At 68.6% G+C, this 57,022-nt stretch carries 53 protein-coding genes and 6 pseudogenes; 33 read left to right on the top strand and 26 right to left on the bottom strand.

The features are described from left to right. Positions 1 to 124 precede the first annotated feature (124 nt). The 7 genes from EDD90_RS54725 to EDD90_RS54705 all read left to right on the top strand — a co-directional run bounded on the left by EDD90_RS54725 (position 125) and on the right by EDD90_RS54705 (position 4,673). The gene (locus EDD90_RS54725) at positions 125 to 1,171 is read left to right on the top strand and encodes a S66 peptidase family protein (protein ID WP_123982953.1); all 1,047 of its coding nucleotides are present in this window, start codon (positions 125 to 127) and stop codon (positions 1,169 to 1,171) included. Positions 1,172 to 1,249: 78 nt separating this feature from the next. Then, positions 1,250 to 1,414 carry a hypothetical protein gene (locus EDD90_RS58435; RefSeq protein WP_260328886.1) on the top strand — a complete coding sequence of 55 codons (165 nt, stop codon included), beginning with the start codon at positions 1,250 to 1,252 and terminating at the stop codon, positions 1,412 to 1,414. Positions 1,415 to 1,456: 42 nt separating this feature from the next. Continuing rightward, a complete protein-coding gene (locus EDD90_RS58430; RefSeq protein ID WP_260328885.1) occupies positions 1,457 to 1,702 on the top strand; it encodes a hypothetical protein in 246 nt (81 codons plus the stop codon). A 227-nt stretch (positions 1,703 to 1,929) separates the two neighbouring features. Continuing rightward, positions 1,930 to 2,103 carry a hypothetical protein gene (locus EDD90_RS58425; RefSeq protein WP_260328884.1) on the top strand — a complete coding sequence of 58 codons (174 nt, stop codon included), beginning with the start codon at positions 1,930 to 1,932 and terminating at the stop codon, positions 2,101 to 2,103. Then, a complete protein-coding gene (locus tag EDD90_RS58420; RefSeq protein WP_260328883.1) occupies positions 2,104 to 2,508 on the top strand; it encodes a transposase family protein in 405 nt (134 codons plus the stop codon). 373 nt (positions 2,509 to 2,881) lie between these two features. Then, entirely contained in the window at positions 2,882 to 4,159 is a 1,278-nt protein-coding gene (locus EDD90_RS54710; protein ID WP_260328882.1) for an IS110 family transposase, read from the top strand. A gap of 103 nt (positions 4,160 to 4,262) precedes the next feature. Continuing rightward, positions 4,263 to 4,673, top strand: a complete 411-nt coding sequence (locus EDD90_RS54705; protein WP_123982949.1) for a nuclear transport factor 2 family protein — start codon at positions 4,263 to 4,265, stop codon at positions 4,671 to 4,673. Between the two features lie 61 nt (positions 4,674 to 4,734). Here EDD90_RS54705 and EDD90_RS54700 read toward each other — a convergent pair whose 3' ends face one another. The 3 genes from EDD90_RS54700 to EDD90_RS54690 form a co-directional block, all read right to left on the bottom strand. Next, entirely contained in the window at positions 4,735 to 6,267 is a 1,533-nt protein-coding gene (locus EDD90_RS54700; protein WP_123982947.1) for an ISKra4 family transposase, read from the bottom strand. Positions 6,268 to 6,316: 49 nt separating this feature from the next. After that, a complete protein-coding gene (locus EDD90_RS54695) occupies positions 6,317 to 6,868 on the bottom strand; it encodes a hypothetical protein (protein WP_123982945.1) in 552 nt (183 codons plus the stop codon). A gap of 304 nt (positions 6,869 to 7,172) precedes the next feature. Beyond that, entirely contained in the window at positions 7,173 to 10,094 is a 2,922-nt protein-coding gene (locus EDD90_RS54690; protein WP_185149751.1) for a BTAD domain-containing putative transcriptional regulator, read from the bottom strand. 232 nt (positions 10,095 to 10,326) lie between these two features. On the opposite strand from EDD90_RS54690, the gene EDD90_RS54685 reads away from it, so the two are divergent. From EDD90_RS54685 to EDD90_RS54670, 4 genes are all read left to right on the top strand, one after another. Next, a complete protein-coding gene (locus EDD90_RS54685; protein ID WP_123982941.1) occupies positions 10,327 to 10,779 on the top strand; it encodes a DUF2690 domain-containing protein in 453 nt (150 codons plus the stop codon). A gap of 61 nt (positions 10,780 to 10,840) precedes the next feature. Beyond that, positions 10,841 to 11,206, top strand: coding sequence for a hypothetical protein (locus tag EDD90_RS54680; protein ID WP_123982939.1), 366 nt, complete (start codon positions 10,841 to 10,843; stop codon positions 11,204 to 11,206). A gap of 115 nt (positions 11,207 to 11,321) precedes the next feature. Continuing rightward, positions 11,322 to 11,531, top strand: a complete 210-nt coding sequence (locus tag EDD90_RS54675) for a hypothetical protein (protein WP_123982937.1) — start codon at positions 11,322 to 11,324, stop codon at positions 11,529 to 11,531. 333 nt (positions 11,532 to 11,864) lie between these two features. Beyond that, entirely contained in the window at positions 11,865 to 16,139 is a 4,275-nt protein-coding gene (locus EDD90_RS54670) for a Tat pathway signal protein (RefSeq protein WP_123982935.1), read from the top strand. Between the two features lie 239 nt (positions 16,140 to 16,378). On the opposite strand, the gene EDD90_RS54665 is transcribed toward EDD90_RS54670, so the two are convergent. Continuing rightward, complete coding sequence (locus EDD90_RS54665) at positions 16,379 to 16,714, bottom strand: SMI1/KNR4 family protein (RefSeq protein WP_123982933.1); 336 nt, start codon at positions 16,712 to 16,714, stop codon at positions 16,379 to 16,381. Positions 16,715 to 17,454: 740 nt separating this feature from the next. On the opposite strand from EDD90_RS54665, the gene EDD90_RS54660 reads away from it, so the two are divergent. Together EDD90_RS54660 and EDD90_RS54655 are read left to right on the top strand one after the other, a co-directional pair. Then, positions 17,455 to 17,913: a hypothetical protein gene (locus EDD90_RS54660; RefSeq protein ID WP_123982931.1), complete on the top strand. Its 459-nt coding sequence runs from the start codon at positions 17,455 to 17,457 to the stop codon at positions 17,911 to 17,913. A 180-nt stretch (positions 17,914 to 18,093) separates the two neighbouring features. Further along, complete coding sequence (locus tag EDD90_RS54655; RefSeq protein ID WP_123982929.1) at positions 18,094 to 19,035, top strand: hypothetical protein; 942 nt, start codon at positions 18,094 to 18,096, stop codon at positions 19,033 to 19,035. A 233-nt stretch (positions 19,036 to 19,268) separates the two neighbouring features. Here EDD90_RS54655 and EDD90_RS54650 read toward each other — a convergent pair whose 3' ends face one another. Further along, positions 19,269 to 20,606 (bottom strand): IS110 family transposase, encoded by a 1,338-nt coding sequence (locus EDD90_RS54650; RefSeq protein ID WP_123982927.1) that lies wholly within the window; start codon positions 20,604 to 20,606, stop codon positions 19,269 to 19,271. A 1,043-nt stretch (positions 20,607 to 21,649) separates the two neighbouring features. Between EDD90_RS54650 and EDD90_RS54640 the strand changes: the two genes are divergently transcribed. Continuing rightward, positions 21,650 to 23,185, top strand: coding sequence for an ISKra4 family transposase (locus EDD90_RS54640; RefSeq protein ID WP_123982923.1), 1,536 nt, complete (start codon positions 21,650 to 21,652; stop codon positions 23,183 to 23,185). 276 nt (positions 23,186 to 23,461) lie between these two features. Here the strand turns inward: EDD90_RS54640 and EDD90_RS54635 are convergent, their stop codons facing one another. After that, the gene (locus EDD90_RS54635) at positions 23,462 to 24,310 is read right to left on the bottom strand and encodes a LysR family transcriptional regulator (RefSeq protein WP_123982922.1); all 849 of its coding nucleotides are present in this window, start codon (positions 24,308 to 24,310) and stop codon (positions 23,462 to 23,464) included. A 142-nt stretch (positions 24,311 to 24,452) separates the two neighbouring features. Between EDD90_RS54635 and EDD90_RS54630 the strand changes: the two genes are divergently transcribed. Together EDD90_RS54630 and EDD90_RS59425 are read left to right on the top strand one after the other, a co-directional pair. Further along, positions 24,453 to 25,310 (top strand): enoyl-CoA hydratase/isomerase family protein, encoded by an 858-nt coding sequence (locus EDD90_RS54630; protein WP_123982920.1) that lies wholly within the window; start codon positions 24,453 to 24,455, stop codon positions 25,308 to 25,310. A gap of 35 nt (positions 25,311 to 25,345) precedes the next feature. Beyond that, positions 25,346 to 25,573: pseudogene (locus tag EDD90_RS59425) on the top strand (transposase); the annotation flags it as partial. A gap of 376 nt (positions 25,574 to 25,949) precedes the next feature. Here EDD90_RS59425 and EDD90_RS59420 read toward each other — a convergent pair. Then, entirely contained in the window at positions 25,950 to 26,324 is a 375-nt protein-coding gene (locus tag EDD90_RS59420) for a nuclear transport factor 2 family protein (RefSeq protein ID WP_398929118.1), read from the bottom strand. A gap of 402 nt (positions 26,325 to 26,726) precedes the next feature. Between EDD90_RS59420 and EDD90_RS58410 the strand changes: the two genes are divergently transcribed. Further along, positions 26,727 to 26,936, top strand: a complete 210-nt coding sequence (locus EDD90_RS58410) for a hypothetical protein (protein WP_123982918.1) — start codon at positions 26,727 to 26,729, stop codon at positions 26,934 to 26,936. A gap of 291 nt (positions 26,937 to 27,227) precedes the next feature. Here EDD90_RS58410 and EDD90_RS54605 read toward each other — a convergent pair whose 3' ends face one another. The 5 genes and pseudogenes from EDD90_RS54605 to EDD90_RS54580 all read right to left on the bottom strand — a co-directional run. Further along, positions 27,228 to 30,902, bottom strand: coding sequence for a hypothetical protein (locus EDD90_RS54605; protein ID WP_123982916.1), 3,675 nt, complete (start codon positions 30,900 to 30,902; stop codon positions 27,228 to 27,230). A gap of 721 nt (positions 30,903 to 31,623) precedes the next feature. Then, on the bottom strand, positions 31,624 to 32,307 hold the full coding sequence (locus EDD90_RS54595) for a restriction endonuclease (RefSeq protein ID WP_123982912.1): 684 nt from the start codon (positions 32,305 to 32,307) through the stop codon (positions 31,624 to 31,626). After that, positions 32,304 to 32,654 carry a hypothetical protein gene (locus EDD90_RS54590; protein WP_123982911.1) on the bottom strand — a complete coding sequence of 117 codons (351 nt, stop codon included), beginning with the start codon at positions 32,652 to 32,654 and terminating at the stop codon, positions 32,304 to 32,306. The genes EDD90_RS54595 and EDD90_RS54590 overlap by 4 nt, the downstream gene beginning before the upstream one ends. 280 nt (positions 32,655 to 32,934) lie before the next feature. After that, a complete protein-coding gene (locus EDD90_RS54585; protein WP_123982909.1) occupies positions 32,935 to 33,297 on the bottom strand; it encodes a hypothetical protein in 363 nt (120 codons plus the stop codon). A gap of 142 nt (positions 33,298 to 33,439) precedes the next feature. Further along, positions 33,440 to 33,739, bottom strand: a pseudogene (locus tag EDD90_RS54580) (DMT family transporter); the annotation flags it as partial. Between the two features lie 153 nt (positions 33,740 to 33,892). On the opposite strand from EDD90_RS54580, the pseudogene EDD90_RS54575 reads away from it, so the two are divergent. Continuing rightward, positions 33,893 to 34,812: pseudogene (locus tag EDD90_RS54575) on the top strand (LysR family transcriptional regulator). Between the two features lie 350 nt (positions 34,813 to 35,162). Here the strand turns inward: EDD90_RS54575 and EDD90_RS54570 are convergent. Next, the gene (locus tag EDD90_RS54570) at positions 35,163 to 35,543 is read right to left on the bottom strand and encodes a helix-turn-helix domain-containing protein (protein ID WP_123982907.1); all 381 of its coding nucleotides are present in this window, start codon (positions 35,541 to 35,543) and stop codon (positions 35,163 to 35,165) included. A gap of 142 nt (positions 35,544 to 35,685) precedes the next feature. Between EDD90_RS54570 and EDD90_RS54565 the strand changes: the two genes are divergently transcribed. From EDD90_RS54565 to EDD90_RS54550, 5 genes and pseudogenes are all read left to right on the top strand, one after another. Then, positions 35,686 to 36,093, top strand: coding sequence for a RidA family protein (locus tag EDD90_RS54565; RefSeq protein WP_123982905.1), 408 nt, complete (start codon positions 35,686 to 35,688; stop codon positions 36,091 to 36,093). A 699-nt stretch (positions 36,094 to 36,792) separates the two neighbouring features. Next, positions 36,793 to 37,821, top strand: a complete 1,029-nt coding sequence (locus EDD90_RS54560; RefSeq protein WP_123982903.1) for an NAD-dependent epimerase/dehydratase family protein — start codon at positions 36,793 to 36,795, stop codon at positions 37,819 to 37,821. A 9-nt stretch (positions 37,822 to 37,830) separates the two neighbouring features. Continuing rightward, positions 37,831 to 38,022, top strand: a pseudogene (locus tag EDD90_RS58405) (helix-turn-helix domain-containing protein); the annotation flags it as partial. Next, positions 37,928 to 38,644, top strand: a complete 717-nt coding sequence (locus EDD90_RS54555) for a hypothetical protein (RefSeq protein ID WP_398929073.1) — start codon at positions 37,928 to 37,930, stop codon at positions 38,642 to 38,644. The pseudogene EDD90_RS58405 and the gene EDD90_RS54555, both read left to right, overlap by 95 nt. A gap of 142 nt (positions 38,645 to 38,786) precedes the next feature. After that, positions 38,787 to 39,641, top strand: coding sequence for an esterase family protein (locus EDD90_RS54550; protein ID WP_123982901.1), 855 nt, complete (start codon positions 38,787 to 38,789; stop codon positions 39,639 to 39,641). Here EDD90_RS54550 and EDD90_RS54545 read toward each other — a convergent pair. Further along, positions 39,638 to 40,067: pseudogene (locus EDD90_RS54545) on the bottom strand (transposase); the annotation flags it as partial. The gene EDD90_RS54550 and the pseudogene EDD90_RS54545 sit on opposite strands and share 4 nt — an antisense overlap. A 683-nt stretch (positions 40,068 to 40,750) precedes the next feature. Between EDD90_RS54545 and EDD90_RS54540 the strand changes: the two are divergent. From EDD90_RS54540 to EDD90_RS54530, 3 genes are read left to right on the top strand one after another with little or no spacing between them, the layout of a single operon-like run. After that, on the top strand, positions 40,751 to 41,077 hold the full coding sequence (locus EDD90_RS54540; RefSeq protein ID WP_123982899.1) for a PadR family transcriptional regulator: 327 nt from the start codon (positions 40,751 to 40,753) through the stop codon (positions 41,075 to 41,077). Then, positions 41,074 to 41,430 carry a DUF1048 domain-containing protein gene (locus EDD90_RS54535; protein ID WP_123982897.1) on the top strand — a complete coding sequence of 119 codons (357 nt, stop codon included), beginning with the start codon at positions 41,074 to 41,076 and terminating at the stop codon, positions 41,428 to 41,430. The genes EDD90_RS54540 and EDD90_RS54535 overlap by 4 nt, the downstream gene beginning before the upstream one ends. Before the next feature lies 1 nt (position 41,431). Then, positions 41,432 to 41,752 (top strand): DUF1048 domain-containing protein, encoded by a 321-nt coding sequence (locus tag EDD90_RS54530; protein WP_123982895.1) that lies wholly within the window; start codon positions 41,432 to 41,434, stop codon positions 41,750 to 41,752. 52 nt (positions 41,753 to 41,804) lie between these two features. On the opposite strand, the gene EDD90_RS54525 is transcribed toward EDD90_RS54530, so the two are convergent. Together EDD90_RS54525 and EDD90_RS54520 are read right to left on the bottom strand one after the other, a co-directional pair. Further along, positions 41,805 to 42,203 (bottom strand): IS5 family transposase, encoded by a 399-nt coding sequence (locus EDD90_RS54525; protein ID WP_260328879.1) that lies wholly within the window; start codon positions 42,201 to 42,203, stop codon positions 41,805 to 41,807. A 262-nt stretch (positions 42,204 to 42,465) separates the two neighbouring features. Beyond that, entirely contained in the window at positions 42,466 to 42,825 is a 360-nt protein-coding gene (locus EDD90_RS54520; protein WP_123982891.1) for a helix-turn-helix domain-containing protein, read from the bottom strand. A 79-nt stretch (positions 42,826 to 42,904) separates the two neighbouring features. Between EDD90_RS54520 and EDD90_RS54515 the strand changes: the two genes are divergently transcribed. Next, positions 42,905 to 43,609 carry an SDR family oxidoreductase gene (locus EDD90_RS54515; protein WP_185149749.1) on the top strand — a complete coding sequence of 235 codons (705 nt, stop codon included), beginning with the start codon at positions 42,905 to 42,907 and terminating at the stop codon, positions 43,607 to 43,609. A gap of 307 nt (positions 43,610 to 43,916) precedes the next feature. Here EDD90_RS54515 and EDD90_RS54510 read toward each other — a convergent pair. Beyond that, positions 43,917 to 44,057, bottom strand: a pseudogene (locus EDD90_RS54510) (IS701 family transposase); the annotation flags it as partial. Positions 44,058 to 44,414: 357 nt separating this feature from the next. Here EDD90_RS54510 and EDD90_RS54505 point away from each other — a divergent pair. Further along, positions 44,415 to 44,633, top strand: a complete 219-nt coding sequence (locus tag EDD90_RS54505) for a hypothetical protein (RefSeq protein ID WP_185149748.1) — start codon at positions 44,415 to 44,417, stop codon at positions 44,631 to 44,633. A 94-nt stretch (positions 44,634 to 44,727) separates the two neighbouring features. Here the strand turns inward: EDD90_RS54505 and EDD90_RS54500 are convergent, their stop codons facing one another. Next, positions 44,728 to 45,327 (bottom strand): beta/gamma crystallin domain-containing protein, encoded by a 600-nt coding sequence (locus tag EDD90_RS54500; RefSeq protein WP_185149747.1) that lies wholly within the window; start codon positions 45,325 to 45,327, stop codon positions 44,728 to 44,730. Between the two features lie 403 nt (positions 45,328 to 45,730). On the opposite strand from EDD90_RS54500, the gene EDD90_RS56235 reads away from it, so the two are divergent. Further along, positions 45,731 to 45,892, top strand: a complete 162-nt coding sequence (locus EDD90_RS56235) for a hypothetical protein (protein ID WP_185149746.1) — start codon at positions 45,731 to 45,733, stop codon at positions 45,890 to 45,892. A 437-nt stretch (positions 45,893 to 46,329) separates the two neighbouring features. On the opposite strand, the gene EDD90_RS54495 is transcribed toward EDD90_RS56235, so the two are convergent. Next, a complete protein-coding gene (locus EDD90_RS54495) occupies positions 46,330 to 46,539 on the bottom strand; it encodes a hypothetical protein (RefSeq protein ID WP_185149755.1) in 210 nt (69 codons plus the stop codon). Continuing rightward, positions 46,527 to 46,739 (bottom strand): hypothetical protein, encoded by a 213-nt coding sequence (locus EDD90_RS54490; RefSeq protein ID WP_123982884.1) that lies wholly within the window; start codon positions 46,737 to 46,739, stop codon positions 46,527 to 46,529. Before EDD90_RS54490 ends, EDD90_RS54495 begins: the two co-directional genes overlap by 13 nt. 173 nt (positions 46,740 to 46,912) lie before the next feature. Here EDD90_RS54490 and EDD90_RS54485 point away from each other — a divergent pair, with 173 nt between their 5' ends. Both EDD90_RS54485 and EDD90_RS54480 read left to right on the top strand, forming a co-directional pair. Beyond that, positions 46,913 to 47,629, top strand: coding sequence for a class I SAM-dependent methyltransferase (locus EDD90_RS54485; RefSeq protein WP_260328878.1), 717 nt, complete (start codon positions 46,913 to 46,915; stop codon positions 47,627 to 47,629). Between the two features lie 265 nt (positions 47,630 to 47,894). Then, positions 47,895 to 49,502 carry an IS4 family transposase gene (locus EDD90_RS54480; protein WP_123982882.1) on the top strand — a complete coding sequence of 536 codons (1,608 nt, stop codon included), beginning with the start codon at positions 47,895 to 47,897 and terminating at the stop codon, positions 49,500 to 49,502. A gap of 45 nt (positions 49,503 to 49,547) precedes the next feature. On the opposite strand, the gene EDD90_RS54475 is transcribed toward EDD90_RS54480, so the two are convergent. The 3 genes from EDD90_RS54475 to EDD90_RS54465 form a co-directional block, all read right to left on the bottom strand. Continuing rightward, a complete protein-coding gene (locus tag EDD90_RS54475; protein WP_260328893.1) occupies positions 49,548 to 50,486 on the bottom strand; it encodes an IS3 family transposase in 939 nt (312 codons plus the stop codon). Positions 50,487 to 50,552: 66 nt separating this feature from the next. Then, on the bottom strand, positions 50,553 to 51,101 hold the full coding sequence (locus tag EDD90_RS54470) for a group II intron maturase-specific domain-containing protein (RefSeq protein ID WP_260328877.1): 549 nt from the start codon (positions 51,099 to 51,101) through the stop codon (positions 50,553 to 50,555). Positions 51,102 to 51,150: 49 nt separating this feature from the next. Beyond that, positions 51,151 to 52,365, bottom strand: coding sequence for an IS110 family transposase (locus tag EDD90_RS54465; protein ID WP_398923662.1), 1,215 nt, complete (start codon positions 52,363 to 52,365; stop codon positions 51,151 to 51,153). Between the two features lie 238 nt (positions 52,366 to 52,603). Between EDD90_RS54465 and EDD90_RS54460 the strand changes: the two genes are divergently transcribed. Next, a complete protein-coding gene (locus EDD90_RS54460; protein ID WP_097258717.1) occupies positions 52,604 to 53,050 on the top strand; it encodes an SRPBCC family protein in 447 nt (148 codons plus the stop codon). Further along, positions 53,047 to 53,256 (top strand): hypothetical protein, encoded by a 210-nt coding sequence (locus EDD90_RS54455; protein ID WP_097258718.1) that lies wholly within the window; start codon positions 53,047 to 53,049, stop codon positions 53,254 to 53,256. The genes EDD90_RS54460 and EDD90_RS54455 overlap by 4 nt, the downstream gene beginning before the upstream one ends. Here the strand turns inward: EDD90_RS54455 and EDD90_RS59415 are convergent. The 3 genes from EDD90_RS59415 to EDD90_RS54440 all read right to left on the bottom strand — a co-directional run. Next, complete coding sequence (locus tag EDD90_RS59415; protein WP_180360574.1) at positions 53,249 to 54,046, bottom strand: integrase core domain-containing protein; 798 nt, start codon at positions 54,044 to 54,046, stop codon at positions 53,249 to 53,251. The two genes, EDD90_RS54455 and EDD90_RS59415, sit on opposite strands and share 8 nt — an antisense overlap. A gap of 260 nt (positions 54,047 to 54,306) precedes the next feature. Next, positions 54,307 to 54,732 (bottom strand): RICIN domain-containing protein, encoded by a 426-nt coding sequence (locus EDD90_RS58400; RefSeq protein ID WP_260328871.1) that lies wholly within the window; start codon positions 54,730 to 54,732, stop codon positions 54,307 to 54,309. Between the two features lie 112 nt (positions 54,733 to 54,844). Continuing rightward, positions 54,845 to 57,022: DUF1349 domain-containing protein (locus EDD90_RS54440; protein WP_123982878.1), on the bottom strand; the 2,178-nt coding region annotated here is incomplete at its 5' end.

Below are 57,022 nucleotides of genomic sequence, written 5' to 3'. Positions count from 1 at the left end.
GAAGTCCGCAAAGTAGATCGTCCGTCAGGGGATGAGTTGGGTTCTTGCTTGAAGTCGATGGACGGAGAATCCCCGTCCGAAATGAAGATGATCAGTAGTCGCTCAGACCTCTAGCCTGACGGCCATGACCTCACCTGCCTATCCTCCAAAGCCTGTGCCCGGTGATCGCATAGCGATCATCTCCCCTTCGTCCGGATTGCCCGGGCTCTTCCCTCTTCCATACGAGCTGGGGCTCAAGCGTCTGCGTGAGGATTTCGGCCTCGAACCCGTGGAGTACCCGACCACTCGCAAAATGGGATCCACGCCCAGGGAACGCGCCGACGATATCCACGCTGCGTTCGCCGATCCCTCGGTCAGGGCGGTGATGGCCAGCATCGGTGGCGACGACCAGATCACCGTGCTTCCATTGCTGGACCGCGAGCTGATCCGCGCCAACCCCAAGCCGTTCTTCGGCTCAAGCGACAACACCAACCTGCTGCTCTTCCTGCATAACCTGGGCATCGTCGCCTATCACGGCGCCTGCGTGATGACCGAGATCGGCCGCCCGACAGCACTCCATCCCACCACCGCCGAGTCGGTGCGCGCGGCCCTGTTCACCTCGGGCCCCTACGAACTCCACCCCGCCAAGCGCTACCGCGACACCGCCCGCGACTGGGCCGACCCGGCCACCTTCGAGACGGAACCGGACTCGCAGCCCGCCGACGGCTGGATCTGGCATCAGCCCGACCACGTCGTCACCGGCCGTGCCTGGGGTGGCAACCTGGAAATCCTGTCGTGGTTGCTGATGGCCGACCGCGAGATCGAACGCGATCCTGCCGTTTACGAGGGCGGCGTGCTGTTCCTGGAGACATCAGAGGAAATGCCGAGCGGGGAGGCTGTTTTCCGGATCCTGCGCAACATGGGAGAGCGCGGCCTGCTGGCGCGCTTCCCAGCCCTGTTGATGGGCCGCGCCAAAGCATGGTCCTTCCAGCAGCCGAACAACGAGGGGGACAAGCGGCGCTACGCCGCTGAGCAGCGCGACGCGGTGCTGCGTGCGCTGGCCGCGTACGCCCCACACACCATGGTGGTGTTCGACGTCGACTTCGGGCACACCGATCCCCAACTGGTGATCCCGTACGGCGGAACGGTCAGCGTGGACGGCCCCGCGCAGCGGATCACGGTGACGTACTGACGGCTCTGAACACCCTCAGCTCACCACAAAGGACCAGAAACAGGCCCTCACCAGCAGGCGCACAGTACGATCCGGTGCATGGACCCCGAGTTACTGAAACGGATCACCGCGCGGCGCGCTGAACTGGACGAACTCGAAGAACAGCTGGCCAAGGAGCTGGCAGACGTACGGGCCGAGCGCGACGGACTCGCCGTCGCCGAACGCGTCCTTGAACGGGTGAGCGAACAGCTCGCCAACGAATGAGCATCGGTCACGCCGGCGCCCGGGCAGGTGGGCGGACGAGCGGTGACGCTGATCCCGCACCGCACGTCAGGCGTGGAGGAGAGCACACTCCCGCCGGACTACCAGCGCATTCTCGCCGCCGTGCGGCAGGCCGCCGGACCGGTCATGGCCCGGCAGGTCGGTGACGCGCTGGGAATCGACGTCAGCGTGCGGGCCAAGCTGGAACCGCTGCGCGGGAGACTGGTCAGACCCGTCGACCGCGGCTGGCTGCGCAAACTACCCGACGGCCGGTTTACCACCTGCCTGTGACCAGGGACGCCAGCGCTTGATGGGGTGGTGGCGTAAACGGGGTGCCCCCGGCGGCCGTTGGAACTGTGTGACGAGATCCAAAGAACGCGCCGAGGACACCTGGCCTCTTGATTACCAGTGCCCTCTGCCGCTGTCCACGAGCACCGTCAAGTACCTCGCCGATCTACTGCGGCCACCTGAAGGCGATTCGGTCCAGGTGCCGGATCCTGCCGCCCGGGAGGATCACGGTGATCGTCCTGGCCGTGCTGCGCCACGACCAGCGCCTGGCCGACATGGCCGGCGGCAACAACGTCTCCGAGTCCACCGTCCGCCGCCGGCGCGACGAGCTGATCACCCTGCTCGCCGCGCAGGCCCCACGTCTGGACCGCGCCCTGAAGAAGGTCGCCAAGCAGGGCGGGTAGGTGGTCCTGATCGACGGCACCCTCATCCCCACCCGGCGCCGCGCAGGAAAGGCCGACCGACGAAACTACTCCGCCAAACACCGCCATCACGGCGTGCACTTCCTCGCCCTGACCGACGAGAAAGGCCGCCTGATCTGGCTGTCCGCCGCCCGGCCCGGCCGCACCCACGACATCACGGCCGCCCGCCACGACCACATTCTGGCCCACCTGCGCGCCGCCGGTCTCGGCGCACTGGCGGACCTCGGCTTCCGCGGCCTCGACAACGACGTACGCGACCCCGTGATCGTCACCGGCTTCACCGCCACCCGCGCCCACAAGCTCACCCCCGGCCAGAAGACCGCCAACCGAATCCTCGCCACCGAACGCGCACCGGTAGAACACGGATTCGCCCACCTCAAGAACTAATCCCTTTCCAAGAGCACTCGGCGGGAGCTCTGCAGTTCCCAAGGTGTTCGAATCGGGTGCTGGATGCATGCCTTCTCAAGAACGGGCCTTGACGCCTTCCGCCAGACCGGCAGCATCCAGCACCCGCGAGTGTCAACACCCCTGGACCACTCGTTGGTGTTGGTGGTGCGAGCCGATTCCGCGGTGACCTCTTGATACGCCCGAGCCATTCGAGCTCCTACGCAGACCGAGGCCCGTGGGATGTGCTGGTGCCACGAACGGCTCGTGAGGTGGCGGCACGCCGCGCAGCGGTTGATGCCTGGGATTAGTGCGACGCGTGGCCCGCATGCGCTCGTGACCAGCGCAAACATCAGCACATCAGGAAGGAACTGCCTTGATCTACTGTGGAATCGACTGGGCCGAACGCACCCACGACGTGGCCCTGGTCGACGACACCGGCAGGTTAGTGGCCAAGCGGCACATAACCGACGACGCCGTCGGCCACAAGGTCCTGCTGGAGCTGCTCGCCGAGCACGGCGACACCGAGGCGACGCCGATCCCAGTCGCTATCGAGACCTCCCGCGGCCTGCTGGTCGCCGTGCTGCGGACTGGCAAGCGGAAGGTGTACGCGATCAACCCGCTGGCCGCCGCCCGCTACCGCGACCGGCACAGCGTCTCGCGCAAGAAGTCCGATCCCGGCGACGCCCTGGTCCTGGCGAACATCCTGCGCACCGACATGCACGCCCACCAGCCGCTGCCCGACGACTCCGACCTCGGGCGGGCGATCTCCGTCCTCGCACGCGCTCAGCAGGACGCCTTGTGGAACCGGCAACAGCTCGCCAACCAGCTCCGTTCCCTGCTACGCGAGTACTACCCGGCCGCCCTGAACGCGTTCGCCACCTGGACCAACGGCCTGTGCCGACCCGAGGCCCGTGAGCTCCTCAAGATCGCCCCGACCTCGACGCAGGCAGCGCAACTGACCCGCGCCCAGGTGCAGGCGGCCCTCAAGCGTGCCGGCCGCCAGCGCGGCATCGAAGCCGAGGCCGATCGCCTCCGTAACATCTTCCGCGCCAAGTGGGCCCACCAGCCACCGCTCGTCGAGGACGCCCTCGGCAAGCAGATGCTCGCCCTCCTCATGCAGCTCGACGCCGCTTGCACTGCCGCCGACCAGCTCGCCGAGGCGGTGGAAGAAGCGTTCCCTCAGCACCCCGACGCCGAGATCCTGACAAGCTTCCCCGGCCTCGGCGTCCAGCTCGCCGCCCGGATCCTCGCCGAAATCGGCGACGACCGCACCCGCTTCGCTGACGCCCGCGGCCTGAAGGCATACGCCGGCTCCTCACCGATCACCCGCGCCTCCGGCAAGAAGTCGAGCATCACCCGCCGCTGGGTGAAGAACGACCGGCTCAACCACGCCGGATACCTCTGGGCCTTCGCCGCGCCGAACGGATCACCTGGTGCCAAAGCCCACTATCGTCGCCGTCGCGACGAGCACGGAGACTGGAACGCCGCAGCCCGCAGGAACCTGTTCAACCGCTTACTCGGCCAGCTCTACCACTGCCTGCAAAAGCGCGAGTTGTTCGATGGGTGTAGCTCGCTTGCAGGGACGCTGCGAGCTGGAAGTTTGCTGATGTGGCTGCCTGTGGTGGGGCTGGCTCGTAACGTCGGGGCATGATGCGGCCGAGATGGCCTTGCTGCCCCTTGGCCAGGCCATCGGTCACAGAATGACGCTCTCCAGGACCTGGTTGAGTTTCTCCAGCGGCCCGTGAAGGATTCCCATGGCACTGAGCATTGAGGACCGCACCGTCATCTCCGAGTTGATCGCGATGCACGGTCATCTGTGCGACGAGGGAGAGTTGGACCGGCTGGATGAGTTGTTTACCGACGACGTCGTCTACGACATCTCGGACTTCGGCCAGGAGCCGCTGACGGGAGTGGAGGCCATCCGAGCGGCGGCTGTCTCCTTGGGTGACGCGAATCCCGTGGGTCATCACGTGACGAACATCGTCCTCACGGAGGGAGACGACGGCCAGGTGCACGCCCGTTCCAAGGGCATCGGCATCAATACGGACGGCACGAGCGGCAGCGTGACCTATGAAGACACCTTTGTGCTCACCGGCCAGGGCTGGCGCATCAGTTACCGCAAGGTCGTCGCACGGCGGGTGCCGTTGGGCGGGCGGAGGAAGTGAAACGGGCACAGCCCCTTGCAGGAAGCCCGGATGTAGATCTCGCTGGGGCGAAGGCCGCTGATCAGGCTGTGAGGCGGTGGTCGTGTCGGTCGGGGGTGGGGTAGAGGCGTTCGTGTTCGCGGGCGAGGTGGTGTCGCCAGTACTCCTCGAAGTCGCCGTTGTCTTTCAGCGCGCGGAGTTTGAGGATGGCTTCGGAACCGGCCAGGCCCCAGCGTGACCCGGTAATGGCGAGCCTGTCGGCGATGATGTGGCGGCAGGCACCCTCGATCGGGCCGGTGGCGATCGGCCAGCCGGAGGCCAGCGCGGTGTCGTAGTGCAGGCGGTCCGCGTGATGGGTGAGGTAGCGGATGCAGGCGTCGGCGCCCTCGCGGCTGGTCCCGCGCAGTCCGCCCTGGTCTGCCTGCGTGGTGATCTCGGCAACGGCCCGGGCGGCCTGACCGTGCAGGATGGTCGTCAGGTGGCCGGCGGCCCAGGCTTCGCACTCGGGGGTGCCGGGCTGGTGGAAGCGATGGGCCGCACCCCAGACATATTCACTCACATGCACGATGTCGATCAGGATGTGCACCCCGACGCCGCGCCGGTCGGCCTCGGCCTGGACCAGATCGATCTGGTGGTGGGCGCCGTCGACGAGCACGAGCCAGTCCCTCGCGTGGTCCCGGTCGCGGGCCTCGGCCTGGTCGAAGGCGGCGGCGACGGTGTGCTCGGCAGGGTGGATCACCGAGCCGTACAGCCACTTCGCGGCCGCCCTCGGCCCCGGCCGGGGCGGCCGGTTGCCGCCGCGTCCCTCGGGCGGGGCGATGATGTCGTGCGGACGACGCACTGCGGGATCGGCATCGAACACACAGGCCATCGTGGCCATACGCTTCCGGTTCGGTTTCTCGCCCGGCGCCAGTCTCGTGCGCATCGCCTGCTTCTTGTCCCGGTGCGCTTTCAAGGTCGCGGGCCGCAGGGCTTCGGGCCTCATGACGATGCCCTTGCCGTCGACCTGCAGGACCAGCGCGGTGGACGCGGTCGCCGGCATGGGCACCCGTAAGCGGTAGAAACTGTCGATGTCGCGGGCCGCCTCGATGACCAGGTGCTCCGCCTGCCGCTTGCCCAGCACCTTCCCGCACCGCCGGTCGATCGCCTCTTTGGCCTGGTCATAGGACCCGCGGACGGCCTCGGTGACCGCAAGCTGGCGCAGGCCGTGCGAGTGCAGCCCGGCGGGCAGCGAGAGGCTCGCGTCGAGCGGGCAGACGTTGCTCATCGACCTGCCCCGCCACGCGGTCCGCGTCACGGTGACCGTGCCGAACACGCAGGCCAGACGCCGGCAATGCCCCGGCTCACGATGCGGGCGGACCTTTCCGTCCGCGCCACGGACCACCTCCCGCTCCCCTTGCCGCACATGGTCCCGCTCACGTCGCTCCCGCAGCTCCAGATGGGCCTGGAACAGCAGCCGCAGCAGCTCACGACCCCGCGCCTCGATGAGGTCTTCCAGGCCGTGGTGGGGCAGTGCGGTCGACTCCGAGGCGGCCAACACCCCTGTCAGGCGGTCGAAGGCCCTTGCCGCGGCGGCGAACGGATCGATGGCGTCGAAGGCGTCGTACGGTTCCACAACGGCTCTTCTTTCTTCCGCGCTTCGGTCTGGCTGGTTACCTCCGAAGTTAGAGAGAAGAGCCTTTATCGTTCTGCGAGTTCACTTGATTCCCCACGTCCCGGCCCGGGTGGGCCGCCGTGAACTGCCCCGGCGCGTCCTCCGCCAGCCAGCCCCGTTCCACCAGACGCTTCAGCTTCCCCCGGGTCCCCTCGATCTTCGCGGTCACCGCCGGCAGGCCGATCCTCGGCACGATCTGTTTCGCCTGCACCAGCTTCGCGGCGTCCATGACGACCTCGACGATGTCCCGGTACACATCTGGCAGCACGTCCACCGAGAGCCCCTCCCGCCAGTGCGGCACCATGATCGCCCCCACCACCCGCACCCCGGGCTCCACCACACCCTCCGGCTCCGAGCCCCCGGCCACCGGCACAATCGCCCCGGGTCCACCCAGATCCGCGATCACCTCGGCCACCGTCTCCCGCGTGATCCGCAACCGCGACCACGCCTCCCGCTCACCCTCAAGACGCGCGGTCAACTCCACGATCTCGGCCTCCAGGGCCTCCACCCGGGCACGGGCCGCCGCCTCCCGCGCCTCCAAATCCTCGATCAACGACCCCATCAGCGTCGCCTCCTCCACCCAACACGGTAGAGACCCGACCACGCCACCATCATCCGCAAAGGCATTCTCCCAGCTCAAACCGTCCCCCGAGGAGAGCTACACCCAAAGAGGAACCCAGCACCACATGACGGCCGACACGTCGCGCCGCCGGCCGAAGTTCACGCTGCCGTTCGGCGGCACCTGCTCCACGCTTCCGGCGCACACCGGCCGGGGGTTGCCGCGGGCCGCCGTGCCGTACGGTGCCGGTGAGGGGACGCCGGGGGCACGGCGGGGAGGCCGGGGAGGGCATGCGGCGCCGGCCGGGTCACGGCGACGACGGCACCACCGGAGACTTCACCCGCTCCGCGTCACCGATCGTCTGCCACAGCTCCAGCGCCCGTCCGTGGCGCCGGCGCGCCAGGTCGTGGGCGCCGGCGGCGGCGTGCAGGTCGCCGATCAGCTGCCAGCACGCGGCCTCGTCGTGGCGGTCGCCGTGCCGGTGGAAGAGGTCCGCCGCGCGCTCCAGCGCCGGCACGGCCCCGTCCCGGTCCTGCCGGCCGGCGTACACGCGGCCGACCTCCAGCAGGGTGTACGCGGCGCAGCGCTCGTCGGCCAGCTCCTCGAAGGTGGCCAGCGCCTGCCACAGGCAGCGCAGCGCCTCGTCCTGATCACCGCGCAGGTCGTGCAGCCGGCTGAACCGCCGCAGCACGACCGCCACCCGGTGCCCGTCGTCGAGCGCCCTGGCCTGGCGCAGGGCCTCGCCGAACCAGGACTCCGCCTCGCCGAGCTCGCCCTGCATGAGCCGCATCACGGCCATCGAACAGGTCAACTGTGCTTCGAGGTGTTGGTCACTCCCGCCGACCGCGAGGGACAGCGCCCGTTCGACCCGGTCGGCGGCCTCGTCGTAACGGCCCTGCACCCGGCTGATCGTGGCCAGCATCGCCACCGACAGCGCCTCGCCGCGCTTGTCCCCGCCGTCCTGGCACAGCCCGATGGACGATTCCAGGGTGCGGACCGCCTCGTCGAACTCGTCCCGGTAGATGTGCAGCTGGCCGAGATTGCGCAGCAGCACCGCCGCGCCGCGCCCGTTTCCCGCGGCCTCGGCCGCCCGCAGCGCCAGCCGGTGCCCGTGCTCCCAGTCCTGGTACAGGCACCGATGGTCGTAGTACGTCGCCGGGCCGGCGGCCAGCTCCCAAGCCAGCTCGTCCAGTCCCCAGTCCACGGCCAGCTTCACCGCGCCGAGCAGGGTGTCGCGTTCCACGTCGAACCAGCCGGCCGGGTCGGCCATCAGCCGGTCCACCACCGCGTCCGGCAGCGCCCGGCGCGGCGCCGAACCGGGCTCGGCGACCAGCGGTCCGGCCGGCAGCCCGTCGGTGCCGCGCCCGGTCAGGTCCAGCCAGGCGGACAGCACACGGACCATCGCGTCCCGCTTGTCCGCCGCAGGCAGCCGGGCGGCGGACTCCACGGCACAGGTCCTGATCAGGTCGTGCAGCCGGTAGCGCGGCTGGCCGATGGCGTCGGTGGCGGTGAGCCGCACCAGGCTGGCGTCGACGAGGGTGTCCAGCACCTCCTCGGCGTCCGGGCGGTCCAGCAGCGGTCCGACCACCCAGCCTGGCAGGGTATAGGGGCCGAGCAGACCCAACAGGCTCAGCGCGCGCACCGCGTCGTCCGGCAGCAGCCGCAGGCTCAGCTCGACGCTGGCTCGCACGCTGAGGTCCCCGATCCTCAGCTCGGCCAGCCGACGGGACTCGTCCTCGATGCGTTCCCGCAGCACCCGCAGCGTCCAGGCCGGGCGGCCGGTGAGCTTGGCGCCGGCGATCCGGATCGCCAGCGGCAGGTTGCCGCAGCAGTCGAGGATCGCGTCGGCCTCCTCCGGTTCTCGCTCGACCCGCCGCCGCCCGACGATGCCGGTGAACAGCTCCCGCGCCTCTGCCGGGCTCAGCACGTCCAGGTCGATGTGCCGGGCGCCGGGGAGCTGCGTCAGCAGGGTGCGGCTGGTGATCAGTACGGCGCAGCCGTCGGCCCCGGGCAGCAGCGGCAGCACCTGATCGGCGTGGCCGGCGTCGTCCAGCACCACCAGCATCCGGCGGCCCACCAGTAGCGACCGGTACAGCGCGGCCCGCTCGGACAGGCCGTTCGGGATCGCGCTGCCGGCGATCGAGAGCGCGCGCAGCGCTTCGGCCAGCATCAGCGCCGGGTCCCGCGGCTCGTCCGACGTCCCGGCGAGGTTGAGGTAGAGCTGGCCGTCGGGGAAGGCGGCGCACGCCAGCCGCGCGGCGTGCGTCACCAGAGTGGACTTGCCGACGCCGGGGCCGCCCACGACGACGGTCACCGGGGCCCGGTCCGGTGCCGGCCCGCCGAGCAGCCCGGCGACCTGAGCCAGCGCGTCGGCCCGGCCCACGAAGTCGGGGACGTCGAGCGGCAGTTGGCGTACCGGCATGGCCACGTCCGGTTCGCCGGCCGCCGCGCCCGAACCCTCCGGCCGCGGGTCCGGGGCACTGCTCGCCCCGGCGGGGACCGCGAGGCCGGGATCGGCGACCAGGATGCGCCGGTGCAGCGCCTGGACCGCGGGGGTGGGGTCGACGCCCAGCTCGCCCGCCAGGGTCCGGCGCAGCCGGTCGTACACCTGCAGCGCCTCGCCCTGCCGCCGGCACCGGTAGAGGGCGACCATCAGGTGCTCGGCGACCTGCTCGTCGTAGGGGTGCTCGCGCAGCAGGGCGGCCAGCTCCTCGACGACCTCGCGGTGGCGCCCCAGGTCGAGCTCGATACCCAGGCACAGTTTGCGGGTGGCCTCGCGCCGTTCGTTCAGCCGGGCCGCGTCGAACTCCAGGACCCGGCTGGAGATGTCGACCAGGGCGTCGCCGCGCCAGCAGGCCAGCGCGCGGCGCAGTGCGGCAGCCGTCTCGTAGGGGGTCCCGTGTCGTTCGGCGAGCTGCCGCTCGTGGTCGAACTCCAGCAGGTCGAGCTGGCCGGGGTCCAGGTGGATCTGGTAGCCGCCGCGGCGGGTGCTGATCAGGGAGCCGGGCGCTCCGCACGCGGCGAGGTTGCGGCGCAGCCCGGAGACGGCGTCCTGCACCTGGCGGACCGCGGTGGCGGGTGGCTTCCCGTCCCACATCACGGCGACCAGCCGTTCCATGGCGACGACGTTGTTGGCGTCGACGAGCAGCGCGGCCAGCATCTTGGTCTGCCGCGGTCCGTCGAGTCGGACGTCCTGCCCCGTGATCTGGGCGTGTAACGGTCCCAGCACGCCGAATCTCATTTTCTCCCCCGGCCGCGATCACCGCCGATCCCCCTGGCCGACCTCGCGTTAGGACGAATCTAGGACGGCCTGCGGGCCTGTGTCCATACCGTCACTGAGGGCTGTGCGGCCCGTCACCGCACAACGGAGTCAATACGTGAGCAACAGCGGCGAAACGTCCAGGACGCCCGACCATCGCCGACGGCGGTCCGCTGTTGCCGGAAAGAGGGGGAAGACCGGTATGAAGGTACTTGAGTCACGCGGCGGTTCCCGCAGGCGGCGGACGGGTGCGGTTCTGGCGGCCGCGGCCGTCGCGGCGAGCCTGCTCACCCTGGCCGGGCCGGTCTCCTCGGCCAGCGCCGCCGGCTGCTACGGCAGCGGGTGCACCGGTAAGGACCCGCAGGCCACCGGGTGTTCCGCCGACGCGACCACCATCGAGAGGGTTGCCGCTCCCGACCGTGACTACGGCTATGGCGACCTGCGCTACTCGCCGTCGTGCGGCGCGTACTGGATCAAGACGGTCTCCTGGTCCACCTCCGTTCCGATCGGAGGCAGCGTGTACGGCGAGGCCTCCCTGAACGGCACGTGGATCCCCTTCTGGGCCGAGAACACTCCCGGCCTCCTGGCCGGCGGTTCGCAGTGGTCGCCGATGATCGGCGGCTACCCGCACTACGAGATCTCGGTCGAAGGCTGAGCCCCCTCTCCTGTCCGCGCTGCCCCACTTCACGCTCCACCCACCTCAAGGAGAAAAAAGCATGGGTACCCGGTTCAAGCGGGCCACCGCGTCCGGCACGGTGCTCCTCGCGGCGGCGGCCGCCGCCGGTTTCGCGGGCGGCACCGCCCACGCCGACGACGACCTCTGGATCAACCGCACCGTCGGTGTCTACTCCGCCCCCTACGCGACCTCGAGCAAGGTCGCGCCCGACCTGCATGCGGGTGACACCGTCGCTGTCAACTGCTGGACGGTCGGCGGCAACGTGGGCACCTACGGAGACGTCTGGTACCACGCGGTGAGAGAGGGCTACACCAGCGGCGAGAAATGGATCGAGGGCTGGGTCTTCGCTCCCTTCGTCGACGGCGCCAACGACTTCCACACCGGCGCGATCCCGAAGTGCCCGTGACCCCCTAGCCCTTCCGGGTCCCCTCCCGCGCGTCCGGCGAGCGCCAGTCCCGCTCGCCGGACGCACGCTTTTCCGGCGCCGTGGCCACCGAGAGGGCACAGAACCCCCAGGGGGCATGGCCAGCATGGCGATGCCCTACCGCTTCACCATCACCGGCCCGGACGGGAAGCCCGTCACCGGCTTCGCCGTCGACCAGACCGAGAAGCTGCACTTCTACGCCATCCGCTCCGACCTCACCGGCTTCCGGCACCCGGCTGACCACCATGACCTCGATGAACCGGCCCGAAGGACGGATCCAGGACGCGCGAAGGACTCCGGTCCCTAACGTCACCGCGGGGGTGGCCACGTTCGTCAACCGACCTGGCCGAGTCCCGACTTCGGCACACCGCCGCACCGGCACAACCGCGTACGGCACACCGGCGTACCCGTGTACACCCGCCGATCTCCGCGACCCGGCGCGCCCGCCCGGGGCCGCGCCGGGTCGCCGCCGGGACCGCCGACGTGGCCGCCACGACAAAAAAAGGGGGAACACATGAGATCCGTTCGCAGAAGAAAACCCGTCACTGCCGCAGCTGTCGGCGCGGCCCTGGTGGGGCTCATATGCGCGGTTCCAACCCAGACGGTTGCGAGCGCGAGTACCGCGTCAGCGGGTACGGCCGTGCACGGCGGCCGTCAGGCCGCCGGAGGGGTCGCGGAGCCCGACACGAAGCTCGGCAAAGGCTGGCGGACCTCCGGCGACCGCGCGGTGACATCGGTCGCTGACAGCGACGGCGTGCACGTGCTGGTCGCCGACAGCAAGGACGCCTACGCGTGGCGGACCGCCGCCGTGCTGTCCGAACCGGGCATGCCCGCCGACACCTGGATCGGCAACCAGTGCCTCATCGACCCCTCCCACGCGGCCGTGGTCTACGCCCCGCGTGCCTTCACCGACCACGAGGACCTGATGCTGGGCGGCGCGTTCACCGCCATCGTCGACCTCGACAAGGGCACCGTCACCAAACTGCCGTTCACCGCGTCCCTGGCCTACTTCGACCCGTCCTGCAACCCCGCCACCCGTACAGCTGCCTTCACCGCGTTCCGCGAGGACAAGACGCGACTGATCACGGTCGACACCACCGGCCGCACGGCGGCCGACACCACCGTCACCGGACAGGTGACCTCCGCAGTCCCCGTCGCCGACGGCACCGTGGCCGCCCTGTACCACCACGTGGTCCACATCAGCCGGTCCGGCACCACGCGGAATCTGGCCGCCACCGACAGCGTGCCCTTCGACATCCGCCCGGCAGCCGACGGCACGATCGCTTTCCTGGACCGCACGCACACCACCGCGCACGCCAAAACCCTGCACAGCGGCAGGATCTCCACCCTCGCCACCGGCGGCCTTGCCGACCTGTCCCTGCAACAGGCCGGGACCAGCAGCGTGTTCCTGGCCGGACATCCCAAAGGCGCGGTGCACACCGCCGGCACGGGCGTCACGCGCATCGACGCTGCCGCCGACACGGACGTGTCCACCAGGGGTCTCCTGGCCGTGGACCCGGTGCTGTCCCCCGCTGTCCGCGCCGGCCTGTCCCGCATCGCCGACGCCGGCCGCCACTTCAGCGGGGCCGAACCGGCCGCCGAAAGCGCCCCTGCCAGCGGTAACGGGCCGCTGACCCTCACCGCCACGGCGACCGCCACCGGACAGAACGTCACCGAAGCGGTGGCCGTCCCCGCCGCGCCCTCCGGCACGAACCGGTCCCCCGCCCTGACGGGCGCCGACGGCGCCTCCCATCCGCACAGCGGCCTGACCGGCGCAGCGGACACCATCGACCACGATCCCGTCGACACCGACCGCTGGTGCTCCGTACCCCGCAACGACATCAACACACAGGCCCTGCAGCCCACACCCAACCAGGTCGAGTGGGCCGTCGACATGGCCGTACGCGGCAACCTGACCGCCAACTGGATCACCCAGGGAGGCTGGCGCACCCAGATCGGGCTTGCCACCATCGACCCACAGGCACTGTTCCCGGTACCGGCCCTGACCGGTGGCGGCCGTATCCCTGCCCAGGTCGAACTCGGCGTCCTCGCCCAGGAATCCAACCTCTGGCAGGCCGAACCCGGTGCGATCCCCGGCCAGATGGGCAACCCGCTGGCATCGACCGCCGGCTTCTACGGCCACAGCGGACCGGCCCCGAACGACTACTGGAAGATCGACTGGACCAAGTCCGACTGCGGTTACGGCGTGGGCCAGATCACCGACGGCATGCGCATGGCCGGCCACGAGAAGCCCGGCGAGACCGCCCTGGATCCCACCGTGCAACGAGCCGTCGCGCTGGACTACACCGTCAACGTGGCCGCGTCGCTGCAGATCCTCGCGGACAAGTGGAACGAGGTCCACACCAGCGGCCAGACCGTCACGGTCAACAACGACGACGCCTCCAAGCCGGAGAACTGGTTCGCCGCGGTGTGGAACTACAACCTCGGCTTCAACCGGCCCGCCGGCGCCCCGGGCGTTCCATGGGGGCTGGGCTGGTACGACAACCCCGCCAACCCCATCTATCCGCCCTCCCGTCAGGCGTTCATGGACACCACCCTCGACTCGAACGCCAACCACGACGCCGCCCACCCGCAGGACTGGCCCTACGAGGAGAAGGTGATGGGCTGGGCCGCATGGTCCATCGACACCGGCCACTCCTACGGCACCTCCGGACGCCAGGACTGGCCGGGCGACAGCGGCTACTCCTCCACCGGATTCCGGCCCTCCTGGTGGGACAGCGACGAGGACCGCAGCCGCATCAAACCCCCGCTCGACACCTTCTGCACCACCGCCAACGCCTGCGACATCACCAACCCGCCCCCGTGCGAGACCCAGCACATCGACGGCTGCGACCAACTCCACTGGTGGAACAACGAGAACACTGTCTGGAAACCCGACTGCGTCACCACCTGCGGCCACGAAAGCATCAAGTACCAGACGCTTCGCGCCGAACCAGGCCGCGGCTACCGCCTCCAGTACGGCACCCCCGACTGCACCGCACCGCCCGCCGGCTCCCTCGTCGTCCACTCCGTCCCGGCCGGCACCAACAGCTGGAGCGACTGCGGCACCACCACCTCCCAAGGCACCTTCCAGTTCACCTTCTCTCCCGACACCATGGGCCTGTACGAAGCCAAGGGCGACCTCCACCAGATCGGCGGCGGCTACCAAGGCCACTTCTGGTACGCCCACGCCCGCGACAGGAGCAGCCTGGGCGGCGACGGCGGGCGCATGACCGTGCTCGGCCAGTGGACGCTGAACTCCGCCCTTCCCCAGCCCCAGGGCGAGGTCTTCGTCCACATTCCCGACACCGGAGCGCAGGCCACGCAGGCCGTCTACCGGATCGACACCGCGTTCGGCCCCGTCAAGAAGACGATCAGCCAAAAGGCCAACGCATCGAACAAGTGGGTCTCCCTCGGCGCCTACCGCTTCAACGACAAGGCGCCCCAGGTGAGCCTGTCCAACACCGTCAACACGGGCAACGCCGACGACGACATCGCCTGGGACGCCGTCGCCTTCGTCCCCGGGGACTACGGGATACCCAACGGCCCGGCGATCGACCTGACACTTCCCGACCCCGTGCCCACCAGCCCCAACCCGGACCCGACGCTCCAGGCACCGGACGCCCTGGTCACACTGCCCCTGCCGATCGGCGGCGCCAACCGGGCACCGGCCTCCAGCGCCAAACCCTCGCTGCACTGCGGACCGGTACGGGGTGGCCTGCAGGTCTGTACCCGATCGGCCCCGCGGGCGAAATCCGCCGGGCTCAGGGCCGCGCTACCGCCGACCGACAACGGAGACTGGTGCGACGATTCCATCCCCGGCGTGGCGGCGACCCGGCGCGTCGAGTGCGAGAACCGCGACTATTACGTGGTCCTCAAAAAGGACGGTGTGGTCGAGGCAATGGCGCACTACAACCTCAGACGGGAACTGGATCTGAGCGACGCGTCCACGTTCGTGGAGTACCTGACCGCCACGCCGGAATCCATTCCGCCGGAAATGGCCACGATCGAGTTGACCATCCAGCACACGTGCAGCTCCGGCTGCACACCCAATGACGCCGGCGCCGGGTGGAGCAGCCCACCGGTCTGGGTGCTGGGCGACGGCCACATAGCCGAACTCACCACCCAGTACTCGTGGGACAACAGTACGGCGGGCAAAACTTACTCATTCAAGCCGGACTTGGAGATCCAGGCCGAGGTTACGCCCGCCGAGGGAGGGGCGGCAGTCCAGCAATACGTCAACCAGTGGAGCGCGGACAACCCGACTCGGCTCGACGAAGTCCGCTGCGACACGGTCATCACCACGGCCGGTGGCTGCGTCTTCGGCAACTACGCCCCGACGTTCACCTTCAACGCGGCCAAGTACCCGCAGGCGGCGGCGCACGCCTGGCTGGTCCAGAGCCAGTTGCACAACCATCCCGGCAGCCGCGCCCTGCAGAAGCCGCTCTACTACATGCCGGGCGGACGGAACGGCCAGAACAGGGCGGTCATCTGCGACGAGGCTGGATGGGCGGCCGCCAACGGGGATGCCGCCGTGCTGAGCGGCACCAGCGACACCCTCAGCTGCGACGAGTTCGCGGGCAACGCCACGTACAACAGCGGAGGGATGCCCGCCGCCAACGACGGACTCAACCCGGTGTTCTCCGGCAGCGAGTGCCTGCAGACGTACGCGACGATGGTGAATGGGACCGTCCACCTGTACAACATCGGCGGCTACGCGCCCCAGTGGACCGAGGTGTGCGGACGCTCGTCCATATCCAATACGCAGAACGGTGGCTCGATGAACCAGTTCCCCGGATTCGCCAGGAACATGCGGCTGATGGATCGCGACGCGTACTGGCTGGACACCGGGATGTCCGCTCAGTGCACTCCGAACGGCAGGTCGCTCCACTGCGCCATGCTCGTCACCCCGTGACCGGCACCTGACGCTCGCCGAGGCCGTGGGCCGTGGACTTGGACCCACGGCCCACGGCCCTACGCGGGCCCGATCGGCACCCACCCGGACGGTACGGTGCGGGAGTCCCGCGCGTCCCTCCACGACAGCCATTCGTCGGCCACTCCGGCACTGAGGACTCCTGCGTGCACCGCACCGCCGTGGAGTTCGTCGGCGACACCCTCGATCCACTCCGCGAACGTCTCTCCCGACTCCCCGGGCTAGGTGAACGCGCCACCGTGCACATTCCACCCCAGACGGCCGGTCGGGGCGTCGATGAAGTTCCACAAGTGCGGCTCGCCCGTCTCCATCGCGCATGCGGGAACCCAGGGACGCGGCCGCATGTGCTCGACGTCCAGAATCCCTGCCAGCACGTTCGCATGGCACCCGACGGCCTCGCGCGGCGGGAACACGTCGTAGCCCCGAAGCACCCTCAGCCCGTCCGGGCCGCTCCCCAGCTCGCCGCCACCGCACACGGACGACAACGCGCGCAATTCCGGCGGCAGCACGCCCATCGCGGCCTCCGCCTCCTCGACCGCGGACGGCTCATACTCCATGAGCCGATGCTAACCTCCGCAGCCGCGCACCGGGCCGCAGCCACACACGGGGCGGCGGCGCGGTGGGGCGCCCGCTGAGCCCCGCTGAAGCCCGTGGTGCCGATCGGCACCGGGTCCGGCGAGCGATGGAGGCTGGGCAGTCACGGGCACTTGGGGATGGTGCCATCGTGGAACGCGGGCGGCCCGTCGAGGCAAGGCCCGAACGCCCAGCCCCCGGTGCAGCTCTCACGGCTCGGGCAGACCTCCATCACCACGTGGTACCGGACGTCGCCGTAGTCGCCCAATCCGGCCATGGGCGCCTTCGGCGGCCTCCGCGCCCGGCGCCGATCCCCCCGGCCGACCTCGCACTAGGACGAATCCAGGACGGCCGAAGGACCCGGGTCCATAACGTCAACGCAGGGGTGGCGAGCCGTGCCCACGCAACGAAAGGGACAGCAGTGAAGCGTTCGCTCCCGGCGGCAGTGGTGGCCATGACCACGGCCGTCGCCGCTGTCGCCACGACCGAAGTGGCCAGGCCCATGGCTGACCGACGGATCGGCGGGATCGCAACTTCTCACCGGGCCAAGCTGCCAGGTCCAGCCGGGGCAACACGCCCTTGAACGCCGGATGAGTCACCACCATCGCAATCGACGCGATGCCAGCCACCCGCTGGCGCTCGACTGCCGCACCCCACGCGGGGCGGGGCCCGAACGCTGCGTCGCACACCGGGCCCGTGAGCACCAGTAGTCCTAAGGAGAGACATGAAGCACACGTCACAGCCAACTCAGCGAACCCGTACGACAGGCGATTTCAAGCGGCGCGGCGCCACAATGGCGATCACCGGCCGGGTAGCCGGGGCCCGCAGGAAGCTCGCAACGGTCGCCGTCGCCGGCGGCATCCTCGCCGGCGGTGTCGCAGTGGCCGCACCGGCCAGCGCCACCGTCGTCAACATCAGTTGCCCGACCAACGGGGTGACCGTGTACAGCTCAAACGCAAATGGAGAAGCAGACTACTGCTACGGATTGCGCCGGGACGGGAACACCGGTCCCGGCTGGGCCAACATTCCCGGCACGTGGGCGGTCGGCAGTGGCGTCAACACCGGCTACGTCGAGGATCCTTACGGCTGGATCCCGGTCCGCTTCACGCCCGGCAGCATGGTTCTGCCCGACTGCGGGAGCGGTTGTTATTGGACGACAAGGTGGGTCTACATCACCAACTAGCGTCAGCCGCCTTTGCGCGGCCCGGGGTGGACACTGTCCGCCCGTCCGGGCATGCCTCACGCAGACCCGCATCGTGAAGCTCGCCGCACTCAGCCCGCCTTCCCGGTCGTGGCGGCCACCGGTCACCGCGGTGGCCGCCAGCACCGAACAGGGGGAACCGGGACCAACCGAGGTCGCATTTTGAGCAACAAGACCGTTTCGACCATCAATGCAGCACGATTCGCGGCAGTTCTGGCAACGCTGGTCTCTGTCGCCTCCTGTGCCCACCGAAGGGCGGAGCAGCACGGTTCGCCGCCGCTCGGCCCCATCCCCGTCATCACATCCGTCGACCAGATCACACTGCCCATCGACTCGTACGAGGTGACCGTCGAGCAGACCAGGACGTTGTTCAGGGCCTCCACCGCGGTGACCCAGCGGTGCATGCGGAGTTACGGCCTGTCCTATCCGGGTCCGCCGTGGGGCGCCGCGTTCAGCGACACTCCCCGGGAGCTCAAGAAGCGTTCCGTGGTCTATGGCTTCTTCGACCCGGCCGCTCCGAAGAGCAAGGGGTACGACGCGGTCAGCCGCAGCAGCGCCCCGCCGGCCGTCTCGGACGGGGTGCTCGCGGTGCTCGACGGTGTGGACAGAGCGAACAAGCCCGTGACCGTGTATGGCGGGAAGGCCGTGCCTGACCGCGGGTGCCTGGGCCGGGGAAGTGCGGAAGTGGGAGACCCACCGATGCCCGCGGACTCCAACCAGTTGCCCGACGGCGGGCCGAAGGTTCCGGCGACGGATCCCCGGATGGTCGATGCCAATGCCAAGTGGAGCCAGTGCATGAAGTCCAAGGGCTTCACTTACGCGTCACCGTGGGCAGCCTATTTTGACCCGAAGTGGCGGTCCGTACCGAAGGCGGGGGCCGTCTCCCGCACTCACACGCCTGAGGAGATCGCCACGGCGACCGCCGATCTGGACTGCAAACTGTCGACGAACCTGATGGGCGTCGCGGTGGCCGTCGAGACCGCGTACGACAAGCAGTACATCGACTCGCACAGGGCGGCTCTGTCGGCCTTCAAACGGAGTCTCGACGACCGGCTCGCAAAGGCACGGCACATCGTAGCCTCCGGCGGCTCGGACACAGGATGAGCCAGGCGCAGGTGAACGGCGATCCCACCCCGGAGAGGCGCACCAGGCGTTCCTGGCGTAATGCGGAGCCGAGGACCGCATCCGCGCCGCCCGCGCCACCGGCTCGCGCAACCTCCCCTTCCACACACCGCGCAGAATCGGATGGGTGCGGCTGAACGGAAAATCAACGTCCGTGTGGGCAGGCGGTAGCGTCCGGGTGGCGGAGCCGTCCCGGACAGTTCTGTGACAGGTGTTCAGGCGGTGTCGGTGCTGGGGGCGAGGGTGACCTGGTGGCCGAGGTGCTCGAGCTGACGAACGAGGTCGCGGGTCTTGCGCCTCGGGTTGAGATGTCGCTGGTGCCAGTCGGGGCCGAGTTCCTGGTAGTGGGCGTGGGGGTCGTCGATCAGGTGCCAGACGATGACGAGGATCGAGCGGGCGACCGCGACGAGGGCTTTGGCGTGGCCACGGCGTTTGACCAGGCGCCGGTAGCGGGCGCCGAGGAAGGTGTCGGTCCGGGCGGCGGCGCTGGCCGCTTCGCCCAGGGCGCCCTTGAGCCAAGGGTTTCCCTTGCCGGCGGGCCCGGTGGTGCTCTTGGTTCCGGACTGGATGGTGCGGGGGGACAGTTTCGCCCACGAGGCGAGGTGGGCGGGCGTGGGGAAGACGCTCATATCGGGGCCGATCTCGGCCAGGATGACCCGCGCCGAGGTCGGGCCGACACCGGGGATCTCGTCCAGGCGGGCCAGCAAATCGTCACCGAACGATGCAGCAGCGGGCGACGGTGAGTGGTCCGGTGCGTCACTGCGGGGGTCGGGCAGGGCCGCGAGCGTCGCGGCGATGTCCTGATCGAGTGCGGTGATCTGCGCGGTGAGGTGGTCGACTGTGGTCAGCAGGAGCCGCAGCAGCCTGGCGTGATGGTCGTCGAACTGCCCAGTCAGGGCCTCGACCAGGGCGTCGTGCTTGGCGGTCAACCGACCTTGAGCGAGGTTGGCCAGGGTCCGGGGGTTGCGCTCGCCCGCGATCAGCGCCTCCATCATCGCCCGGCCCGAGAGGCCGAACGGATCGGTCGCTACCGACGAGAGTTTGATCTGCGCGTCCTGCAGGACCTTGTCGGCCCGCAGCTTGTGGCGCGATCGCTCGCGGACGAACACGGTACGGGTGCGAGTGAAGTCCCGTAGGTGTCGTACGGGTTGGGATGGAACGAAGGAGGGACGGACCATGCCGCGCTCGGTGAGCTTGGCCAGCCATATCGCGTCCAGTTTGTCGGTCTTCGGTCGGCCCGGGACGTTCTTGACCTGGCGGGCGTTGACCAGCCAGCACCGCAGCCCCCGGCTTTCCAGCAGGTAGTAGAAGGGCTGCCAGAAGACGCCGGTCGCCTCCATCACCACCAGTTCGACGCCCTGGCAGACCAGGTGGTCGCCGAGTCCCAGGATCGCGTTGGTGGTCGCCGCGACGGTCCACACCTTCTGGGTGCGCGCTCCCTCGCGGGCTTCGTTCGGCAGCCGCAGGCACACCACACCGCTGTTCTTGGCGATGTCGATCGCGGCCACTCGGGCCACCGTCTCGTCCCGCAGTTCCTCGCGCGGCTCGTCCACAGTTCCTCCCGGCCTTGAGCTCCCATGGGGTGGAGACTGCCCGGGAAGCCGGAGGGGAACGGCAAGGCTGAACGGCGTGCACGTGGCAACAGTCGGTGGCCCCTGGCTGGCTCCCGCGTCAGACTCTTCTACGGGCGCGCAGGCCCAAACCGCAGCGACGTTGGCGGACAGCCTCCATACCCAGGATCGCGGCCGGCGCCTGCTGAGCTCCACGGCGGTGAGAAGCCCGCACACCCGGTTCGACGCTCCGCGCGCCGATTTTCACGCCGCCAGGCGTGACGGGAGGAACAGGAGGACTCTTCTGTAGTGAGCCGGTGATGCCGTGCGCCGTTGCCGTTAGTTGTCGGACGGCGGATCGTCGTGTCCTAAGACGTGGTCTTGGAGGCGGCGATGGTGTCGTGGTTGGAGGAGATCGAGCGGCGGGAGGCTGCCGCGCGGGAGCGGATTGAGGAACTGCGTTCTCGGATTGTGAAGTTGAGTGCTGGGCTGGCCGAGCAGGAGGCTGTGCTGTCACGGCTGGAGATCACCCGGGAGACGATGTCGGAGATCTTGGCTGGGGACGGGACGGGACGGTCACGGAGCCGGAGCCGAAGGCGGGTGGTCCGCAGGAGCCGTCGGGCCTCCGAGCGGAGTCGGAGGGGCGTTTCGGGGTGGGCTCGCCGGTCGGGGTGAAGCTGGTGCCGCAGTGGTCGCGGGGGATGACGGCCGGGGAGTTGCCGCAGTAGTACCAGGACATCGTCGAGGTCCTGGGGGACGCGGTGCGTCCGATGCGGGCCCATCATCTGTGTTCCGCGCTGGGGCTGTCGACGGACAAGAGCAAGGTCGAGGGGTTCCGGTCGAAGCTGAAACGCCTGGTGGAACGGGGCTGGCTGGTGGAATCGGAGCCAGGACTCTTCGCTCCAAGGGACACCGATCCGGCGGGTTCGGGTGCGCCGGAGCAGGGCGAGCGGGCCGGTCAGCACCGCCGCGCCGGTGTGGCATCGGGCTCTCGTCCCTAGCGTCGAAGGTGCCAGCCAAACCGATGCCCTGAAGGCGAGAGCCCGATGAACGGAGCGTATGCCGCCGCCGCGGTGGCTGACCCCTTTGCCCGAGCCGCTTCTTTCCTCACTTCCCTCATCTCCTCCCTCTCCAGCCCCGAAGCCCTGCTGTTATCGCACGAGCGGATCGAGGAGGATGCCGAGACCGGCGCCAGGGAACTGGCCCGCCTGCTCCTGCAGGCCCACCTCGATCTTCGTGCCAGGGCGGAGGAAACCGCCCTGAGGGGCCTGGATACAGCAGGTCGGGCCGCGCTGGCCGACGGCCGCACCCGGCTGGAGAAGGACCACCGGCGCGAGCTGGCCACAGTGGTCGGAACGGTGACCGTGACCCGGTGCGCACAGCGTGCCCCGGGCCGGACCAACGTCCACCCGGCCGATGCGACACTGAACCTGCCGCACGCCCGGCACAGTCTGGGCCTGCGCAAACTCGCCGTACTGGAAGCCTGCCGCGGCTCCTACGACACCGCGATCGAGGCGATCGACCGCCGCTGCGGAGCCCGCCTGGTGGGCAAACGGCAGGCCGAGGACCTGGTGCGGGCGGCCGCGGTGGACATCGCCGCCTTCTATGTCTGCCGCACCCCCGAACCCGCGGCGAAACAGACGCTGCTGGTCCTCAGCTTCGACGGCAAGGGCATCGTGATGAGGCCGGGACATCTGCGCGAGGCGCCCCAGAAGGCCGCCGAGCGGGCGAAGCGGACCTTCCGCACCCGTCTTTCGGCCGGGGAGAAGTCGGGCCGGAAACGGATGGCCACCCTCGCGGTCGTCCACGACGCGGAGCCTGCCGTTCGCCGTCCGCACGACATCATCGCCCCGCCCGGCGGCCGCACCGGACAGCGCACCGTCCGCAAAGGGCCCAAAGCCCGGGCGAAATGGCTCTCCGCCTCCGTCAAGCACGATCCCGAACACGTCATCACCACGGCGTTCGACCAGGCCGAAGCCCGCGACCCGCAGCACCGAAGGAGCTGGGTGGTCCTGGTCGACGGCGCCACCCACCAGCTCGACCTTGTCCGAGCCGAGGCCGGCCGCCGTGGTGTCACCGTCCATATCGTGCTCGATATCGTCCACGTGATCGAGAAGTTGTGGGCGGCCGCACGGTGTTTCCACACCGCCACCGACCCGGACGCCGAGACCTGGGTCGGGACGAAAGCGGCCCGGATCCTGGCCGGTGACGCCCCCGGCGCCGTCGCCGACATCCGCGCCGAGGCCGCCCGCAGCCGTCTCACCGACGATCAACGCGTCGCCGCGGACACCGCCTGCCGCTACCTGACCAACAACGCCGACCACGTCCACTACGACCAGGCGCTGACGGCCGGCTGGCCGATCGCCAGCGGAACAGTCGAGGGAGCAGCACGCCACTTGATCGCCGACAGGCTCGATATCACCGGCAGCCGCTGGAGCCTGGCCGGCGCCGAAGCCGTCCTCACCCTCCGCGCCGTCATCAGCAACAACGACTTCCCCGAGTACTGGATCTTCCACACCGCGAGGGAGCGCGAACGCCTCTATCCCCAGCCCGACCAGCACACCTACGGCCTCTCAGCCTGATCGACGATCTCACTCACGAAGAGCCGCACCCGGTCGCGATGGCAGCCGGTGACGGCTTGGCGGCGTGAGCCGGGCAGGCGTTCACGGTCGGCCTGGGCGTGTGCTGACGCCAATCGGCCCACCGGGTCGACGTGTTGGGAATCCCGCGCCTGTGCGCCCACAGTTCAGAGCCTGCGGACTCCGGCGCGCAGGGCTCTCGGGCAGCCCTCGACGCCTTGCTGGCGGTACTGGCTGCGGGCGGTGTTTCGCGGAATGACCTGCGTACGGGGCGGGGGTTCAGTCCGCGAACGCGGCCACGTACGACGCTACGCACGGCTCAGGTGTTGCGAGCGAGGTGACGATGTGGCCATCGACAGTCATGGGTGGGTCGAGCGGCATGTGATGCACCAGTTCGGAGCGAGATCCGGCGAGTTGCTCGGCCGGCATCAGTGTCCAGCCCTCGGGGTCCCGGCTTACCTCGAACAGCACGTTGAGCATGTTCCCGGCGGGCGGTCTGGGCGGGGCCATGGGCAGGAGGGCGAGGATCGCGTCGTGCATCGGCGGGTCAGTGTCACGGGCGGGAAGCCGCAGACCGTGCGGATCGAGGTCGTGGAGACTGACCGCCGGCTTGCAGACGGCGGGGTGTTCGCGCGCGAGCACCGCGTGTAGCGGTTCGGACCAGGCGCGCACCACCCTCGCCGTGGCGGATGTGACCGCGCCCCGTATCAGCGCCAGGTCCAGCTCGCCGTCGCGGACAGCCTCAATGCGCGCAGTCACTGGCAGGTCGATCAGTTCCGGCTCTGCTGGGCGTTCGCTGTCGCGCAGACGACCTACCGCCCGGTCGAGACGTTGGGTGACGCAGGACGCCACGCCGATCCGCAGGACGGCCGCCGGTTCCCCCGCGACCACCCGGACCCGGGCCGCCGCGGCGAGGGTCTGCCGGGCTGCGGCGACAACCCGTTCGCCAGCATGAGTGAGTCGTACTCGGCGTGACGTGCGGTCGAGCAGACGGACACCGAGTTCGCGTTCAAGCCGGACGATCTGCTGGCTCACCGCTGGCTGCACGATGCCCAGCCGTTGGGCTGCCCGCCCGAAGTGCAGCTCCTCTGAGACGGTCACGAAGTAGTGCAGTGCTCTCAGTTCCATCTTCCTGATCTATCACACGATGTGATTACTGCCCAGCGTTTCTGGTCATTGTTCGCGCTGGTCATCCCGGCTGTGATGGGTACGAGGCCGCCACAACGGTCTTGCTACCACCTGAAATCCCGCCCCGAAAAGAGAAACTCTCGTGATCTACGACCTGCCCGCTCTCCATATCGTCGTCGCCGACGGTGTCGCCACCGTCACGCTCGACAACCCGCCGTTGAACCTGTCCGACGGCACGCTGCTGCCGTCGCTGCGTCGCTTCGTTGCCCAGGTACGCGATGACGTCGACGTACGAGTCATCCTGTTCGAGAGCGCCGACCCGGACTTCTTCATCGCGCACGGAGACATGCGCTTCATCACCGAACCCGACGTCATGGCCGCTGCCGGCGCCGCCACCATGGCCGCCAACCCAGACGCCGAATTCCCCCCGGCCCTGAATCTCATGCAAGTCGTGCATGAGGAGGTGCGCTCTCTTCCTCAGATCACGATCGCCAAGCTCACTGGTCTCGCACGAGGCGCCGGGAACGAGTTCCTGATGGCCCTCGACATGCGCTTCGCCGCGATCGGCAAAGCCGGTCAGGCTCAGCCCGAAGTGCTCTTGGGCATCATGGCCGGCGGTGGCGGCACCCAATACATGACGTCCCTCGTCGGACGCGCCCGCACACTTGAGCTCCTTCTCGGTGCACAGCTCGCCGATGCCGAACTCGCCGAGCGATACGGTCTGGTCAACCGCGCCCTCCCCGCTGACGAGATCGACGAATTCGTCGACTCCCTCGCCAGACGCATCGGCGCTCTCAACCCCGAGATCATTGCCGCGGTCAAGACCGCCGTGACCGTCGCGGCTACACCCATCACCCGTGAGGGACTCAGTACCGAGAACGCGCTCCTCACCCCCCTCTTCAGCGCTGACGCCGCTACACTCGCGCACAAGCTGCTCGCCGCAGGCATGCAGACCCGCGAAGGCGAACGCAACCTCGAAGCCCTCCTCGGCCGGCTCTGATCTCGGCAGGTGCCGGTTCAGCGCGCGCTCTCTGCCTGGCCATGCGGATCCGGGATGAGCGCGGGCCGTTGTTCGAGGACGAGCACTTCGCCTCGGCGTTTCCACGCCGGGGCGGCCCGGCGTGACCGCCAGGGCAGTTGGCGATGGTCAGTGTTTTGCGGTTCGCGGAGGGGCTGACGGACCGGCAGGCCGCGGACGCGGTGCGCGGGCGGATCGACGTCAAGTACGCGCTCGGCCTGGAGCTGGAGGATCCCGGGTTCGAGCTCTTCCAGCCACGACACGATCGCCGCCTCCAAGACCACGTCCTGGGACACGACGATCCGCCGTCCGACCACGAACGGCAACGGCGCACGACATCACCAGTTCACTGAAGAAGAGCCACACCCTTGTTCGATGAGCAAATCGCGTTCCCCACCGAACTCGCCACCGCAGCTTGACACCTTGGCAACGTGAGGTGTCTGGCGCGTGCTGGGCAAGGTCCGCACCGACTCGAAGTGGGCGACCGCCCTCGTGCGGGCCTCGCTGGTCCTGACGAACTGCGAAGTCTCCCGCTGACCGACGATCTACGCCGAAGTCATCCGCCCACGACCAGGACGAGCACTCGAGCCCCCGCACATCCCAGACCCGTGACCAGCAACTTCACGACGCACACTGCTCAGTGGCCCGAACTGGTGCGTCGACATAGACGGGTCCATCGCTGGGTGCCGACGGCGCAAGGTCGAATGGACGTACTACCCGGCGCCGCGCTATGCGCCAGATCCCTCCCTCGCGCCGGTATTCGTCTTCGTAGGTACCTCCACCGGCAATCCAGCGGTGGTCGCGGAGTTGGGCCAGGACCACGATGTCCGATCGTCCGGTCGCGGCAGCGCCGTCGATTTCCACCGTGTGGTTGGCAGTGGCATGCTGCATGATCGGGAATGCCTGCCACTGCTGCTCGACCGCCGCGCGGATGGCTTCGATCCCCGTGAATATCTGGTCCGAGCTGGTCTCCCACGCGGCGTCCGCTGTCCAAATTCCTCCCAGCGGACTGGGTCGCGGTGGTCGGCACCCACGCAGTAGTCGTGGGCCAGCCGGTGCAGTGCGAGTTCGGTCTCGACTCGGTCCAGGCGAGCGGCGAGATCTTGTAGCGTCGTCATTCCTGAGAGGCTACTGACGGTTGAGATGGCCCGCAGGGCGGCCGCCTCACCCCTGCAAGTGCCGTCACGGGGCGGGCAGTTCGCCGTGTGCCGCAGCGAGAGCGGCCTGCAGTTGGGCAACTTCTTCACAGTGTTTGTGGCGGTCGGCGGCCAGCTGTTGGATGAGGCGGCGGACCAGCGTACTGGCGGCAGCCTCAGCGTCGGGGGCGTGAGCTGCGTCGCCCGGGATGGAATCGCGTCGTGCCCGGCGGAGCGCCTCGACCTGCGGGCGTAGGACGGGATGTCGGTAGATGAAGTCGGTGGACACTCCGGCCGCTGGGTGCGCGAGGCCGTCGGCTTGCTCGCCGTCTGCGCCCCGCGCCTGGATCGCGCACTCGGCGCCATCGCCGACCTGGGCTTCGTCGGCCTTGACGACAGCGGCTCGGACGCCGACCCGGCGGTGCCCACCGGCTACAAGGCAGCCCGCCACCGGCCCCTGACCCGAGGGTAGAAACTGTCCAACAAGGCGCTGGCCGCCGTCCAGGCGCCGGTTGAGCACGGCTTCGCCCATCTCAGAAACTGACGGGTCCTCGGCAAGGTCCGCACCGACCCGAAGTGGGTGACCGCCCTGGTGAGGGCCCTGCTGGTCCTGACGAACCGCGAAGCCTCCCGCTGACCGACGATCTTCACCGAAGTCATCCGCCCGCGACTGGCACGAGTATCGAGAACCCCGCGCACACCAGACCCGTGACCTGCGACTTCACGATGCACGCGGCTCAGTGGGGCTGCGGCGGGATACCTCTCAGCTTTTGCGCCAGGCGGCTTCGATGCGGTCCAGGTGGGCACGCAGGGCGTGGTCGTGCACGGTGGGTCGTAGCCAGTCGATGTCTGTCGGTCTCAGATGCTGCAGGTCGTCGCTGTCCAGTGTCAGCAGAAACGGCTCGCTGTGTTCTTCCAGCCAGTCGTCGGCTCCGAGGTCGCGGGCCAGGCGGAGCAGGCCGATGACCAGGGTGCGGGGTTGCTGGGTGGGAGGGATCTGGTCGAGGAGTGCCATAGCGGCATCGAGGGTTGTCCTGGCGTCCGTGCGGCGGGCGCCTTGCCACAGGTGGGTGCTCTGGGCTTCCTTAAGCAGGCTGAGCAGACGCAGGCAGGCGGATGTGTCATTGCCGAGGGCAGGAGCCTGGGGCCGGAACCGGGCTGTGATCAGGCGGAGTTGTTCGTGGGAGATGTCCTGGCGGGCGGCCAGTTGTACGAGGCAGTCGGTGAGGACCAGCCAGGTGTGGGCTTTGACGCCGCCGGAGCCGGTGACTTGGGGAGAGGTCAGCGCGTCAAGGAGGGCGAGGGCGGTGTCCGCCGGCAGTGCGCTGGCGGCGTCGCGGAGGTGGCGGGCCGCGATGTCAGCGGTCAGGGAGCGGTCTTCTCCCTGAAAGGCGTGCAGGAAGAAGAGAAGATCCGTGTAGGAGGTGTGGGAAGCGGGGCGGAAGAGCAGGCCGATGAGGCTGTGGGCGGCAGACGTGCTGCGGCTGTCGTCGAGGACGTGGTGGGTGTGGAAGGCCTCGGGTATCTGGTCGAGCAAGGGAGCTATCGCGTGCAGCAGGATGTGGAGATCGGGTTCCCAGGTGAAGACGGCGTTGGCGTGCAGCCGCTGGATGAGGGGTTGTTCCTCCGTAGCGTGGACGGTGGCCGGCGGTGTGGCCGGGCTGGTGAGGTCCAGAGCCCAGGCAGGGTTGAGTTCGGTCGGTGTCCCGGTCGGGCCCACGTGCAGGTCCCGGCTGTCCTTGTCGGTCACCGGGCGGGTGTTCAGTGAGGCGACGAGCGCATTCCACGAGGTGTCGCCCAGTTGTGAGCGCCACAGCCAGGTGTGGCGGTGCCACTGGTCGAGGGTGGCGTGCTCGCCGACGATCTCGGAGATGCGCAGGGGCAAGTGGGTCCGGGCGGCCAGGAGCAGCAGGTTGGCGGTGTAGATGGCGTCCTGTTGGGTGCGGTGGGGCGCGGTCGGCCGGTAGGGGAGGTGGCTGCGGTGGGAGGTGTCCTGGGTGGCCTGGCGGAACAGGCGTCCCAGGAGGCTGGCGAGTTGGGCACGGTGTTCGGGCGGGAGCGGGGCAAGGAGTTCTGCGATGTTGTGCAGAGCCTCGGGCCGGTCGCTCAGCGGGACATGAGAGAGCAGGGCGTACAGCCGTGCGTCGTCGATGCCGGGGCCGCCGGCAGCGCTGTGGATGAGGAGATGGTGCACTTCGTCGGTGATCAGGCGGGTGAGGAGGTACTCGCCGAAGGTGGCGTGGAGAAATTCGTAGGACCGCAGGTGTGTGCCGGTCAGGACGGCCTGGGCCTGGTGGATGAAGAAGAAGCGGCCGAACAGCAGGGGCGGGGACTGCGGAGTGTCGCCGAGGAGGACGGACAGGTCGCTTTCGGCGTTCTCGGCCGTGATGTCTTGCCGGCGGCGATTGAACATGCCGATCGCGATGACGGACAGGCGTTGCAGTTCGCGTTCGACGGTCTCAGCTTCGTCGTGGGGCGGCCGTGTCTCCTGGTGTTTGGTGATCTGGCGGCGGACGAACTCCGCCAGCAGCCGCTCGTAGAGGCCAAGCCGGTCGATGGCGTTGGCTTTGCGATGGAAGAGGGCGTTGCCGGTGGCGTCGTAGAGGGCGAGCATCATCAGGAGCAGGGGCTGGCCAGCGAGGTCGCGATGGGGCTCCAGTACGTCTGGGGCGAGGGGGTGCAGGCCGCGGGTGCTGAAGTAGCGGCCATTCGTGGTGTTCCAGACGGTCAGCCAGTGGGCGATGCGCTGGTCGTCGAAGGGTTCCAGCCGGATGACGGTTGCTGCGGGGGGAGTTCGGGCCTGGTCGGCGACGAGGGTGCGGCTGGTGGCGATCACGATGGTGGGACGGTCCTGTTCGCTCTCGCGCCGCTGGAACTGCTCCACTTTGTGTAAGTAGTCGTAGTGGCGTCCTCCGTCGGGATTGTCGGCGACAGCCTGCAGCAGTTCGTCGAACCCGTCGAAGAGGATGACCCGGACGATGCCGGAGGCCTGCTCGACGGCCTCGGCCCATGCCGTGCGGCGGCCTGTGGTGCGCCACAGTGCTTCCTCGATCTGTTCCTGGATGTCCAGATCGGCGGGCAGGTGGCGTAGTTCGATGCGCTGGCAGAAGAACTCCGAGGCCGGGAGCCGGGCAGCGATCAACTTGGTTAGCAGCGACTTGCCGCTGCCCGGGTGTCCCAGGATCAGCAGCGGCGTCTGGGTGGCGTGGTCGGTGAGCAGGTAGGCGGCCAGGAAGTCGGCGAGGTCCTCGCGCAGTGGCTGCGTCTGCCACCAGTCGTCCCGGGACAGGCTGTGGGCATGATTGTGGCCGGCGATGCGGAAGGCGGGATCGATGTAGCCGGCCTGGAGGGTGGGCATGCGGGGTCCGGCTTCTTCTCCGGCGGCGATCGGTTGATGCAGATGCCTGCGGTGGTGATCAGAGGCTTTGGCCGGTTGGGCGAAGGGTTCCAGCAGGTCGGCCAGGCGTGTCAGTGATGTCGCCGCGGCTGCGGCCGAGGGCTGTTCGAGGAGTTCGGGCGGGTCCTGGGTGTGGGACGTGAGGTGTAGTTCGGGGCAGTCCCAGGTCACTCGGTCCAGCAGCGCTTCGTAGCGGCGCCATGCGTGAAGGGCGACGTGTTCGGGCCGGCGGCTGTGGGAAGCAACCTGCCCGAACACGAGGTCGGCTGCGTAGGAGTAGGCAGACTCGATCTCCTGGCGCTGGTGGGCAGCGGATCCGGTCCGGGTGGAGCCGAGGGTGACCCGTTCGAGTTCGGTGACGATCTCGGTGGTGAGATCGCCGTGGGCGGGGTCGGGTTCGGCACCGCGGACGATGTCGGCATGGGCGACGGCCTCGCAGAACGCGGTGACGAGGATGACGAGGTCCGCCGCGCACAGCAGGGCGGTGCGAGTGACGCCGCAACTGGCCCGTACCCGCTCGGTAAACCCTTCGAAAAGCGGGCGCAGGTCCCTGCTGGTAGCGCCGTTCAGCCGCAGCGGCTCGAGCAGTTCTTCGGTGAGCCCTTTGAATCCCCTGCGTCCTGCGACGAGTACCTCGACAGCGTCGGCAAAGGTGTAGGGGACCGCCTCGGGTCGCAAAAGAGCCTGGTTCTTGGGATGGACGGGGGATGTGCCGCGTGGAGCGGTCGCGCCTGCTTCGACCTCGTCCAGACGCAGGCGCCACCAGCTCGCGTCGAAGGTCATTCCCGCGGGTGGCCGTGGGCCCTTTCTGGCCCGGCACAGCTGCACCAGGGCGAGCACGTCGTCCCATGCAGGCGGGGTGGAACGCTTGGCGTTGAGTAGGGCGGAGACAGCCGGCTCGCTGCGGTGCAACGCCCGGGCCAGGTCGCTCTGCGGGACCTGGCATCCGCGGACCAGACGTCGCAACAGTCGGCAGAAATCCGCGACCGCCCCGGACGGCTCCCCCACCGTCACCCCCTGCCCTTCACACAGCTTCGGCATGATCCCCCGCAGACTAGGCCCTGACCTGCGTCAACTACCCCTGTCTTTCGGACCTTTCAGCCTGACAGCAGGCCAGGCCTCTCCCCGGCCATGGTCTGTGCGTCCCCCCATCGCCTCCGATCTCAGGGAGTCTGCGTGTCCTGGTGTCTGGCCCAAGTGCCCATCCTGCTGCTTTCCCTTTCGCTCTTCGGTGTCTTCGCCGGTGTCGTGCTCCCAGCCGTATGGTCCACCAAGCCGGTACGCCGGCAGGCTGCCGTCGGCGTTCTCGCTCAGCTCCTTGCGGCCGTGCATTCCAGCAGCCTCATATCACAGCAGGCCACGCCGATCGACGTGCCATTTCCTGATGCCGGCCAGGAGCCACCGCCGGATCAGGGCGGCGACGAGGCAACGCGAGCTGCCCGGCCGAGATCCTTGCCGCCGCAGATCTCGGCGGAGCGGCCCGTGCAGCATGCCGGGATCTCGCGGTGGCCCTGGAGGGCGTACGGGAGTGGGCCTCGACCAGGACGAGGCGGTGTCGAGAACCATCCGGGAGGCGCCGAATAGGCGCGCCTCGGCCTCCAGCAGTTCCAGCAGGCGACCGGTGTTGTCTTGCTGCGGCAAGACAACACCGGCAACGGGAGTGAGCTCGGCATGCTCGGGACCCGGGCCATCAGCAGCCCTCGGCAGGAGACGAACCCGCAGGGCCTGCGGCATGCAGTGACGGCACCTTCGGCAGATCCGCTCAGGACAGGGAGGAGGGCCCGCGGGGCACGGGAAGCGCGGGCAGCAGTTCCCACAGGGGACGGCCCTGTGACGCCCAGGCTCCCAGCAGTTGGCGGTCTACGAGATGAAGGCGCTGCTGGCGGGCGAAGTCGCGCCCGGGCTGGGTGATCCTGCCGTTGGTCAGCATCACCACCACGTCCGCCCGGTGGACCGGGCGGCCCGTGCCGTTGAGGACCTGCAGTTCCGGGGTACCCACGGCGGCACCCCGTTCGCCGCCCCGGCGGTGTTTGCACTGGATCACCCACCGGCGCCCCAGCGGGTCGGTCGCCTTCACGTCCGCGCCCAAATCTCCCTGCCCACCGACCTGGATTGCATCCGTGCAGCCGTCCCGGCGCATCAAGTCACGTACGGCGAACTCGAACTGCCGGTGGGAGAGGGCGTCCAGCTGGGCCAGGCCGTAACGCAAAGCGCGTGCCCGGGCCTGTTCCCAGCGCATGCGCTCCGCCCGCCGGCGCCACCACATGATGCCAGCCAGGACGGAGAGAACAGCCGCCGCGAGCAGCAGCCACCAGTGCAGGAGCAGCCAGTGGACCACCGCCACGACGAGAGCGACCACCCCTGCCGCGATCACGGCCACCAGGGCGAACTGGATGTCGTCCTGCTGCTTGCGACGCGATCGGCGGGCGGGCTGACGCCGGGTCATCGGCCGCTTCCCAGGCGTGAGAAGTCGATCGGGTACGACACGGTCGGCGTGGGCACCGCCGGGCGCGTGGTGGGGGTGTCGAACCTGATCGGGTACGACACGGTCGGGCTCGGCACCGCACGACCCTGCTCGCCGGTACCGGCACGGTCGTAGCGATTCGGGTAGGAGACCCGTGGCTGGGGGCGGGTACCGGATCCATCACCGGCGTCCGCGCTATTGCCGTACCCGAGCACGGCCAGCCCGACGAAGGCGAAGATGGTCAGTTCCCGGCGTGCACCCGGCGCCCACCGGGTATGTCCGCGCACCGGCGTCCCGTCGGAGCGTACGTACGGCCGCACGAATGGCATGTGGTCCCCCCAGATGGTCGTCGCGTCCCCTGTCGCCCACCATGCTGGTGGCCGCCACTGACAGCGGCGCATCCGGTCGCCCTCAACTACGCCTGTTTCAGGGCAAGTTCACGCCATACGTGAGCACCCTCGGCTGCTGAGCGGCACCCCGGCCGCTTGCGCCCGCAGGGCCGGCCCCGTCCCTCCCGGTTCCCCCGAAGGGGGCTTTGACCAGAGATGAAGGCGGCCAGGACCAGTCCATGACGTGCGCGGGGAGTGCCGGTGCCGCAGCCGGTCACGCCTACCGGCGGTGGCGGATTGCGCCATTTTCCGGCGTTGCCCGTGGAGATGTCACGATGCAGGCTCCCCGCTCTGTCGAGCATGGGGGGCAGTTGCACCCATTCTTCATGTGCAGGTTGAATTGGGCGTCGGCGGCAGCCCGGGCTGCCGTGTAGGGGGTCTCGGCTGCGGTTGTGACGTGTGGGGCGGCCGCCAGTTGCACCTCGTGCAGTTTGTTCTCCAGGTCCATGACCGCCACGTCTACCTGGGCACCCGGGTCCGGTACGGGCGCTTCGGCCGGCAGGGCGGGAGAGGCCAGCCAGCCGCGGACGAGAGCTCCTTGGCTTGCCTGAGCCGCCTGCAGGACCGTCGCGTTGTAGCTCATCGGTGGCCTCCCTCGGCACACCCGTGATCGGTTGATTCTGCTACACAGCGCAGCGTGCCACCGGTGAGGGCGCTGGACTCGGTGACTTCAGCGGTCACGCCCACCAGGCCGTTCTCCTCACCTGTAAGGACGCCTCTCCTTGCCCGGAGCCGACGGTCTGCTGGCCCACGCTGAACAACGCGAACGGCAGGGCGTTGCAGAAGAAGGCCGCGACGACGATGTGCCGCCAGACGGCGACGCCCGCCGGCAGCCGGTGCCCCGTCACGTAGCAGGCGACGAGGAGGACGAGCGCGCCGAGGGCACAGCGCGCGAACGTGACCTGGAGCGGGGAGAGCCCGCGCAGCGCCAGCTCGATCCAGAGGAAGGTCGAACCCCACAGCAGGGCGAGCACGGCCACCCGCACGCCGCCCTGCAGGGCCCGCGTGCCGCTGTTCTCGGTCATGGCGTTTCCCCGTTCTCGTCGTCTCGTCGTCTCGTCGTCTCGTCGTCTCGTTGGTTGGTTGTCCCGTCCTTGGCCTGCGACTCCTACGACGGTGCCCGAGCCGATCTTTGAGAACAAGCAAACGCTTCTACCCATACCGTTAAGCTGTACTGCATGCTTGATGTGAGGCGACTGCAGGTCCTGCGCGCGGTGGTCACCAGCGGCACGGTCACCGCGGCCGCGGCCCACCTCGGCTACACGCCGTCCGCCGTCAGCCAGCAGGTGGCGGCGCTGGAGAAACAGGCCGGTACCGCGCTGCTGGAGCGGGTCGGACGCGGGGTGCGCCCCACGGCGGCCGGGCTGCTGCTCACCGAGCACGCGGCGCTGATCAGTACGGCGCTCGCCCAGGCGGAGAGCGCGCTCGCCGACCTCCGCGCCGGGCGCACCGGCCGGCGGTCGGTCCGCTACTTCCCCACGGCCGGATCCACCCTGATGGCGCCGGCCCTGGCCGGACTCCGCGCCCAGCACCCCGGCGTCCGCGTCGACCTCGAACTCACCGACCCGGAGGACCCGTTCCAGGAGGTGGCACGAGGCCGGGCCGACCTGGCCGTGGTCGTCGCGGCACAGGACCGCACGGGCGACGGCTTCCGGCTCGTCCACCTTCTCGACGACCCGTACGCGGCCGTACTGCCCATGGGACACCCTCTCGCCGGGAAGGAGACGATCGACCTGCACGAGCTGTCCGGTGAGCAGTGGGTGGACAGCGAGCCCCCCGGTCCCTGCCTCCTGCCCGTCCTCGACTCCTGCGCGGCGGCCGGCTTCAGCCCCGACTTCGTCATCCAGAGCGAGGACTACGCCACGGCGCAGGGCTTTGTCGCGGCCGGCCTCGGCGTCGGTCTGATGCCGCGGCTGGACTGCGCAACCAGCACCCCGGTGTCGTCGTACGCCCGGTCCGCAACCCCGAACCGGTCCGGGTGATCTCGGCCGCCGTCCGAAAGACCGCCCTCGGCCAACCGGCCCTGCGCAGCCTGCTGGACGCATTGCGGGACGCGGCCAGCACCGCCGACCCTGAAGATGAGCCCCGGTCCCCATGACCGCGGCCCGCGGGCTACAGGCCGGCGGCGGGGGCGTGTAAGGAGCGTGGTCAGACGCCGTACACCCCGGCATGACGAGTACGGCAGTCAAGGCGACCACACCGACGAAAATCTCCTCACCGTGCTGCCGGGCGTCAGCCCGCACCCGACCGCAGTCCGCCAACCGCCCGGCCTCCGCCCAGCAGGGGCATCCATCTCGGCGTAGCCACCGAAACTCGGCGCCCTCTGAGCCACCTCAGCTGAGCCACTCGACGCAGCACGCCAGTTGGCCGCTTCGAGCATCACCGCCATGAACCCGGCGAACCACGTGGGGTGGGGCGCCACGTGGGTCTTCCCGTGCGCTGCGGGCGTCAAGCATCGAAGCGGCGGCGGGCGGTCTCGATGTGACCGAGGTAGGTGTGGGTCCAGTCGCACATTCCGTCGACGGTTGCGCGCAGACCCTGGCCCGGTTCGGTGAGGGTGTATTCGACCCGGGGTGGCACCGTGGGGTGGACGGTGCGCTCGACGAGGCCGTTGCGCTCCAGCATGCGCAGGTTCTGGGTGAGCATCTTGTGGCTGATGCCCTCGATCTCGTTCCGCAGTTCGCTGAAGCGCAGGGTGCCCTCACCGAGGGTCTCGATGATCAGGAACGCCCACTTGTTGGCAACGTCGGAGAAGATCTCCCGCGCCAAGGAATCCGCGCGTCTGAGGTCCGCTTCGTCGGGTGAGCCCCTGAACTGCTTGGTCACCATCAGGTTCCCCAGTCACTGAAAAGTGCGTTCTTCCACGTCAGCGTTCACTCTCCTACGGTTTCCGAGTAACCACAAGAGAGCGAGAGTGCCCTGATCGCGTGGACGCGAGCCCACGGGCACTCATGACAAGGAGACAGACAGCATGGCTATCACCATGGTGAACCCCAGCGGTTTGCCCAAGATCGATGTCTACCGGCAGGTGTCGATCGCATCCGGGTCGAAGCTGGTCTTCATCGCCGGGCAGGTCGCCTGGGACACCGACGGAGTCACCGTGGGCGAGTGCGACCTCGCCGCTCAGGTCGAGCAGTGCTACCTCAACATCGGCACCGCCCTGGCCGAGGCCGGGGGCTCTTTCGGCGACGTTGCGAAACTGACCTTCTACGTCGTCGACTGGACCCCCGACAAGATGCCCCCGCTCCTGGAAGGCATATCCCGGGCGGCCGCGAAGCTGGGAGTCACCCCGGTCCCGCCGGCCACCCTGATAGGCGTCGCAGCACTGGATGTCCCCGACCATCTGGTCGAGATCGAAGCCACCGCGATCCTCGACTGAACAGCTGCCCCGTGCCCACCGAGCACGGAATGGCCGCCTACAGCGTTCCGTATCCACGGGACAGGACCCGTCACTCTCGCGCCCGGGCCCGAGCCGGATCGGCCAATGGGCCTGTACAGCAGGTCCGATGCACTGATCCATCACCCCGGGAGCGGGAGGATTCGCAGGTGACCGACAATCGCACGGACAGCCGTCATACCCGGCTGCCTGGTGCCGGAGAAAGCGGAGGGCTCAGTGCGGGGCCTGTGGACAGCAGGCCGAGGCGTGGGGGTGCGGGCAGGGGGCTGGAGGCGCCGTGGCGGCCTGGAAATTCGCCGCCTGGTTGCCGGAGTGCGCTGATGGACAGCCTGAACTCATGACTGATCGTTCACTCGTCGTAGTGCTGATCCCAGCCTCGACCTATCCGTCGCTTCCCTCCGACCTGATCTGGAGACAACGCAGCTGATCGAAAGCGGCGTTTCCGCTCCCCGCACCCGCGATGGCCTGCCTCAGCCGACCCGGTACGTCCTGGCCCAGGGCTCGGTCGTTCTCGCAGTGGGCCCGATACGGCGGCTCGCAGCGGCAGTTGGCCAGCCGCAGTGCTACCTGGCCACCTGACTGGTCGGGAGAACTGACGACGCGGCCGTCATGCCTGTCCCTGCGGGTACCAGTAACAGCAGGATCTGGAACCGGGCGGTCGCGCACGGTGATCCTGTGGTCATGGCACACGTACTCGTTACTGGTGGGACCGGTTTCCTGGGCTCCCAAGCGATCGCGCGGCTCTTGGCGTCGGGGCACAAGGTCATGACCACGCTGCGCTCGCTGAAGCGGCAACCTGACGTCGAAAAGATGCTCTCCGTGGCTGAGGCGCCGGAGTGGGAGAGGGTCTCCTACGTCGAGGCGGACCTGGCCTCCGGCGCCGGCTGGGACCGGGCCGCAGCGGGGGCCGACTATGTTCTGCACATCGCTTCGCCGTTCCCCAACTCCCGTCCGAAGGACGAGAACGAGCTGATCGTCCCGGCCCGCGACGGTGCGCTGCGGGTGCTGCGGGCCGCGCGGGACGCCGCTGTCAGGCGGGTGGTCCTGACGTCCTCGTCCGCCGCGGTCGGCTACGGCCACGGCCCGACGGACCGGGTCTTCACGGAAGCCGACTGGACAAACCTGGACGGGCCCGGCGTGACCCCATATGTCAAGTCGAAGGCTGTCGCCGAGCGCGCGGCGTGGGATTTCATCGCCGCCGAGGGCAACGGCCTGGAACTCACCACGATCAACCCGGTCGGAATGTTCGGTCCGGTACTCGGCTCCGACTACTCCAGCTCGATCCGTATCATCCACGCGATGCTCACCGGCGCCATGCGCGCCGCGCCGCCGATCTGGACCAATACCGTCGACGTCCGGGACGTCGCCGACCTTCACATCAAGGCGATGACCTCGCCGGCTGCCGCCGGGCAGCGGTACCTGGCACTGGCAGGCGAGCCGATCTCCTTCGAGCAGATCGCGCTCGCCCTGCGCTCCCAGCTGGGCGAAGCGGCCGCGAAGGCCCCCACCCGGTCGGCCCCCGCCTGGCTGCTGCGGCTGCTGTCCACGGCCAGCCCGCAGCTGCGCGAGACAGTGCCGCAGCTGGGCGTGGTCCGCCGGGCCGGCAACGCCAAGGCCCGCGCGGAGCTGGACTGGGCACCGCGCTCGAACGAGGAAAGTGTGGTCGCGAGTGCACGCAGTCTGGTGCGGCTCGGCCTGCTCGCCGACTAACGTCGAAGGATGAACGACATGGCGGGCACCCTCGGCCACTTCCTGCGGGCCCGGCGGGAACAGCTCAGCCCCCAGGAGGCCGGCCTGCCCGCCGGAGAACGCCGCCGTGTCCCGGGGCTGCGCCGGGAGGAGGTTGCCCACCTCGCCGGCATCAGCCCCGAGTACTACCTGCGACTGGAGCAGGGCCGCAACCAGCACCCCTCCGACCAGATCCTCGAAAGTCTCGCCGCGGCGCTGCAACTCGACGACGGCGCCGTCGCCTACCTGCACCGCCTCGCCCACCCCACGCCCCCGGCCCGGCGACGCCGTCCCCGCTCCCAGACGGGCCCAAGCCGACCTCCAGCCCCTGCTCGACGGCTGGCCCCTCACACCCGCCTACGCCCAGGGGACAGCCGGCCACGTCGTCGCCGCCAACCGCCCGGCTGTGGCCTTGTGTCCATTCTTCGCCGTGGGGAGCAACCCCCTGCGAGCCGTGTTCCTCGAGCCCGAGATGCGCAGCCTCTATCCCCAGTGGGACGACATGACCGCCAAAGCCGTCTCCGGACTTCGCGCGACCCACAGCATCAACGACGCCGATCCCGGACTCCTGGAGAGCATCGGCGAGATGACGGTCACCAGCGAACGCTTCCGCACCCTGTGGGCCAGACGGGAAGTGCGCCGCGGCACCGCCGCCTACACACGGTTCAACCATCCCCTGGTCGGACAGCTGGACCTGCGCTACGAGAAACTCCTCAGGCCAGAGGCGCAGCAACTCCTCGTCGTCTACCACGCCGACCAGGGCTCATCCAGCGCCGAGCGCCTGCAACTGCTCACCAGCCTCTGAACCAGGGCACTGACAGCACGCCTCGCCCGGACTCGGCACCGAAGCCGAGACCGCGGTGGCTTCCCCGTGGGGAAGCCAAGCCGCAAGACATGGGCATTAAACCCCTTTGAGAGGGCTCGTGATCTCTCCTAGGTTGGCCTGCGTGACGATCGAGGTGCCCTACCAGCCGCTGCCGGTCGACCAGTCGGACGTCCGCTACGCCCACGGCCCCGACTCGGCTGTCCAGCCCGGCGTGCCTGTCGGCGAGACAATCGAGTTCGACTGGAACGACAGCCCGATCTACCCGGGCACCTCCCGGAAGTTCTGGGTTCACGTGCCCGCCCAGTACGACCCCGCACAGCCCGCGTCGCTGATGGTGTTCCAGGACGGATGGTGGTACCTGGACCCCGAAGGAGAGGTCCGCGGCGCGATCGTCCTGGACAACCTCGTCCACCGCGGCGACATCCCGGTCACCATCGGCGTGTTCGTCGACCCCGGCATCTTCCCCGACGCCGCGGACCCGAAGAACCGCAACACCGACTACGACGCATTCGACGACCGATACGTCAGCTTCCTCCTGGACGAGATCATCCCCGAGATCACACAGCGGTACACGATCACCGAGGACCCTGACCGGTGGGGCATCTGCGGTGGCAGCAGCGGCGGCAACTGCGCCTTCACCGCAGCATGGCTGCGCCCGGACAAGTTCCGCCGCGTCATCGCGTACCTGTCCAGCTTCACGCAGATGCCAGGCGGCAACCCGTACCCCGAACTGATCCCCCGCGCTCCCCGCAAGCCACTGCGCATCGTCCTGCAAGCGGGCCATCGCGACCTGCGCTGGAACGAGCCCGAGACGAACTGGCTCGCCAACAACTTGCGTGTCGCGGCCGCACTCGCGGAAGCCGGATACGACTTCCGCCTCGTCCTGGGCGACGGCGGCCACAGCCCCAACCACGGTGGAGTCCTGCTCCCTGATGCCCTGCGCAGGTTGTGGCGGTCGGATGATCGCCCGGACTAGCCCGCCGGCCAGGACGGGACCACTTCACAGGGGCACCGGTCTCGGATCAGGTCCCACAGGACGTTGACTCTGCGGCGCTCGAGGGCGATCACGGCCTGGGTATGGCGTTTCCCCTCAGCCCGCTTGCGGTCGTAGAACGTCCGGGAGTTGGGGTCGCAGCGGACACTCGTCAGGGCTGACATGTAGAAGATGCGCTACAGGCCCCGATGGTAGTGGGCGTGGGTGGTGCAGGTTGCCATTGCGCTTCCCGGAATCGTTCGGCGCCGGCGCCAGGCCGGCGAATGCTGCCAGCCCGTCCGGGCTGGCGAAGCCCGCAAGGTCAGGGCCGATCGCGGCAAGGAACTCGACGCCCAGCAGCGGGCCGATGCCGGGCATACCGGCCACGATCTCAGCCAGCTCGTGCGCGCGGAATCGGGCCTCGATCAGCCCGGTCGCGGTGCGGGTCAGGGCGAGGGTGTGTGAGGTGGCCTCGGGCTGGGTGCGGATGCGGCTGGTGGTGCGGTCGGCGTAGCGCACGGTGAGGGTGGGGGGCGGGCTGCGGTCTGGTCGCTGCGGAGGCGGGCGCCGAGTTCGTGAGTGAGGGCGAGGGCGGCTCGGTGGTGTGCGTCCGGATCGAGTTCGTCCCGGTCGAAGGCCTGGGTGACCATGGTGGTCTTGGGCAGGGGGCGCGTTCGTGGAGCCGGCGGCCGGTGGTGACGCCGAGCAAGCGCTGCAGGGTGGCGAGCGGGGTACGGGCGACGTCGCCGACGGTGTCCAGCCCGTGGTGGATGAGGGTGCGCGCAGTGGCCGATTCTCTGAACCAACCGCCTCTTCCCACACGATGGAGGCGGTCCCACTGACGGCCGACGCCTCTGTTGGCCTGTGACGACAGGTGCAAGCCGGCCGACAAGCAGCCTGGGAGATCGAGGATCGGGGCGTTGCGGTGGTGGCCTACGAGCCCTCGCCGAGTTCGGAGCCGACCGATGAGTGGCTCCCGTCATAGCGCGGCTCCTCGCCAGCAGATCCCGGGTTTACGCCTACCTGAGCCACTGCCTCCCTCCACTACTCAGTGGTACCGTATAGCGGTACTCGGTAGTACGCAGTACCGGCAGGGCTGAGGAGCACCCGCGATGGACGACCTGACGGAGATGTTGAAGGGCACGCTGGAAGGGTGCGTGCTCGAAATCATCGGCAGCGAGGAAACCTACGGGTACGCCATCACCCGTCAGCTGAACGAGCTCGGCTTCGCCGACGTCATCGAGGGGACGGTGTACACCATCTTGCTGCGGCTGGAGAGGAACGGGCTCGTCCAGGTGACGAAACGACCATCCGGGGTCGGTCCGCCGCGCAAGTTCTACGCGCTGAACGACGCCGGACGCGAGGAACTCGCGAAGTTCTGGGCGAAGTGGCAGTACGTCTCATCACGCATCGACAGGCTCAAGGAGGACGGGAGATGAACTTCTGGGAGAAGGTCACCGGCAGCGATCTCACCAGAGAATGGAAGGCGTTCGAAGCCAGGTCCGAGACCCTGCCGGACGACTACCGGGCGGCGTGGGGACAGATCATCGCCCACCTCTTCCCTTACGGGGACTTCACCGGCCGCAACCTGATGCCGATCCTCGACGCCGCCCTGGGGCTGCTCGAAGTAGCAGCGGCGGACGGACAGAGCGCCAACGAGGTGCTCGGCGACGACATCCGGGGCTTCTGCACCGCGCTTGCCGGTGGAGAAGGGGCCCGAACCTACCGCGACCGGTGGCGCGAGCAGTTGAACAGGAACGTCGCAAGGAAGTTGAGCCGGCTGGGAGGCTGACGTGAGCATCCAGGACATCATCGAGGGAAAGAAACAGTGGCGGGCGCACCTGGCTCGGATCAAGGCCCTCCCGCCGGACTACCAGATCGTCCACAAGGAGATACGGAGGTACCTGTTCAAGGTCGGACCGGTCAGCTTGCCTGTCCTGCTCCCCGGGATCCTCGACTTCTTCGAGGAGGGCGTCGCCACAGGCAAGGGAGTCTTGGAACTCATCGGCACCGACGTCGCCGCGTTCTGCGACGACCTGGTCAAGGACTCCCCTACCTACGCGGACGTCTACCAGGAATCCATCAGCGCGGAACCCGGCGCACACGAGCAGTAACACCCGCCGCCCCATGTCGGCGAGCGTAACCCGCCCGAGCGGCCCGCCTGCCTCAGCACCGCGCGACCAGGCGCCGGCCAATCGGCCACCAGAAGCTGCCGCAGGCCCTGCCCACGGAGGTGGCCGAGCAGGTCGGCAAGCCGACGGAAGTCGAGTCCACGGACACATCCCAGTCGATGTCGCCGGCCGCGCCAGCCTCGGCCTGGACCCGCTGGAGGAGCAACTCCCAGGTGCCGTCCGCTGACCAGCGGCGATGCCGCTCGTGCACCGTCTTCCACGATCCGTAGCGTTCCGGCAGATCGCGCCACTGCACGCCTGTCCGGATCCGGTACAGCACTCCGTTGATTACCTGCCGATGGTCCCGCCATCGGCCACAGCGTCGGTCGCTCACTGACAGGAGCGGCTCAAGTCGTTCCCACTGGGCGTCAGTCAAATCACCCCTATGCCCCACAGTCCTACCAACGACTCGCCTGATCGGCTCTGTTCACGTTGAGCGACAGCACTTGGGCATGAGTTCCGGAGGCAGTTGGCGATCACTCCGTCGAGAGATGTTCACGAGTTTCGACGGCACTGCCGTGCGGTGGGAGGGCACGGGGTCCTTGGCCCAGTCGTGCAGTTCCTGGGCGGTGGAGAAGTAGTGGGCGGTCTGCGGACGGTGACCTGCTGGGCGTTGGCCTTGCCGCTCCGGTTCATGCCGGCAGTCGACTCATGGGTCAGAGAATCGGCTGGCGTGCTCGGGCCGCCTCGATGTCCGGGACATGCTCTTCGGCCCAGAGCCGTACGGCGCGGAGTGGAATGAGCAGAGAGCGGCCCAGCGGTGTCAGGGCGTACTCGACGCGGGGCGGGTTCTCCTCGTACGTGTGGCGGCTGATCAGACCGTCGGCTTCCAGGGAGCGCAGGGTTTCGGTCAGGACCTTCGGGGTGATCCCCTGGATATGCCCCTTCAGCTCGGTGAAGCGGCGAGGTCCGTCGTCGAGGGCGTTGACGACGAACACGGTCCAGCGGGCGCCGATACGGTGCAGCACCGTGCGGCTCGGGCAGGTCGCTGCCATCACGTTGTACGCCTTGCCCATGGCTGCTCCCAGTTCCGTTGAAGATACCGGTATCAAATCCATACCGTTGCACCCGATCCTACGAGAGGGAGTGAGACGCATGGAGCGGATCCTGGTCATCGGCGGTGCACGGGCGCTCGGCGCGGCCGTCGCGAGGCGTGCAGCGAAGGACGGCTACGACGTTGTTGTCGGTGCCCGCGGTCTGGCTGCGGCCGACGTGCTGGCGCGCGAGATCGGCGCTACCGCGGTGCGGGTCGATCTGCAGGACGAGTCGACGCTCGCGGCCGCGGCGGAGCTGCTGAAGGATGGAATTGACCACATCGTGATGACCGGTTCGGCGCCGCACGATGTTCGCGCGACCGAGCTGGATCGCGACAAGCTGCTGGCTGCGTTCACGGCGAAGGTGGTCGGCCCGATGCTGGTCGCCAAACACTTCGCGCCGGTACTGCGGCCGACCGGGTCGATGGTGCTGTTCTCCGGTGTTGTCGGCTGGCGCCCCGCACTGGGATCACTCGTCAAAGGGGTCACCAACGGTGCGGTCGAGTACGCCGCGCGCCACCTCGCGGCGGATCTGGCGCCGGTACGGGTCAACGCCGTCTCGCCTGGTGTCGTGGACTCGGGCACCTGGGATCGCCTTGGCGACGAAAAGACCGGCTTGCTGGGCAAGAGCGCGGCCGGGACCTTCGTAGGACGCTACGGCGAGACCGACGACGTCGTCGACACGGTCATGTGGCTCCTTGGTGCGGGTTTTGTCTCCGGTGAGACGATCCACATCGAGGGCGGCGCCCGCCACAAATCCGCCTGATGCCAAGCTGACGAGTGCTGCCAACGCTCGCTGTCACGACACGTGAACAGAGCCGGCGCCCTGTTCTCGGACGCCGGGCAATCCTCGTACGGTCTGCAACCGCACGGCGGTGGGGCCACCCCAGTCCTGCGGGGTCGCCCCACCACCGTATCAGTGCGCCGAGCCGCCACTGTGCACCTCGCGGTCCCCCTTCTAGTAGCGCTTGGTCAGGTCCGTATTGGTGTTGGTATGTCGCGGTGGCAGGTGGGGCAGGCGCCGGTCCAGAGGGCGAGGAGTGTCTGCAGCTCGCGGACGACTTGGTAGAGGCTCAGGCCAGCCCCGCGTCTTTTGGGGCTCGGGCCAGTCGTTGCAGGGTGCAAAAGGCGTGCGCGACGGAGACGAGGGTGACGAGGTGGTGCCAGCCGTTCCAGGTGCGGCCCTCGAAGTGGGCAAGTCCCAGGGCCTGTTTGGGTGCGGCTCTTCCGTAGGGAGGGGGTGAGCTGGGAGTTCGGCGCTGGGGCTGTGGTCTTGGGAATTCTGCTTCTACGGTGTGGTCACGGCGTTGGGGGCGGCGATGGGTTCGCTGTTCGAGGAACTGGACGCGCGGGAGGCGGCATCCCGCTGCTCCGCGCCGTGATCATCAACGGAGACTTCGAGGAATACTGGCTGCACCACATCGAACAAGAACGTCTCCGCACTCAGCAGGCCCGCCACCAGGACGGATACGCCCTCACCGCTTGATCGAGCAGGTCACTACGAAAGAGCCGCACCCCACCCGGATGCCACCAGCTATCAGGACGAGGTCACGGCCGGACCCGGCGGGGTGATGACCGACGACGTCGGCGTCATCACCGGCGACCTGACCGTACGGACCACCCTCAATGACGACGCGCGCAGCGCCCGCGTGACCGTGCAGTACACCGGTGCCGAGGAGTGGTACACGCTGACCGGCAGCCCCGCACCCGTCCCCGACGGCGGCTTCGCCGCCTACCACCGCGACCTGCTCGGCCGCGTCCGCCGCGGTCAGGCCGCCCAGGCGACCTGACTCCTGTCACCGCCTACGGCGCCTTGACCCAGCCCGCGCTTCGGCAAGGCGCCGCAGGCCCCGCTCACTGCGATGTATTCCGCCGCCCTAGCTCCTAGTCCCCGGTGAGCTTGAACGTGAACTGGTTGCGGCCGTCTCGCGAGTAGTCCAGATTCTCGGGGACGTTCGAGGCGTCGGCGACATCGATCGACTTGGTGTCGGAGTTCCAGACGAAGTAGATGGCGCCCACAGCGACGTAGACCCCGGAGTGCTCGTCGCGGACGTAGATGGCGGTGGTGACCAGCGGGCCGTCCTCGGGCATGACGCCGACGAGCCCGTACTCCGGGTCGCCGGAGCGGACGATGGTGTCGCCGACGTCGTAGGAAGCGGCCTTGAGGCTGTACCGTCCGGCGGAGGCGCCGGTGAGGTCCTGGAGCCGGACCGCGATGGGCAGCGTGGTGCTCTCGACGACCTTGAACCGGGTCAGCCCGCCGATGTCAGAGATGTCCGGCTGGTCGAGGTCCCATTCCCGGTACTTGCCGCTCTGGTTGCTGTGCTGCCAGGCCAGGACCTTGGCTTTCCGGCCGACCTTGACGGACTTGAACTTGTCGTTGAGTCCGCCCGGGTACAGGTTCTCGTCGGTTCCGACTGCGTAGGTGTGGGCGTCGCCCGTGTAGTTGGACTGGGTGTAGAAGGTGACTTCCTGCTCGCTCATGTGCCCCTCTGGTGAGGATCGCGTCATCACGCGGACAACACAGAGTTACCCTTCGATTACCTTCGGACACTGTGGCGGCTGGTTGTGAAGGAGCGGCACACCGGGTAAGGAACGCGCTGGCACACGCCCTCGCTCCCGCCGCCCCCTGTGGCGGCGACCCTCCGACTGAGAGGGTGCCGCACGCGGCGGAGGCGTGGGGTGCCGGCTCGTGGCCGCCCGCGCCCGACAGTGCACAAGCCGCTGCGGTCTGCCACAGGCCATGCCTCTGCACGTCCTGACATCACCCGTTCGGCCTATGCGGACCCTTCCCCCGTGTGCGGCCTCCCCCGTTCGGTCGCACGGTGAACATGGCCGGCTTGCCGTCAAGGATCAGCCGTGATCGCCAGCTTCCCAGGGAGGCGTCGTGATCGTGATAGCCCTGCTCGGCCCGGCGGTGCCGCTTCTCATGCTGCTCGGGCTGCCCGCTCTGGAAGACCGGCTGTTCCCGCCGGCACCGCCTCTGCCAGAACAGGCGAACCCGGAACAGGTGCAATCTATGCTCCACACCCCACCCGGCCGCCCTTGAGGGTCTCGGGCTTCGAGGTCCAGGATGGCCTGAGCCGCCCAAACCGGTGAAAGTGGTCATTCCACACCGCCCCGCCCGGCCTCACACCGCGCGGACGAGGCTGAACGCGACGTTGGAGAGGCGAGGATACGACTGGCGCAGGCTGCGCACCGGCGGTACGTTGACCACCCAGTTCGAAGGATCTCCCGGTTCAACGGCGTCGACCAGGACCAGACCGGCCCGTCCGTCCCAGCCATCCGGTCGGTCGCGGTCGGGGTCGTAGCAGTCGGACACCACGCAGCCGGGCCCGAGGACGTGTCCGGCCCACGCTCCAGACGCTCGCGTCGACCTCGCCCGGCTCGGTGACCTGCCAGCGCCCGAACTCGCCGGGCCGAAAGATCAGCCGCATGGGACGGTCGAGCTGGACGGCGGTTTGGCCGAGGGTGACGACGTACCCGTCAATGGGCCCAGGCTGCGAGGGTGGGGCGGCGGGCGGCGTGGATGAGGCGGGCATCGTCTACCCGGCCGGCTGTTTTCGCGGCGGCGGCCAGCGTCTCGCGTCGGGCGACGAAGTCGGGCGGCGGCGTGGTGTAGAGCTCGTCGAGGACGGCTTCCACGTCGTGCCCCTGGCCGCCGCGGCGGTCTTTGCGCGCGTTCAGCGTTTCCACACCTCCGGCCCGCCCTCGAGCCACACGATGCAACCGGACTCGGCGACATCCAGCTCGTCCCAGCCGGTCAGGCCCGCGTTCTGCAGGAACACGGTGAGGTCATGGAGGCTGTGGGCCGTGCCCAGCATCTGATCGTCGATGCACACCCTGCGGCCACCCGTCTCAGACGGCGGGTAGACGATCACGCGGCGCTCCGACATGGCACCAGCCTCACGCGCGCCCCACCGCCCCGCATCCCGGCCGAGGCGAGTCCCGCCTCGCAGGCCCGGTGGCACGAGAACGGATCTGGCGTGGTGACCGAGCGCTTCAGTTGGCCGCTCTGCGTGTCACAGTTGGCCACATCCCGTGCCCGCAGCCAGAAGGAGCGTGCTTGGTGACCTCGATCGTGCAACCGGACGGAGTCGCAGGCGAGTGGCAGGATCGAGTGGCCGCCGTACGCCGCGAGCTCACCGAGCACGGGCCGCCGCGGATTCCCGATGGCGGTCCGGACTTCGCCACCGTCACGCTGCCGGAGCGCGACTGTGATCAGGTACGTGACCTCCTGGTGGAAGAGCGAGTCGGCACGGTCGTCGAGATCGGGCTCGCCTATGCCGGCTCGGCGCTGGCGATCAGCGAGGCGCTGCTGCGCAACGGTTCACGGAACCCGCGGCATGTGGTGATCGACCCGTTCCAGTACACGGCGTACGACGGTATCGGGTGGGAGCTGCTGCGCAGCGCCGGCCTGGACGACATCGCCGAGCTGGTGACCGAACCATCGCAGCGGTTCCTTCCCCGGTTGGCTGACGCGGGTTTCGCCGCGGACGCGGCGTTCGTCGACGGCAGCCACCACTTCCACAACGTGTTCGTCGACCTCCACTTCCTGGGCGATATCGTCCGACCTGGCGGCATCGTGGTGCTCGACGATGTCTGGTGGCCGTCGGTCGGCGCTGCCGTGACGTACTTCGAGACCAATCTGGGGTGGCGTCCGATACCGGACGCCCGGGTCGACGGGACCGCCGACCCGGCCAGCGGTCGGCGGCGGATCGGCGCCTACCGGCTGCCCGATCCGCGCCCGACGCCGGACTTCAAGGAGTTCCGACCGTTCTGCTGATTCGGGTGGGGCTCGCGAGGCCCACCCGAATCGGGCCGCCGCGCGTCAGTCATAGCGGTGGCACCGCGTTGAGCTTGGAGTGTCCAACTCGAGTGCTCACTGGCCAACTGAAGTTTCCCCAAGGCCAGGTAGTTAAGGGATTTCCGCCGCTGTCAAGGGGGTTGATGCAGGTCTGAGGCCTGAAGCAACGGTGCTCTCGTTGTACTGCTCGTCGTCTAAGACAGCAGACAGGAGAGCCCCGTTGGCCCCATATCGCGTACCACCTGTGGCAGACGGTGTTCCGGAGGGACTGATCGCTTCGTCACGCGGGCGATACGCGCCCGCGCACCTGGGCGAGTTGGGTACGTTGCTGCCGCCGGAGCTGATCGATGCGGTACTGGAGGAGCACGGAGGCCGGCACTCACGGCTCCGCGATCTTCCTTCGCGCTGTGGGGTGTACTTCGTTCTCGCGATGTGCCTGTTCCCTGAGGTCGGCTACAGCCTTGTGTGGCGCAAGCTCACCGCCGCTCTGGGCTCGTTGTCCATGGTGGATCCGACGGCGAAGGCCCTGCGCGATCTACGCCGGCGCATCGGCATCGCCCCGATGCGAGCCTTGTACGAGACCGTGGCGGGACCGCTCGCCCAGCCTTCCACCCCGGGAGTACGTCACGGTCGGTACCGCACAGTGTCCTTCGACGGCTGCTCCGCGATCAGGCTGCCCGACAGCGGTGCGAACCGGGCGGCCTTCGGCCGGCACGGCGGCTGGCCGATGCTCCGGCTGATGACCCTGGTCGAGACCGGCACCCGGGCACTGATCGGCTCGTGCTTCGGTCCACCCAGCGAGGGCGAGGCGGCCTACGCCCGCCGCCTGCTGCACCTGTTGACGCCGGACATGCTCGTGCTGTGGGACAAGGGCTTCGATGGCAACGACTTCCTCGCCGAGACCTGCGCCACCGGCGCGAAGGTGCTGGGAAGACTCAAGTCCAACCGGATCACCCCGGTCCTGGCCCGCCTCGACGACGACTCCTACCTCTCCCGGCTCGGCACCGTGGCAGTCCGCGTCATCGAGGCTCGGATCACCGTGACCTGCGCAGACAAGACCACCTTCACGGGCTCCTACCGGCTGATCACCACGCTCACCGACCCCCGGCGCCACCCCGCCCGCACCCTCGTCTCCCTCTATCACGAACGCTGGGAACACGAATCCGCGTACTACGCGTTGCGTCACACCCTGATGGACAGTCGCGTCCTGCGCTCGAAGGACCCCGCCGGCGTCGAACAGGAGGTGTGGGCCACCCTCACCCTCTACCAGCTCCTGCGCACCGCCATGGTCGACGCCGTCGAGACCCGTCCGGACATCGATCCTGACCGGGCCGGTTTCACCGTCGCCCTCCAGGCAGCCCGCGACCAGCTCATCCTCGCCGCACCCGCCACGGGCGGCCTCGGACGAGCCACCGAGATCGGACGCCGCGTCCTCGACTCCTTGCTCCCGGCCCGCCGCCCACGCGTCAGCACTCGCAAGGTCAAGTCCACCACCGTCCGCTACGCGGAGCGCCTCAACGACGGTCGCCCCGACCGTTCCACCCCGATCACTCGTCTCACCACGGAAGTCCTGCCCCCTCCAGAACGGAGCGAGTACCCCGAGACCACCACGGACGAGCGCACCCTGCCCAGGGCTTCACCCCAGCGCCGCAGCGAGAAAATCATCGCCTTCCTGCACTCCGAACCCGACCGAACCTGGAGTGCCAAGGAGTTCTCGCGCCTCCTCGGTGACATCACCGTCCAGTCCATCTACCGCCAGCTCAGCCGCCTGGCCGACCGCGGTCTCATCATCAAGGTCGGCCCTGCGGCTTACGCCCTCCCAACCACCTTGACAGCGGCGGAAATCCCTTAACTACCTGGCCTTGGAAGTTTCCCCGTGATCTTGGACACTCGATGGTTATGCCGCGAGGCCGTGTTGGTGTCGCTGTCTGGTCTCGGCCGGAGTGAGGTAGCCGAAGGTCTTGTGCTTGCGGAGGCGACAGCAGTTGTAGAAGGTCTCGATGAAGGTGAAGACCTCGGCGCGGGCGGTGGCCCGGTCGGGCCAGGTTCGGGTGCCGATCTCCTCCTTGAGCAGGGCCCAGAAACTCTCCGCGGCGGCGTTGTCGAAACAGGATCCGGTGCGCCCGCAGCTCTGCCGAAGCCTCAATTCCCGTATTCGGTCCCGGAATTGGGCCGAGGTGTATTCGCTGCCGCGGTCGCTGTGTATGACGCAGCCGGGCTCGAGACCACCGCGGCCGTGGGCCATGTCAAGGGCATCGACGACGAGTTCGGCGCGGTGATGGTCGGCCATCGCATAGCCGACGACCTCGCGGGTGGCCAGGTCGAGCCAGCAGGCGAGGTAGAGCCAGCCCTCGGCGGTGGGCAGGTAGGTGATGTCGCCGACCAGCTTGGTGCCGGGCCGCTCGGCGTGAAAGTCGCGGCCGATCAGGTCCGGGGCCGGCTTCGCCTTCTTGTCAGGCCGGGTCAGCGAACGGTGCTTGCGGCGGGTGACGCCGCGGACGTCGCGCTCGCGCATCAGACGTGCGACGCGCTTGCGGTTCACCTGCCGCCCCAGGCGCCGCAGTTCGGCATGGATGCGGGGGACGCCATAGGTGCGGCGAGAGGCGAGGTGCAGCACGGTGATCTCGTGGGCGAGCGCGTCGTCGGCCGCCTGGCGGGCATGGCGGGCGGCCGCGCCCTCGCGCCAGGCGTAGTAGGAGGAACGGGCCACGTGCAGCACCCGGCACAGCAGCACGATCGGATAGTTTGCCTTCTCCGTATGGATCAACCGGTACAGCTCGCTCACCGGTGGTTCTCCCTCACGAAGAAGGCGGTCGGTCGGGTGGCCCGGGGGAATTTCACCCCCGGGCTCCCACAGATCCCGGCGTGACAGTCTCCCGTCACCGGGCTCCTATTATCCTGGTCACCAGATCGCGTGGACCCATTTCCAGTGGGCGAAGAAGAGCGGGTACGCGGTGGTGACCTGCTTCCATCGCCGGTGGAATTTCTTGAAGGTCTTCAGCCGTCGGTATTTCTTGCGGACCCAGCGCATCAGGTAGTAGTTGATGCGCTTGAGGAGGGGATACAACTCGGTGCGATAGAAGGCACCGTAGTACTGCATCCAGCCCCGGATGATGGGGTTGAGCCATCGCGCGAACTCGCCGAGGGTGTAGCCGATGTGCATGTGGAGCCGCCAAGAGCGGACCTCCATGCTCATCTTCTTGAGGGCGTCCTTGCTGGGCGCCGGAAGGAAGGATGTGAAGATCTTTCCGTTCCGGTCTCGTGCTGGACGACGCTGGAACGTGAATCCGAGGAAGGTGAACGACGTTGCCGCGACACCGTCGTGGCGCCCGTCTCTTCCGCAGTACACGATCCGGGTCTTGGCCGGGTGCAGTTGCAGGCCGACCTCTTCCATCCTGTCCCCGATCGCCTTCAGGACCGCACGGGCCCGGCGCTCGGAGTCGCAGTGCACGACTGCGTCATTGCTGTCAAGCCGTCGTGGGAGGCTCGCGGGAGCTTCCTCACGCTGCGGCGGCAGCTGGTCCAGGCAGACAGACGTCGAAGGTGCGGCCGTCTCGTATGAGGGCCCAGAGCACGTTCAGCCGACGCCTGGCGAGGGCCAGGATCGCCTGCTTGTGGGACTTCCCCTCGTCGCGTTTGCGCCGGTAGAACGCTTTGGAGACGGGGCAGTGCATGGCGGCGACCTGGGCGGAGAGGTAGAACATCCGCAGGAGCCTTCGGCTGTAGCGGCGAGGCCGACGGAGGTTGCCGCTGATCTTGCCCGAGTCCCGGGGGACGGGTGCGAGGCCGGCGACACCGGCGAGACGGTCGGGGCTGCCGAAGGCGGCTATGTCACCGCCGGTGGCGGCGATGAACTCGGCGCCGAGCATGTCGCCGATGCCGGGCATGCTGGTGATCACTCCGGCGTCGGGATGCTCGCGAAACCGGCCCTCGATCAGGGCTTCGAGCTCGGCGATCTCCTGGTCGAGGGACATCACCTCCCTGGCCAGGGTGTGGACCATCTTCGCGGCGGTCTTCTCCCCGGGGACGGCGGTGAACTGGGCCTCGGCCGCGGTGACCGCCGCGTCCGCCGTGCTCTTCGCCGCGTTGGCGGTGCGGACACCGTGGTTCTTGAGCCAGGTCGCCAGCCGGGCCCGGCCGATGCGCCGCAGCGCGGCCGGCGTCTGGTAGCCGGTCAGCAGGACCAGCGCGCTCTTGGAGACGCTGTAGTCGAAGGCCCTCTCCAGTGCGGGGAAGTACTCCAGCATCTGAGCTCGCAGCCGGTTGATCGCGCGGGTGCGGTCGGCCGACAGGTCGATGCGGCGTGCGGTCAGAATCCGCAGGTCCACCGCGATCTCGCCGGTCTCCTGCAGAGGTTGCAGGTCACGGCGCATGCGGGCGGTGTCGGCGATGACGAAGGCGTCCTTCGCGTCCGTCTTCCCGCTGCCCCGGTAGGCGGCCGAGGCGTGGTGCACGGTCCGGCCGGGGATGTAGATCAGCTTCTGCCCGTGGCTGACCAGGAGCGCGATCCACAGGGCGGCCCCGCCCGCGTTCAGGTCCACCGCCCAGGTGACCGGATCGCCGTCGGCCAGGTCCAGGACATCGCCGAGCAGTTCCAGCAGCTCGGTCTCATCGTTCGGGACACGGCGGGAGAACACAGTCCTGCCGTCCGTGTCGATCGCCGTGCAATGGTGCTCGGCCTTGCCCGCATCCGTCCCGGCCCACAGTTCGGGCACCAGGTCCTCCTCCGTCGCCGCGCCTGTCCTCGATTCCAGCAGACGACCTCGCCGACGTGTCCATACGAGCGATCGGTTCGCGTATCCCAATCAGCGGTCGAGTCGTCGCGGGCGCTGGGCGGTCAATCTCCTTGAGCCACGACAGCGGCTGCACCATGCCAGCCACACCCAGCACCCCTGGGTGCTCCGATCCTACGAATGACCCGAACATCCCTACGAAGAAAGGTATGGAAACACCATGACCTTGCTCATGGAAGTTCGCTACGAAGAAGCCGGCGTGAGCTCGGTGACGGTCGATGTCGTCGTCGATGCCAGCGCGGAGTTCGCGTGGGATGCCGTGCGCGATGTCTATGCGGTGGACACCCGGCTCATCCCGGGATTCGCGCTCCACGTGGAAAAGGGACCGGACAGCAGGACGGTGACGTTCGCCGATGACATGAAGATCACCGAGCGCATCGTCGGAGTCGACGATGGCGCCCGAAAGCTCACCTACCAAGCGACCGAGGGCGGTCCGCTGACACACCACCTGGGGTCACAGACCGTGCGGGAGGACGAGGAGGGAGTCCATCTCGTCTGGACGACCGAGTTCGCGCCCGCGTCGGTCGTCGACTACGCCACCAGCACCATGCGGACCACCGTGGCACTCATGAAAAAGACGATCGAAACGGCGTTCGCCGATCGGTGAGACCCCTCCTGACCACCTCCGGGCAGGCCGCCCGGCCGATGATGCGCGCCGTGGAGTACGGCGGGTACGGCGGTCCCCAGGGGCTGGAGATTCGCGTAGTCGCGCGGCCGCAGCCGGGCGCCGGCGAGTTGCTCGTCCGCGTCCACGGCACGAGCGTCAACCCGGTCGATGTGTCGATCCGGTCCGGTGGCATGAGGATCATGTAGGGCCGCAGCTTCCCCAAACGGACCTGCCGGGATCTTCACCGGGGAGGTGGTCGCCCTCGGCGGCGGCGTGACCGACCTGACGCACGGACAACGGGTGTGGAGGTTCTTCCTCACCGACGTGCCTAGCCGTGTCGGGGCCGCCGCCGAGTTCATCACCGTGAAGGCATCGACCGTCAGCCTGGCCCCGGGCAAAGCGGACCTGGCCGAGGCGGCGGCGCTGACGAGTGTCGGTGTCGCCGCGCTGCACGCCTTGCGTGACGTGTTGCGGCTCGCCCCGGGCGACAATCTGCTGATTGCCGGGCGCGTGGTGGTGCGGGCGGCCCCGCCATTCAGTTGGGTGTCGCCATGGGTGCCGGTCACCGCCGTGGCCGGCACCGCCAATCACACCTTCTGTCGTGATCTCGGGGCTTCCCGTACGGTGTGGCCGCTCGTGGTTGTAGTAGTTCACAAACTCGGCGAGCGTGACGCGGCGTTCGTGTCCGGACGTGTAGTCGCGCACGTACGCCCACTCGCGGGCGAGTGTCCCGTTATAGCGCTCTACTTTCCCGTTCGTGCGCGGGGTGTAGGGCCGGGTCCGCTTGTGCGTCGTACCGGTCGCGGCGAGCGCGTTGGCCCAGGTCGTGGACCGGTGGCACGACCCGTTGTCGGTGAGGTAACGGCGGATCGAGGTGATGCCGTGGGCGGCGACGAAGGCAGCGGCGCGGTGCCAGAAGGCGACCGCGGTGACGGCCTCTCGTCGTCCAGGGCCTCGGTGCAGGCGAGCCGGTCCCCCTGGCCGTGCATCCGCCACCCACCGCCGACGGGGGTGCGACCGAGCTTCTTGATGTCTACGTGGATCAAGTCGCCAATGCGTTCGTGTTCGTAGCGGATGACTTTGCGCAGTTGCTCGCCAGTGGGCGGGGATCGATGTCGCGCAGCCGGCTGAGTCCCCGCAGAACGAGGACACGGTGCACGGTGGCCGCTACGACAAAAAGCCTGAAAGCTACCAGGCCGGACTCGAATTATGCGCCGGCCTCCTCTGTGATCCGACACAGCGGATCACAGCCTTGATCACAACTCCATACAGGCCCTGGTCGAGGAACTTCTGGGTACGCCGGTGAAGTCGGTGCGGATCAGGGTGCGCCGGCCGCGCCGGAACTTCCTCGGCAGCTGCTCCAGGGTCCTCGCCGACAAGGTCGCCGCCGGCCAGACCGCCGTGGTCGCTGCTGCGTGTCGCTGCCGTCCCAGGCCTCCTGCCGGACAGGGTCGCCGTTGGTGGTGGAGCCCCAGCCGTCGGCGACCATGCCATTGATGGGTCCAGTTGCGGATGAGGTACCCGCCGGTGGTCGGCTGGAAGGGCCACAGCTGGTTGTTGCCGCCGGCGAAGGAGTGCCGCTGAATCGAAGTCCCCCTCCGGTGACTGAAGCCGTTGATGTCGAGGACCTTGCCGCTGTTCCTGTTCACGATCTTGTAGAGCTGCCCGCCGGCCGGGACGATGCCGGTCCCGGTCAGCGCGACGTCTGCGTCACATCCTAGGCGTGGCCCAGGACCGCCAGGCGACGCTGAGCCTGGCGGTCCTGTGGCAGTCCCGGGTGCCCCTTCCGCTTCGTCAGCTGATGGAGAACTGGCTGAAGCTCGCGGTGCCGGGTGTCGGGGCGTGGGCCGTGAAGAACGTGCCCGCGTCCAGGCTGCTGTTCGCTCCGGTCAGTGTGGCGGTGCCGACGGTGGTCCAGGTGGTGCCGTCGACGGAGTAGGAACCGGTGACCGAGGTGCCGCTCCTGACCAGCCGGAGCCAGACGGGGGCGGAGCGGCCGGTCTTGGTGGTGCTCTTGTCGACGTAGCCGTCACTGTCGGAGTCCCACTCCAGGGTGACGCCGTTGCCGGGAGTGACGGAGAGGGAGGCGTAGCCGGCGGACGAGCCGGCTGCGGCGATGTTGTTGCGCAGCATCAGGCCGGCCTTGCCCCAGGCGTTGGTGTTGTCCTGGCTGTCGACGTGGACGGTGACGGTGGAGGATGTTCCCGCGGCGGCCGGCTGGTAGGCCGCGGAGTACTCGTCGTCGTGCAGCGCGGTCGTTTCCCAGGTGTCGATGCCCGCGCTGGTCAGGGAGGTCACTCCCTGGCTCTGGCTCACTGCGGCCGGGATGGAGCTGTAGGCCCGCCAGGGCGAGGTGACGATCTGGAGTTTGCTGAAGGTCGCGCTGCCGGGTGTGGTGCTGTGGGCGGTGTGGATGACTCCGGCGTCCTGGGTGGCGGCCATGGACGGCAGGGTCACCGCCGAGCCGATCTGGGTGAAGGTGGATCCGTCGGTGGAGTAGTAGCCGGACACTTGGGTGGCGGTGCGGGTGAGCCGCACCCAGACCGGTGCCTTGACCGAGGTGGCCGTGGAGGTCAGCTGGTCGAGGTAGCCGTCGCCGTTGGAGTCCCACTGGAAACTGACGCCGTTGGCCGGGGTCACCACCACGGTCGCGTAACCGGGTGAGGAGCCGCTGCCGGTGAGGTTGTTGCGCAGCACGACTCCGGCCTTGGCCCAGGCGTTGGTGTTGTCGATGTTGTCGACCCGGGCTGTCACCGAGGTGCCGTTGACGGCGGCGCCTGCCTGGTAGACGGTGCCGTAGGTGTCGTCGTGCTGGCCGCCGGCGCCCCAGATGTCGGTGCCCGCGTCGGTGACGGTGAAGAAGCCGCCGGTCTGTCCGGTGGCGGCGGGGGTGGAGGAGTAGGCGCTGTACGGGCCGGTGACGGCGCCGGTGGTCAGCGGCCGGTACTGCGGCTCGATGCCGGCGTTGTTCATGACGGTCTGCGCGCCGGACGGCCAGTTGCCGTCGGTGACGACGACGGTGCCGCTGACGGTGTCACCGTGGCCGTCGGTGCTGCTGATGTTGGCGTTGTCGTTGTTTGTCCAGTTGTCGGTGGCGGTCAGGGCGCCGGTGTTGTGGGTTGAGCTGACGTGGGCGAAGAGCCACTGGTTGGTGTAGCGCACGACGTTGTTGGTGTCGGTGAAGTTCCGGGAGCCTTCGTCGTGGTAAAGGCCGTAGTAGTTGTTGGTGTTGTGGCAGTAGTTCCCCGTGATCGTGCTGCCGGGCGAGGCCGACAGGGTGTACACGCAGCCGCCGTCGGCCATCTGCTGCATGATGTCGTGGATCTGGTTGCCCGTGACGGTGTTGTTCTGGGCCGTGGTGGGCGTCGAGTAGACGGGCTGGTAGTCGTACAGGCCCCGGTTCGCGTAGTCCGGGCTGCCGCCCGGGTCATTGACGCCCCAGCCGTAGCCGATGGCGAGGCCGGAGTAGGGCAGGTTGTACACCTCGTTGTGCGAGACGCTCGCGCCGTTGACGTAGGTGACCAGGAGGCCCGTCATGTCGCGGTAGTCGATCGCCACGTCGTGGATGACGTTGTCGTTCAGGGTGATGTTCTTGTTGGTCATCCGGCTGTCACTGGGGTGGTGCGCGTCCGCCTGGAGCCCGCCGACGACGATGCCGCCGCCCGCGTCCTGGGTGAAGACGTTCCCGGTGGCGGTGATGGTGTCGGCACCGAGTCCGACGCCGGTGGCGTGGGCGTTGGCGTCCTGGCCGATGCCGAGGGCGAGCTGCCCGAGGTTGGCGAACCGGTTGCCGGTGAAGGTGATGTGGTCGGCGGCCGAGACCTGGACGGCGGCCGGCATCTGGTTCCAGTGCGGGCGGGTCGCCTCGAACAACTTGCAGCCGTTACCGTTGCAGGAGGTCAGCCAGTCCGACGGGACGGACCAGGTGCCGGCCAGGTAGGTCCCGGTCTGCTGGGCGGAGTACCCGTTGCT

Origin of the sequence: Streptomyces sp. Ag109_O5-1 (genome assembly GCF_003814875.1) — a bacterium.
GTDB lineage: Bacteria > Actinomycetota > Actinomycetes > Streptomycetales > Streptomycetaceae > Streptomyces > Streptomyces sasae.
Note: the sequence above shows the minus strand (reverse complement) of the source record. Positions and strands in the feature narration are given on the sequence as shown.

Bases quoted from the DNA above. Each gene is read 5' to 3' on its own strand.
- EDD90_RS54520 (WP_123982891.1), bottom strand. From the start codon at position 42,825: ATGGGCAAGGCGTACAACGTGATGGCAGCGACCTGCCCGAGCCGCACG.
- EDD90_RS54560 (WP_123982903.1), top strand. From the start codon at position 36,793: ATGGCACACGTACTCGTTACTGGTGGGACCGGTTTCCTGGGCTCCCAA.
- EDD90_RS54675 (WP_123982937.1), top strand. From the start codon at position 11,322: ATGGCCAGCATGGCGATGCCCTACCGCTTCACCATCACCGGCCCGGAC.
- EDD90_RS54595 (WP_123982912.1), bottom strand. From the start codon at position 32,307: ATGACCCGGCGTCAGCCCGCCCGCCGATCGCGTCGCAAGCAGCAGGAC.
- EDD90_RS54605 (WP_123982916.1), bottom strand. From the start codon at position 30,902: ATGCCGAAGCTGTGTGAAGGGCAGGGGGTGACGGTGGGGGAGCCGTCC.
- EDD90_RS54565 (WP_123982905.1), top strand. From the start codon at position 35,686: ATGGCTATCACCATGGTGAACCCCAGCGGTTTGCCCAAGATCGATGTC.
- EDD90_RS54705 (WP_123982949.1), top strand. From the start codon at position 4,263: ATGGCACTGAGCATTGAGGACCGCACCGTCATCTCCGAGTTGATCGCG.
- EDD90_RS54640 (WP_123982923.1), top strand. From the start codon at position 21,650: ATGAACGGAGCGTATGCCGCCGCCGCGGTGGCTGACCCCTTTGCCCGA.
- EDD90_RS54685 (WP_123982941.1), top strand. From the start codon at position 10,327: ATGAAGGTACTTGAGTCACGCGGCGGTTCCCGCAGGCGGCGGACGGGT.
- EDD90_RS58435 (WP_260328886.1), top strand. From the start codon at position 1,250: ATGGACCCCGAGTTACTGAAACGGATCACCGCGCGGCGCGCTGAACTG.
- EDD90_RS54585 (WP_123982909.1), bottom strand. From the start codon at position 33,297: ATGAGCTACAACGCGACGGTCCTGCAGGCGGCTCAGGCAAGCCAAGGA.
- EDD90_RS54505 (WP_185149748.1), top strand. From the start codon at position 44,415: ATGACCGACGACGTCGGCGTCATCACCGGCGACCTGACCGTACGGACC.
- EDD90_RS54490 (WP_123982884.1), bottom strand. From the start codon at position 46,739: ATGTCGGAGCGCCGCGTGATCGTCTACCCGCCGTCTGAGACGGGTGGC.
- EDD90_RS54515 (WP_185149749.1), top strand. From the start codon at position 42,905: ATGGAGCGGATCCTGGTCATCGGCGGTGCACGGGCGCTCGGCGCGGCC.
- EDD90_RS54635 (WP_123982922.1), bottom strand. From the start codon at position 24,310: ATGGAACTGAGAGCACTGCACTACTTCGTGACCGTCTCAGAGGAGCTG.
- EDD90_RS54695 (WP_123982945.1), bottom strand. From the start codon at position 6,868: ATGGGGTCGTTGATCGAGGATTTGGAGGCGCGGGAGGCGGCGGCCCGT.
- EDD90_RS54570 (WP_123982907.1), bottom strand. From the start codon at position 35,543: ATGGTGACCAAGCAGTTCAGGGGCTCACCCGACGAAGCGGACCTCAGA.
- EDD90_RS54500 (WP_185149747.1), bottom strand. From the start codon at position 45,327: ATGAGCGAGCAGGAAGTCACCTTCTACACCCAGTCCAACTACACGGGC.
- EDD90_RS54590 (WP_123982911.1), bottom strand. From the start codon at position 32,654: ATGCCATTCGTGCGGCCGTACGTACGCTCCGACGGGACGCCGGTGCGC.
- EDD90_RS54680 (WP_123982939.1), top strand. From the start codon at position 10,841: ATGGGTACCCGGTTCAAGCGGGCCACCGCGTCCGGCACGGTGCTCCTC.
- EDD90_RS54660 (WP_123982931.1), top strand. From the start codon at position 17,455: ATGAAGCACACGTCACAGCCAACTCAGCGAACCCGTACGACAGGCGAT.
- EDD90_RS54665 (WP_123982933.1), bottom strand. From the start codon at position 16,714: ATGGAGTATGAGCCGTCCGCGGTCGAGGAGGCGGAGGCCGCGATGGGC.
- EDD90_RS54540 (WP_123982899.1), top strand. From the start codon at position 40,751: ATGGACGACCTGACGGAGATGTTGAAGGGCACGCTGGAAGGGTGCGTG.
- EDD90_RS58410 (WP_123982918.1), top strand. From the start codon at position 26,727: ATGTCGGTAGATGAAGTCGGTGGACACTCCGGCCGCTGGGTGCGCGAG.
- EDD90_RS54535 (WP_123982897.1), top strand. From the start codon at position 41,074: ATGAACTTCTGGGAGAAGGTCACCGGCAGCGATCTCACCAGAGAATGG.
- EDD90_RS54725 (WP_123982953.1), top strand. From the start codon at position 125: ATGACCTCACCTGCCTATCCTCCAAAGCCTGTGCCCGGTGATCGCATA.
- EDD90_RS54460 (WP_097258717.1), top strand. From the start codon at position 52,604: ATGACCTTGCTCATGGAAGTTCGCTACGAAGAAGCCGGCGTGAGCTCG.